This is a genomic window from Bradyrhizobium sp. HKCCYLS1011, from assembly GCF_051167795.1.
Lineage (GTDB): Bacteria > Pseudomonadota > Alphaproteobacteria > Rhizobiales > Xanthobacteraceae > Bradyrhizobium.
Genome location: NZ_JBNPTT010000002.1, coordinates 115,343 through 173,013, shown reverse-complemented (window position 1 = coordinate 173,013; position 57,671 = coordinate 115,343). Strand labels below are relative to the sequence as shown.

At 64.5% G+C, this 57,671-nt stretch carries 50 protein-coding genes (2 of these 50 running past the window's edge); 29 read left to right on the top strand and 21 right to left on the bottom strand.

Going from position 1 to position 57,671, the window contains the following annotated elements; genetic code table 11:
- The 8 genes from ACQR1W_RS05375 to ugpB form a co-directional block, all read right to left on the bottom strand.
- A protein-coding gene (locus ACQR1W_RS05375; protein ID WP_434849839.1) for an AtzE family amidohydrolase crosses the window boundary here: on the bottom strand, positions 1-381 show its 5' portion. The gene continues 996 nt to the left of window position 1, outside the view; the window shows 381 of its 1,377 coding nt (coding positions 1-381); the start codon lies at positions 379-381; its stop codon lies beyond the left edge, outside the window.
- 10 nt (positions 382-391) lie between these two features.
- A complete protein-coding gene (locus tag ACQR1W_RS05370) occupies positions 392-571 on the bottom strand; it encodes a DUF4089 domain-containing protein (protein WP_008972565.1) in 180 nt (59 codons plus the stop codon).
- A gap of 11 nt (positions 572-582) precedes the next feature.
- The gene (locus tag ACQR1W_RS05365) at positions 583-2,382 is read right to left on the bottom strand and encodes a dipeptide ABC transporter ATP-binding protein (RefSeq protein ID WP_434849838.1); all 1,800 of its coding nucleotides are present in this window, start codon (positions 2,380-2,382) and stop codon (positions 583-585) included.
- A 138-nt stretch (positions 2,383-2,520) separates the two neighbouring features.
- Positions 2,521-3,420 carry an ABC transporter permease gene (locus ACQR1W_RS05360; RefSeq protein WP_434849837.1) on the bottom strand — a complete coding sequence of 300 codons (900 nt, stop codon included), beginning with the start codon at positions 3,418-3,420 and terminating at the stop codon, positions 2,521-2,523.
- Positions 3,417-4,430: an ABC transporter permease gene (locus ACQR1W_RS05355; RefSeq protein ID WP_434849836.1), complete on the bottom strand. Its 1,014-nt coding sequence runs from the start codon at positions 4,428-4,430 to the stop codon at positions 3,417-3,419. The genes ACQR1W_RS05360 and ACQR1W_RS05355 overlap by 4 nt, the downstream gene beginning before the upstream one ends.
- 196 nt (positions 4,431-4,626) lie before the next feature.
- Positions 4,627-6,249, bottom strand: a complete 1,623-nt coding sequence (locus ACQR1W_RS05350) for an ABC transporter substrate-binding protein (RefSeq protein ID WP_434849835.1) — start codon at positions 6,247-6,249, stop codon at positions 4,627-4,629.
- 199 nt (positions 6,250-6,448) lie between these two features.
- Positions 6,449-7,399: an aminoglycoside phosphotransferase family protein gene (locus tag ACQR1W_RS05345; RefSeq protein WP_434849834.1), complete on the bottom strand. Its 951-nt coding sequence runs from the start codon at positions 7,397-7,399 to the stop codon at positions 6,449-6,451.
- A gap of 28 nt (positions 7,400-7,427) precedes the next feature.
- Entirely contained in the window at positions 7,428-8,747 is a 1,320-nt protein-coding gene (gene ugpB, locus ACQR1W_RS05340; protein ID WP_434849833.1) for a sn-glycerol-3-phosphate ABC transporter substrate-binding protein UgpB, read from the bottom strand.
- Positions 8,748-9,238: 491 nt separating this feature from the next.
- On the opposite strand from ugpB, the gene ACQR1W_RS05335 reads away from it, so the two are divergent.
- From ACQR1W_RS05335 to ACQR1W_RS05290, 10 genes are all read left to right on the top strand, one after another.
- Entirely contained in the window at positions 9,239-11,260 is a 2,022-nt protein-coding gene (locus tag ACQR1W_RS05335; RefSeq protein WP_434850431.1) for an ATP-binding protein, read from the top strand.
- Entirely contained in the window at positions 11,230-12,975 is a 1,746-nt protein-coding gene (locus tag ACQR1W_RS05330) for an ATP-binding response regulator (protein ID WP_008971766.1), read from the top strand. The genes ACQR1W_RS05335 and ACQR1W_RS05330 overlap by 31 nt, the downstream gene beginning before the upstream one ends.
- Positions 12,972-13,712 carry a response regulator gene (locus ACQR1W_RS05325; protein WP_434849832.1) on the top strand — a complete coding sequence of 247 codons (741 nt, stop codon included), beginning with the start codon at positions 12,972-12,974 and terminating at the stop codon, positions 13,710-13,712. Before ACQR1W_RS05330 ends, ACQR1W_RS05325 begins: the two co-directional genes overlap by 4 nt.
- Positions 13,713-13,940: 228 nt before the next feature.
- Positions 13,941-14,552 (top strand): sigma-70 family RNA polymerase sigma factor, encoded by a 612-nt coding sequence (locus tag ACQR1W_RS05320; RefSeq protein ID WP_008971764.1) that lies wholly within the window; start codon positions 13,941-13,943, stop codon positions 14,550-14,552.
- Positions 14,553-14,945: 393 nt separating this feature from the next.
- The gene (locus tag ACQR1W_RS05315) at positions 14,946-16,352 is read left to right on the top strand and encodes a cytochrome ubiquinol oxidase subunit I (protein ID WP_434849831.1); all 1,407 of its coding nucleotides are present in this window, start codon (positions 14,946-14,948) and stop codon (positions 16,350-16,352) included.
- Complete coding sequence (gene cydB / locus ACQR1W_RS05310) at positions 16,349-17,359, top strand: cytochrome d ubiquinol oxidase subunit II (protein ID WP_434849830.1); 1,011 nt, start codon at positions 16,349-16,351, stop codon at positions 17,357-17,359. The genes ACQR1W_RS05315 and cydB overlap by 4 nt, the downstream gene beginning before the upstream one ends.
- Positions 17,359-17,487: a DUF2474 domain-containing protein gene (locus ACQR1W_RS05305; protein ID WP_434849829.1), complete on the top strand. Its 129-nt coding sequence runs from the start codon at positions 17,359-17,361 to the stop codon at positions 17,485-17,487. The genes cydB and ACQR1W_RS05305 overlap by 1 nt, the downstream gene beginning before the upstream one ends.
- A gap of 105 nt (positions 17,488-17,592) precedes the next feature.
- Positions 17,593-18,189, top strand: a complete 597-nt coding sequence (locus tag ACQR1W_RS05300; protein WP_434849828.1) for a L,D-transpeptidase — start codon at positions 17,593-17,595, stop codon at positions 18,187-18,189.
- A gap of 60 nt (positions 18,190-18,249) precedes the next feature.
- The gene (locus ACQR1W_RS05295; RefSeq protein WP_434850430.1) at positions 18,250-19,287 is read left to right on the top strand and encodes an amino acid ABC transporter substrate-binding protein; all 1,038 of its coding nucleotides are present in this window, start codon (positions 18,250-18,252) and stop codon (positions 19,285-19,287) included.
- 811 nt (positions 19,288-20,098) lie between these two features.
- Positions 20,099-21,583, top strand: coding sequence for an AMP nucleosidase (locus ACQR1W_RS05290; protein ID WP_434849827.1), 1,485 nt, complete (start codon positions 20,099-20,101; stop codon positions 21,581-21,583).
- Positions 21,584-21,770: 187 nt separating this feature from the next.
- On the opposite strand, the gene ACQR1W_RS05285 is transcribed toward ACQR1W_RS05290, so the two are convergent.
- A complete protein-coding gene (locus ACQR1W_RS05285) occupies positions 21,771-22,910 on the bottom strand; it encodes an acyl-CoA dehydrogenase family protein (RefSeq protein ID WP_434849826.1) in 1,140 nt (379 codons plus the stop codon).
- Between the two features lie 150 nt (positions 22,911-23,060).
- Positions 23,061-24,245, bottom strand: coding sequence for an acyl-CoA dehydrogenase family protein (locus ACQR1W_RS05280; protein ID WP_434849825.1), 1,185 nt, complete (start codon positions 24,243-24,245; stop codon positions 23,061-23,063).
- Positions 24,246-24,376: 131 nt separating this feature from the next.
- Here ACQR1W_RS05280 and ACQR1W_RS05275 point away from each other — a divergent pair, with 131 nt between their 5' ends.
- Complete coding sequence (locus ACQR1W_RS05275) at positions 24,377-24,922, top strand: carboxymuconolactone decarboxylase family protein (protein WP_434849824.1); 546 nt, start codon at positions 24,377-24,379, stop codon at positions 24,920-24,922.
- Positions 24,923-25,199: 277 nt separating this feature from the next.
- Here the strand turns inward: ACQR1W_RS05275 and ACQR1W_RS05270 are convergent, their stop codons facing one another.
- Together ACQR1W_RS05270 and ACQR1W_RS05265 are read right to left on the bottom strand one after the other, a co-directional pair.
- The gene (locus ACQR1W_RS05270; protein ID WP_434849823.1) at positions 25,200-26,441 is read right to left on the bottom strand and encodes an MFS transporter; all 1,242 of its coding nucleotides are present in this window, start codon (positions 26,439-26,441) and stop codon (positions 25,200-25,202) included.
- A gap of 180 nt (positions 26,442-26,621) precedes the next feature.
- Positions 26,622-27,317 (bottom strand): DUF938 domain-containing protein, encoded by a 696-nt coding sequence (locus ACQR1W_RS05265; RefSeq protein ID WP_434849822.1) that lies wholly within the window; start codon positions 27,315-27,317, stop codon positions 26,622-26,624.
- A 156-nt stretch (positions 27,318-27,473) separates the two neighbouring features.
- On the opposite strand from ACQR1W_RS05265, the gene soxX reads away from it, so the two are divergent.
- From soxX to ACQR1W_RS05220, 9 genes are all read left to right on the top strand, one after another.
- Positions 27,474-27,809 carry a sulfur oxidation c-type cytochrome SoxX gene (soxX, locus tag ACQR1W_RS05260; RefSeq protein WP_434850429.1) on the top strand — a complete coding sequence of 112 codons (336 nt, stop codon included), beginning with the start codon at positions 27,474-27,476 and terminating at the stop codon, positions 27,807-27,809.
- A gap of 24 nt (positions 27,810-27,833) precedes the next feature.
- The gene (soxY, locus tag ACQR1W_RS05255; RefSeq protein WP_434849821.1) at positions 27,834-28,334 is read left to right on the top strand and encodes a thiosulfate oxidation carrier protein SoxY; all 501 of its coding nucleotides are present in this window, start codon (positions 27,834-27,836) and stop codon (positions 28,332-28,334) included.
- Between the two features lie 90 nt (positions 28,335-28,424).
- Positions 28,425-28,736, top strand: coding sequence for a thiosulfate oxidation carrier complex protein SoxZ (soxZ, locus tag ACQR1W_RS05250; RefSeq protein WP_008972390.1), 312 nt, complete (start codon positions 28,425-28,427; stop codon positions 28,734-28,736).
- Positions 28,737-28,738: 2 nt separating this feature from the next.
- The gene (soxA, locus tag ACQR1W_RS05245) at positions 28,739-29,593 is read left to right on the top strand and encodes a sulfur oxidation c-type cytochrome SoxA (protein ID WP_434849820.1); all 855 of its coding nucleotides are present in this window, start codon (positions 28,739-28,741) and stop codon (positions 29,591-29,593) included.
- The gene (locus tag ACQR1W_RS05240) at positions 29,590-29,901 is read left to right on the top strand and encodes a hypothetical protein (protein ID WP_434849819.1); all 312 of its coding nucleotides are present in this window, start codon (positions 29,590-29,592) and stop codon (positions 29,899-29,901) included. Before soxA ends, ACQR1W_RS05240 begins: the two co-directional genes overlap by 4 nt.
- Before the next feature lie 27 nt (positions 29,902-29,928).
- Positions 29,929-31,671, top strand: a complete 1,743-nt coding sequence (gene soxB, locus ACQR1W_RS05235) for a thiosulfohydrolase SoxB (RefSeq protein ID WP_434849818.1) — start codon at positions 29,929-29,931, stop codon at positions 31,669-31,671.
- Between the two features lie 282 nt (positions 31,672-31,953).
- Positions 31,954-33,000 carry an MBL fold metallo-hydrolase gene (locus ACQR1W_RS05230; RefSeq protein WP_434849817.1) on the top strand — a complete coding sequence of 349 codons (1,047 nt, stop codon included), beginning with the start codon at positions 31,954-31,956 and terminating at the stop codon, positions 32,998-33,000.
- Positions 33,001-33,618: 618 nt separating this feature from the next.
- The gene (locus ACQR1W_RS05225) at positions 33,619-34,836 is read left to right on the top strand and encodes an MFS transporter (RefSeq protein WP_434849816.1); all 1,218 of its coding nucleotides are present in this window, start codon (positions 33,619-33,621) and stop codon (positions 34,834-34,836) included.
- A 296-nt stretch (positions 34,837-35,132) separates the two neighbouring features.
- Positions 35,133-36,854, top strand: a complete 1,722-nt coding sequence (locus tag ACQR1W_RS05220) for an N-acyl-D-amino-acid deacylase family protein (RefSeq protein WP_434849815.1) — start codon at positions 35,133-35,135, stop codon at positions 36,852-36,854.
- 177 nt (positions 36,855-37,031) lie between these two features.
- Here ACQR1W_RS05220 and ACQR1W_RS05215 read toward each other — a convergent pair whose 3' ends face one another.
- Entirely contained in the window at positions 37,032-38,330 is a 1,299-nt protein-coding gene (locus tag ACQR1W_RS05215; protein WP_434849814.1) for an MFS transporter, read from the bottom strand.
- 200 nt (positions 38,331-38,530) lie between these two features.
- On the opposite strand from ACQR1W_RS05215, the gene ACQR1W_RS05210 reads away from it, so the two are divergent.
- Genes ACQR1W_RS05210 through ACQR1W_RS05195 form a run of 4 tightly spaced genes read left to right on the top strand, consistent with a single transcriptional unit; the run spans position 38,531 to position 43,138 of the window.
- Positions 38,531-39,184, top strand: a complete 654-nt coding sequence (locus ACQR1W_RS05210) for an ABC transporter ATP-binding protein (RefSeq protein WP_434849813.1) — start codon at positions 38,531-38,533, stop codon at positions 39,182-39,184.
- Entirely contained in the window at positions 39,181-41,643 is a 2,463-nt protein-coding gene (locus tag ACQR1W_RS05205) for an FtsX-like permease family protein (RefSeq protein WP_434849812.1), read from the top strand. Before ACQR1W_RS05210 ends, ACQR1W_RS05205 begins: the two co-directional genes overlap by 4 nt.
- Positions 41,633-42,718, top strand: coding sequence for a lipocalin-like domain-containing protein (locus ACQR1W_RS05200; RefSeq protein WP_434849811.1), 1,086 nt, complete (start codon positions 41,633-41,635; stop codon positions 42,716-42,718). The genes ACQR1W_RS05205 and ACQR1W_RS05200 overlap by 11 nt, the downstream gene beginning before the upstream one ends.
- Positions 42,719-42,745: 27 nt before the next feature.
- Positions 42,746-43,138, top strand: coding sequence for an MAPEG family protein (locus ACQR1W_RS05195; protein ID WP_434849810.1), 393 nt, complete (start codon positions 42,746-42,748; stop codon positions 43,136-43,138).
- 361 nt (positions 43,139-43,499) lie between these two features.
- On the opposite strand, the gene ACQR1W_RS05190 is transcribed toward ACQR1W_RS05195, so the two are convergent.
- Positions 43,500-44,687, bottom strand: coding sequence for an ABC transporter substrate-binding protein (locus ACQR1W_RS05190; RefSeq protein ID WP_434849809.1), 1,188 nt, complete (start codon positions 44,685-44,687; stop codon positions 43,500-43,502).
- A gap of 329 nt (positions 44,688-45,016) precedes the next feature.
- On the opposite strand from ACQR1W_RS05190, the gene ACQR1W_RS05185 reads away from it, so the two are divergent.
- From ACQR1W_RS05185 to ACQR1W_RS05165, 5 genes are all read left to right on the top strand, one after another.
- Positions 45,017-46,567: an AMP-binding protein gene (locus ACQR1W_RS05185; RefSeq protein WP_434849808.1), complete on the top strand. Its 1,551-nt coding sequence runs from the start codon at positions 45,017-45,019 to the stop codon at positions 46,565-46,567.
- Between the two features lie 138 nt (positions 46,568-46,705).
- Positions 46,706-47,455, top strand: coding sequence for a CBS domain-containing protein (locus ACQR1W_RS05180; protein ID WP_434849807.1), 750 nt, complete (start codon positions 46,706-46,708; stop codon positions 47,453-47,455).
- Between the two features lie 5 nt (positions 47,456-47,460).
- A complete protein-coding gene (locus tag ACQR1W_RS05175) occupies positions 47,461-47,769 on the top strand; it encodes a c-type cytochrome (RefSeq protein ID WP_434849806.1) in 309 nt (102 codons plus the stop codon).
- Between the two features lie 299 nt (positions 47,770-48,068).
- Positions 48,069-49,451, top strand: coding sequence for a PAS domain S-box protein (locus tag ACQR1W_RS05170; protein ID WP_434849805.1), 1,383 nt, complete (start codon positions 48,069-48,071; stop codon positions 49,449-49,451).
- Positions 49,426-49,806, top strand: coding sequence for a response regulator (locus ACQR1W_RS05165; RefSeq protein WP_434849804.1), 381 nt, complete (start codon positions 49,426-49,428; stop codon positions 49,804-49,806). The genes ACQR1W_RS05170 and ACQR1W_RS05165 overlap by 26 nt, the downstream gene beginning before the upstream one ends.
- Before the next feature lie 50 nt (positions 49,807-49,856).
- On the opposite strand, the gene ACQR1W_RS05160 is transcribed toward ACQR1W_RS05165, so the two are convergent.
- From ACQR1W_RS05160 to ACQR1W_RS05130, 7 genes are all read right to left on the bottom strand, one after another.
- Positions 49,857-51,818 (bottom strand): acetyl-CoA carboxylase biotin carboxylase subunit, encoded by a 1,962-nt coding sequence (locus ACQR1W_RS05160; protein WP_434850428.1) that lies wholly within the window; start codon positions 51,816-51,818, stop codon positions 49,857-49,859.
- Positions 51,819-51,832: 14 nt separating this feature from the next.
- Positions 51,833-53,449 carry an acyl-CoA carboxylase subunit beta gene (locus ACQR1W_RS05155; protein ID WP_434849803.1) on the bottom strand — a complete coding sequence of 539 codons (1,617 nt, stop codon included), beginning with the start codon at positions 53,447-53,449 and terminating at the stop codon, positions 51,833-51,835.
- Positions 53,450-53,573: 124 nt separating this feature from the next.
- Complete coding sequence (locus ACQR1W_RS05150) at positions 53,574-54,440, bottom strand: 3-keto-5-aminohexanoate cleavage protein (protein ID WP_434849802.1); 867 nt, start codon at positions 54,438-54,440, stop codon at positions 53,574-53,576.
- A 79-nt stretch (positions 54,441-54,519) separates the two neighbouring features.
- Positions 54,520-55,323, bottom strand: a complete 804-nt coding sequence (locus ACQR1W_RS05145) for a helix-turn-helix domain-containing protein (RefSeq protein ID WP_434849801.1) — start codon at positions 55,321-55,323, stop codon at positions 54,520-54,522.
- Positions 55,324-55,465: 142 nt separating this feature from the next.
- Entirely contained in the window at positions 55,466-56,122 is a 657-nt protein-coding gene (locus ACQR1W_RS05140) for a glutathione S-transferase family protein (protein ID WP_434849800.1), read from the bottom strand.
- The gene (locus ACQR1W_RS05135; RefSeq protein WP_434849799.1) at positions 56,122-57,291 is read right to left on the bottom strand and encodes an acyl-CoA dehydrogenase family protein; all 1,170 of its coding nucleotides are present in this window, start codon (positions 57,289-57,291) and stop codon (positions 56,122-56,124) included. Before ACQR1W_RS05135 ends, ACQR1W_RS05140 begins: the two co-directional genes overlap by 1 nt.
- Positions 57,292-57,413: 122 nt before the next feature.
- Positions 57,414-57,671, bottom strand: the 3' portion of a protein-coding gene (locus tag ACQR1W_RS05130) for an acyl-CoA dehydrogenase family protein (protein ID WP_434849798.1). Its footprint extends 879 nt past the window's final position; the window shows 258 of its 1,137 coding nt (coding positions 880-1,137); its start codon lies beyond the right edge, outside the window — the gene reads right to left on this strand; its stop codon occupies positions 57,414-57,416.

The window sequence follows — 57,671 nt, the reverse complement described above, 5'->3', positions numbered from 1 at the left end:
GAAGTCATAGGCGTATTCGCCCATGTTGAGCGCGCCGATCAGAACGGCGCCTGCCGCTTCCATCCGCTCGATCAAGGTCGCATCGCGCGCTGCGGGCGGCAGGTCGCGGTTGATCTTGGAACCGGCGCGTGTCGCAAGCCCCTTCACATCGAACAGGTTCTTCACCGCGAATGGCACGCCGGCCAGCGGACCGACGCTCTTGCCCGCAGCGATCGCCGCATCGACGGCACGCGCTTTGTCCCGCGCACGCGCGGCGGTGACGTCGGTGAATGAATTCAGCACGCCATCATGCTGCGTGATCCGCGCCAAGGCCGCGTCGGTCGCCTCCAGCGCAGACAGCTTGCGCGCGCTCACCGCGGCGGCGATGGCGCTTGCAGACATCTCGGCAGATTCAGGCACGGAAGACACTCGCAGGCTCTGTTTCGTCCGGCAGCTTATGATCGTCGACCAGCCGCGCCATCTTCAGCGACACTTCGAGATTGGCGCGGATCGCGGGCCGCCAGTCCTCCTCGATAGGCAATCCGAGCGCGCGCCCGACGGCATCGATGTAATCATCCAAGGGTTCGGCCATCCTCTCACCTCTCAATGCACCGGCAACGGTGGATGCGGAATCGCCGCAAGCAGCTCGCGCGTGTAGGGATCTTGCGGATCGTCCAACACACGCTCGGCCGTGCCCTCCTCGACGATTCGCCCCGACCGCATCACGATGACACGATCGCACAGGAGGCGCACCACATTCAAATCATGGGAGACGAACAGATAGCTCATACCCATCTGCTGTTTCAGATCATGCAGCAGGTTCAACACCACCGCCTGCACCGAAACGTCGAGCGCCGCCGTCGGCTCGTCCAGGATCACGAGCTTCGGATGCAGTGCGATCGCACGGGCGATGCCGACACGCGCCTTCTGGCCACCGGACAATTGATGCGGGAAGCGATCGAGCAGGTTGAGCGGCAGGCCGACCAGGGTCGCGAGCTCCTCACATCGCGCCCGCAGCGCGTCGCGGCCCTTGATGTCGCCGAGCTGCAGGATCGGGTCGACGATGGCGCGCGCCGCGGTGAAGCGCGGGTTGAGGCTGTCGGTCGGATCCTGGAACACCATCTGGATGCGGCTGCGTTGCGGCAGCCGCGCAAACGCCTGCGGCGCGATCCCGCCGATCTCCTCGCCGTCGAAGACGATGCGGCCGGAGCTCTGGTCCAAGAGCCGCATCACCATCATCGATGTCGTCGACTTGCCGCAACCGGATTCGCCGACCAGGCCGACGCTTTCGCCATGGCCGATCATGAAGCTGATGCCGTCGACGGCGCGAAAGGCTTCGGGCTCGACCGGCGGCTTGCGCCCGAACAGTTTTGAAAGCGTCGCACTCGCGCCCTGTCGGGGATATTCCTTGACCAGCCTGTCGACGAGAAGGAGTGGCTTTGCGGTGCCATCTCTCTGCTCGTCACCCCCGGGCTTGCCCCGGGGGTCCATCGCTTCTGACGAGTCTTGCGAAGAAAGATGGATGGCCGGGTCAAGCCCGGCCATGACGGAGCGAGCTTGCTGCGCCGCTGGCGCCCCTTCCTCCTCCGGCAGCAGTTCCCGCAACGACACGCCGAGCCGCGGAGTCGCCCGCATCAGTTTGCGCGTGTAGGGATGCTGCGGATGCGCGAAGATGTCGGCCGCGTTGGCGGTCTCGACCACGTGGCCCTTCTCCATCACCACCACGCGGTCGCAATAGGCAGCCGCAAGACCAAGATCATGCGTGATCAGGATGGTCGACATGCCGCGCTGCTTCGTCAGCTCGACCACGAGATCCATCACTGCCTTTTGCGTGGTGACATCGAGCCCTGTCGTGGGCTCGTCGGCGATCAGCAGCTGCGGATTGCAGGCCAGCGCCAGCGCGATCACAACCCGCTGGCACATGCCGCCGGACAGCTCGAACGGATAGGCATGATAACGCTCGCGCGGGCGCGCGATCTTCACCTGCTCGAGCGCTGCGATCGCCTTCTCCGGGCGTTCGTTCGCGGCGGCCTGGGCGTGCTGCTTCAGCACGTCCTCGATCTGCTGGCCCACTTTCCGGATCGGATTGAGCGCCGCGCGCGGATTCTGGAAGATCATCGAGATCTCGCGGCCGCGCAGATCGCGCATCTCAGCCTCGCTGGCCGCCTTGACGTCGATGCCGGAAAACATCACAGCGCCTTGCGCGATGCGCCCGGCGCGATCGAGGATGTGCATGACGGCATAGGACGTGACCGATTTGCCGGAGCCGGATTCGCCGACGATCGCGACCGTCTCGCCTTTCGCGACGGAGATATCGATATGCTGCACCGCCTTGACGATGCCGCGCCGGGTGGAGAATTCGACGGTGAGATCGCGGACCTCGAGCAGCGGCTGTGCGGTCATGATGTTCTCCAATCACTCAGACCGTCATGCGCGGGCTTGACCCGCGCATCCATCCAAAAATTCAGCATACGCTTTGACTGATGGAGTGCCTGGTCAAGCCCGGCAATGACGAAGCTGTGTTCGTGGACGCCCATCGCCTCACGTCCGCCGCTGCGGATCGACGATGTCGCGCAAGCCGTCGCCGAGCAGGTTGAAGCAGAACACGGCGATCATCAGCGCCAGTCCCGGGAATAGCGCAATCCACCATTCGCCGGACACCATGAACGATGCGCCCTCGGCAACCATGATGCCCCACTCTGCCGTGGGCGGCCGGACACCGAGCCCGATGAAGGACAGGCCGGCGGCATTGAGGATGGCGTAGCCCATGGTCAGCGACATCTGCACGATCATGATCGGCATGATGTTTGGCAGGATATGGCCGAGCAGAATCCGCGCCTCGCTGTTGCCCGACAGCCGCGCCGCCTGGACGAAGCCGGCATTGCGGCGGACATTGGCTTCGGCGCGTGCGACCCGCGCATAGAGCGGGAAATTCACGATCGCGGTGGCGATGATGATATTCTGCACGGTGTTGCCGAGCGCCGCCACGATGCCCATCGCCAGCACGAACAGCGGGAACGCCATGATAGTGTCGGCGATGCGGCCGACGATACGGTCGGTCCAGCCGCCGAAGAAGCCGGCGGCCACGCCCGCAAGCCCGCCCATGGCGAAGACCAGCACCACCGAAGCAATCGCAATGAACGTATCCAGGCGCGTCGCAACCACGACCCGGCTGAAGATGTCGCGACCCAGCTGGTCGGTGCCGAACCAGTGCGCCACCGACGGGGGCTTCAGGGCCGATGCGGTGTCGCTGGCGAGCGGATCGTAGGGCACGATCCACGGCCCCAACAGCGCCGCAAACAGGATCACGATCAGAAGCGCGAAGGCAAAGGCCGTGACCTTGTTCTCACCGAGCACATAGCGCGTGTGCTCGATAACAGCGACGAGGCCCGATCGTCGTGATGGAATGACGGGGTCAGCGGTGGGCGCGACAGTGCTCATCCTTCCAGCCTCACACGGGGATCGATGACGCCATAGAGAATGTCGATGACGAGATTGAGCGCGACATACATGACCGCCATGGTCAGCACGAAGCCTTGCACGGGCGCGAAATCGGAGGCGATCAGCGCCTCGACCGCGTAGGAGCCGATGCCGGGCCAGGCGAACACCTTCTCCACCAGCACATTGGCGCCGAGCAGGAACGAGAACACCATCGACAGCGTCGTGATGACGGGCAGCATCGCATTGCGGAACGCATAGGTGACGGTCACGGTCGATGGTGACAGACCGGAGGCGCGCGCGGTGCGAACGAATTCCGATGCCAGCACCGACAGCATCGAAGCTCGCGTCATGCGCGCGATCGGCGCCAGCGAGAAGATCGCCAGCGTCGCCGCCGGCAGAATCAGCTGACTGAGTGCCGAGCGGAACGCCTCGAAATCCCGCGCGATCAGAGTGTCGACCAAGTAAAAGCCGGTCACAGTCTCCGGTGCGCTGGTGAACACGTCGAGACGCCCGAGCGGCGCCGGGGACCAGCCGAGCCGGAAATAGAACACATAGACCAGCACCAGTCCGGTGAAGAACACGGGTAGCGACACGCCGGCGGTGGTAATGATCCGGCAGGCATGATCAATCAACGATCCCGGCCGGGTCGCCGCGAGCACGCCGAGCGGAAGCGCGATCATGATCGAGATCAAGAGACTGAGCAGCGTCAGCTCGGCGGACGCCGGCAGGCGGTTGCGGATCTCGGTCGCGACCGGCTGGCCGGTGGTGAGCGAGTTGCCGAGATCACCATGGGCAAGGTCGGCGGTGTAGCGGAAGAACTGTTCGACCAGCGGCTTGTCGAGACCGAGCTTCTTGCGGATCTGCTCGACCGCCTCCTTGGTCGCCGCGGGCCCGGCGAAATAGGCGGCGGGATCGCCGGGCAATGCACGGGTCAGCAGGAAGGTGACGATGACAACCCCGATCAGCGAGGGGATCGCGAAGGCGAGGCGCTTGGCGATGAGCGTCAGCATGGCCGCCACCTCGACAGAGATGGCCTCGGTCGCGCAACGCTGTGCGCTCGGCTCCCTCCCCCCTTGTGGGGGAGGGTTGGGGTGGGGGGTAAACCGAGACGGCAGTGCGTGTAGCTACCCCCCTCCCTGCCCCTCCCCCACAAGGGGGGAGGGAATGAGAGAGTTTCGCCTACATCACCAATGCCGGTCACGCCACTCACCCCTTCGCCAGCGAGCGATAGTCGAGCCGCCGGTGGAACCAGTACTGATAGCCGGAGATGTTCTTCTGCATCGCCACGTTGACATAAGGCTGATACAGCGGGACGCGCGGAATGTCGGTGAAGGCGAGATCGACGAAACCTTTCACGTCCGCATCGTAGCTCGCCTTGTCGCCGGTTGCGGCCGCATTGCGCGCGCCGTCGATGAGCTTATCCATCTCCGGCGACTGGTAGCTCATCGTATTGAAGATCGAATTGTTGCCGTGATAGCACCAGTAGAAGAAGTACTCGGGGTAATCGAGCCAGCCTGAGAAGACGTTGGTGTAGAGCGGCAGCACCTTCTTGGTGAGTTCAGTCCGCCAGTTCGCTCCGGGCACCTTGTTGATGGTGCATTTGATGCCGATCTGTCCCAGGCTCTCCTGCACCAGCACGCAGAGCGGCTCGTTGACCTGTGCGAAGTTGAGATCGAAGGAGAGCGTGGTTTCGAAGCCGTTGGCATAGCCGGCTTCCGCCATCAGCGCCTTGGCCTTCTCAAGGTCGCTCGCATATTTGTGCGGCTGCGGCCAAGCCACCTCCGTCGGCTTGTCGGCCGGCGCACCGAACATCGGGTTGGCGAGCCCGAACATCACGGCGTCCATGATCTTCTGATAGGGCAGCGCATAGGCCAATGCCTGGCGCACCTTCAAATTGTCGAACGGCGGCTTGGTGACGTTCATGCCGATATACTGGATGCCGTTGGAGAACGGCAGCGACACGACGTTGAGCTTGCTCTCCGCCTTCATCTCCTGAAAGTCTTTGTTCGGCAGTTCGTAGGAGATATCGGCATCGCCGCGCTCGAGCAGCGCACGGCGGTTGCCGGCCTGCGGCACCATGCGCCAGATCACCCGCCTGATCTTCGGCAGTGGACCGGAGGCCCATTCGTCATTGCGCTCCATGACCACTTCGGTGCCGGCGGTCCATTTCGTGACCTTGTAGGCGCCGGAGCCCGCGGTCTGCTGCTTGGTGAATTCGAGGCCCCAGGGATCCTTCTCGGAGGCGTTCTTCTTTACGAGCTCGGAGTTGACCACGCAGGGCACGATCACGGCGAGATCAGGGATCGTCAGCCGGTCCTTCTTCAGGAAGTCGACGCGCACGGTATAGTCGTCGACCACCACGAACTGCTCTGGCTTGGTCAGCGAGCCCGCGCTCATCTGAAAGGTCGGAAAACCGCCGACGCTGACCGCGCGATCGAGCGACCATTTGACGTCCTTGGCCGTGACCGGCGCGCCGTCGTGGAATTTGGCGTTCTTTCGCAGCTTGAAGGTAACGGACATGTCACCGACGTTCATGTCCTGGGCCAGTTCGGGCTTGAACTTATCGCGATCGTAGTAAGGCACCCCGCCGGGGCCACTCTTCATCTCATGGCTGATCAGGCGGTCATAGCAATTCCACGACACCTCATAGCCCGGCACATTGGTGCCGACACCGTGGATGTCGAGGTTGTTGGGGCCGCCTTCGGACACGATCAGAAGCGTCTCGGACCGCGCATCGGCCTTCGCCTGCGAGATGACGTGGGGCGCCGCGGGCAGCACGGCTCCCGCTGCCAATCCGGAAACCGATTTCAGGAAATCACGACGCTTCATGCAAATGCTCCGGTCAGAAATCAGTTTTGCGGGGAACATTCGCAAGCTTCGTGCCAATGGCGCGCTCATGCGCAAGCACTTGAACTCGCTCTACAATGCGCGAATTGCCGCATCGCGCGCATGTTGCGATTGCATACAGCGCGGCAGTTTTGCACATCGTTTAGGCTGATCTCTCGCCACTGCTCTATGTGACTGGATGTCAACCGGGCCAGATCAGCTCCTGCAGTTCATCAAGGTTGGCAGCCTTTAAGGGCCAATCCTCGATACAGATATGCCGGAGAGGATCGCTGGCCCGATGCAGCAGCATCAAAGCGAGCAGGCGGCGCTTGAGGCTGCCGCTGATGGCATCCTTGGCATAGCCATAACCCGCCAAGAGACTGTGCACCCGTCCCGGATGGCCAGCCGTCATGAACGCGCTCGGCCCGAGCAGATCGTACTCGCCCCATCCGGTCAGCACATCGCCGAAGTCGAACAAGCCAGAGACAGACCAGCCATCACCCCGGCGCGCGACCAGGAAATTTTCCGGGATGTATTCACCGGTGAGGATCACCGGCACAGGCGTCATCGGGATCAGGTTCTGCGCCTCGCTCAACAAGGCATCGAGCCCAGCCAGGAATTTATCCGGCAGGCCGAGCCGCTGATGCCGCGCGCGGCATCCCGCGATCTGCCCCTGCATGAACGTCGCCCAATCCGGCGCGATCTGCGCGAGCTCTCCCGGCGGCACGCGCTGCACCTCGGCAATGGTTTCGCCCAGTTGCCCGAGAAGGCGCTCCTTTGCCACTTCGGTGACGCCAGGCCAGACATCGGAGGCAAGTTCGCCCGACAGCCTGGTCATGATGAGATAGGTCCACTGCTCGCGCTCACCTTCATGCACGAGCTCGGGGATCGCGATGCGGAGCTGACCGGCCAATACCCGCAACGCGCCCCGCTCGGATAGAAACTGGCTGCGGTGCACCGGCGGAAAGATCTTCAGGATCAGGCGATCACCGATGCCGACCACCAGATTCGTTCCCGTCGCAAACGGCGTCGGCTCCCACCCGGCGTAGCCATGGCTGCGGGCGATATCGCGCGCCAGAGGCAGCCAGCGCTGCGGATCGCTGCGAAGGCCGCGAAACTCCGTTGCGTCGGTCAGTCGTGGTGGCGAGATCATGCTGCGATCAACGGATGCGGCGCCAAGCTCAACGGTCCGGGCTCGCGCGCTCGAACTGTCGCAACAGCTTGTTGCCGCGTTCGACCGCGGCATCGAGCGCAGCCTGCGGCGATTTCCGACCGCTGATGGCCTGCTCCAGCTCGTCCTCGATCGCGTCACGAATCAGCACAAAGGAGCCCAACCGCAGGCCACGCGAGTTCTCGGTGGGCGGATGCAGCGTGATCTGCTCGATCGCGATCGCCGCACCGGGATCACGATCATAGAAGCCCTGCGCGCGGGTGAGCTCGAACGCGGCACGGGTGATCGGCACATAACCGGTCGCCTGGTGCCACGCCGCCTGCACCTCCGGCCTCGACAGGAAGGCGAAGAACTTGGCCACTCCCTTGTACTCGGCGCGCGGACGATCCCGAAGCACCCACAGCGTGGCGCCGCCGATGATCGAATTCTGCGGGGCGCCGGCCACATCCGGCCAGTACGGCATCATGCCGTAGCCAACTTCGAATTTCGAATTGGCCTTGATGTCGGCGCGGGTCGCCGACGAGCCGATGAAGATTCCGCATTCGCCCTTCTGAAAGCGCGGCTCGGCGCTCTGTCCGCGCCCGCTATAGTCGAACACTTTCGCGGACTGCCAATCCGCCAGTTGTGCGACATGGCGCGTCAGCACGGGATTGTTGAAGATAAGGACGGCGTCAAGGCCGCCGAAACCGTTGATGCGCGTCGCGATCGGCAGATTATGAAAGGCCGAAAAATTCTCGACGTGAATCCAGGATGGCCAGGATGTCGTGAAACCGCACAGGGCACCGCTGTCGCGCAGCCGCGTCGCCGCCATTCCGACCTCCGGCCAGGTCCTGGGCGCAACCTCCGGATCAAGTCCCGCGCGACGGAACATGTCCTTGTTGTAGTACAGGATCGGCGTCGACGCATTGAACGGGAACGATAGCAGATTGCCGTCGACATCGGCATAATAGCCGGTCACGGCCGGCAAATAGGCGGAGGGCGAGAAGCGCTCCTGCTCATCGCGCATCAACTCGAAGACTGGATAGATGGCGCCCTTGGCCGCGGTCATCGTGGCGGTTGCGATCTCGTTGACCTGCACGATCGCCGGCTGGCTGCGTGAGCGGAATGCGAAGATCGCGGCCGTCACCGTCTCGGTGTAGTTGCCCTTGTAGCTGGGCACGATGCGGTAGTCGGCTTGCGAGGCATTGAATTCTGCGGCGAGCTTCTCGACCTGCTTGCCGAGCTCGCCCGACATCGCATGCCACCACATGATGTCGGTCGCGGCAGAAGCGGGCGTCACGCCCCAGCTCACGGCTGCGATGAAGCTCAGAGAACGCAAAAGGACAGTCACGGCAATGATTCCCAGTTCAGACCGATTAAAATTCTGATAGGCAGAAATGAAAGTTCAAATAGGACAAACCGCAGCCGCAACTATGTGGCGAAACGTATCTGTTAACCAACCATTGACGAGCATCGCCATCTCGGCAGAATGGTCTTATAGCACCCATTGCAGACTGCATTGAACCTTTTCGCGTCGGACTCGACCTCATCATCAAGGGGACCATGTTGCCTGTGTACCGCGCCCATCTTTCGCGGAGCTTGAGTGTGAACGGCGCGCCAAATCCGGATCGGGCCCTTCCACCGCTGCTTCCCGCCTTTCATCTCGGCACGGTTGCGATGCACAATAACGGCCAAATCGTATCGCGTAACGCTAAGCTCGGCCGAGGGACGGCCGCCTTCCGTCCGCGCCAATACGGGCCGAGGTAGCTCAAAGTGGCGACCACCGACCAGCAGGGCGCGAAAGACCGGCAGGTCGGCCTGGCGGCGCTCGGTCGTGCCCGGATGGTGCGCCTGCTTCGCGCGGTACCGATCCGCTGGCGGATCCTGTCCATTGCCGCGCTCAATTCGGCCGTGGTCATCGTGCTGGCGGGCCTGATTTGGAATGGCGCGGCCGTGCTCGGCTCGGCCTGGGAGGACGTCCGCCAGGTCCGCGAATCCGACAAGATCCTGGCGCTCCTCGAGAGCGAGACCAGCCGGCTGCAGAACCTCATCCACCGCTATATCAACCAGCCCAGCCCGGAGCTGTTCGCCGAGATCCTGCTCCTGCGCGAGGCTGTGCTCGGCACCCTGACCACCCGTGCGTCCACCGACCCGATGTTGTCGGGATCGGTCGAAGAGCTGGAGCGGGTCACGGTCCGCTTTCTCGACGGCTTCGGCGAGTTGCGCAGCCTGCAGACCACGATTTCGAAGACCTATGAGGACGAGGTGCTTGGTCCGGCCCGAGAGATGGCCGGCCTCTATTCCGTGATCGAAGGCGCGACCGGCCACCGCGACGCGCAAATCTGGCCACCGCTCGGTCGATCGCGCGAAGCCTTCACGGCGATGCTGGTCGCGGCGAACTCGTATTATCTGTCGCTGGCGCCGGCCTCCGCCGAAGAGGCGCGGCGCAACACCGAGGTCATCGAAAGAACCATTCCTCAGATGTCCGGCCTCGCCGACAACGAGCTTCAGCGCCTGGCGGTGGAACGGCTGTCGGCGCGCACGGCCGCACTCCGTGCCGGCTTCTCGAAGCTCTCCGAGGAGCTGACCAACCGGACCGAGCTGTTGCGCAACACCATCGATGCGAGCCAGGCCGAAACCATCGGGGCCATCGACGACCTGTCGGTGCAGATGCGCCAGCGCGAGCAGAAGGCGCAAGCCACCTTCGACCGGACGCTGGCCGACATCTCGCGCCGGGTGCTCTCGATCGCGGTGTTTTTCCTCGGCATCATCCTGTCGGCGGGCGTGCTGATCGCGCTGTCGATTCGGCTGCCGCTGCAGCAGATCATGGCCGCGATGCGCGCCATCGCCTCCGGCGACTACGACCGCAAAGTTCTGGGCACGGAGGCGCGCGACGAGATCGGCGCCATGGCGCGCGCCGTTGAGATCTTTCGCGAGAACGCGATCGCCAAGCGCAAGACCGAGGACGAGCTGCGCACGTCCAAGGAGAGGGCCGAGAGCGCCCTGCTCGAGCTCAACGCCGCGCAGCGCAACCTGATCGACGCCGAGCGGCTCGCCGCCCTCGGCGGCCTGGTCGCCGGCGTCGCGCATGAAGTGAACAACCCGATCGGCATCAGCCTGACGGTCGCATCGAGCTTTGCCCGCCGTGCCGACCTGTTCGAAACCGAGCTGAAGTCCTCCAGCGGCCTGCGTCGCTCGCAGCTCGAGGATTTTGTGCGCTCCTCGCGCGACGCCTCCCAGCAGCTGGTCGCCAATCTGCAGCGCGCCGGCGAACTGATCCAGTCGTTCAAGCAGGTCGCGGTCGACCGCTCGCATGCGGAGCGGCGGCAGTTCATCCTGAGCGAAGCGACCGACCAGATCATCACCAGCCTGAAACCGGTGCTGAAACGAGCGCCGATCGCGCTCACGGTCGACGTGCCCGAAGGGCTTCCGATCGACGGCTATCCCGGCTCTTATGGACAGATATTGACCAATCTGTTCCTCAACGCCGTCAACCATGCCTTTGCAGACGGCCGCGCTGGCACGATCTCGATCACAGCACGCCCGCGCGGAGCTGACGATATCGAAATCATCTTCTCCGACAACGGGGCCGGCATGACGCCCGAGGTGCAGCGCCAAGCCTTCGATCCGTTCTTCACGACCCGCCGCAACGAGGGCGGCACCGGACTCGGATTGCATATCGTCTATAATCTTGTAACCCAGCAGCTCGGCGGCCGGATGATGCTCGAGTCACGGCTGGGACAAGGCACCACCTTTCGCATTATCATGCCGCGGGTCGCCCGAGGTTCTAAGGAATTGGGCGGCTCCGAAACTACAGGGGACGGAACGACGCAATGGCCGAACAGGACGATGTCCTCCACCTGATCGACGACACCGGCATCGTCGAGAACGACCACTCGGCGCGGAAATGGAAGATCGCGGTCATCGACGACGATCACGCGGTGCACGAGGGCACCCGCTTTGCGCTGTCCGACTACAGCCTCAACGGCCAAGGGCTTGAGATCCTGTCCGCCTATTCCGCGGCAGAAGGCCGCACCCTGATGCGCGACCACCCTGACGTCGCAGCGGTGCTGCTCGACGTCATCATGGAGACCGACGTCGCCGGTCTCGATCTGGTCGAATACATCCGCAACGAAATCAAGAACGAAACGGTGCGCATCATCCTGCGTACCGGGCAGCCCGGCCAGGCCCCGGAGCGGCGGGTCATCGTCCAGTATGATATCAACGACTACAAGGCGAAGACCGAGCTCACGGCCGACAAGCTGTTCACGTCGCTGACCGCGGCGTTGCGCAGCTATCAGCAGCTCGAACGCATGGTGCAGACCCGGCGCGGGCTCGAAATCATCATCGACGCCGCCTCCACACTGTACGATTTCAAGTCGATGCAGCGGCTTGCGGAGGGCGTGCTGACCCAGATCGCCTCGCTGCTAAATGTCGACTGCGCAGGTATTTTGGTGCTGCGCGACGACGGCAGCCAGACCGAAGATTTCGCCGTGCTCGCAGGCTCCGGCTGCTACAGCCGCTTCACGGGCGCGCCGAGCTCGAAATCGCTCGACCCCGATCTGCGCAACATGGTCGAAGCCGCCTTCAAGCAGCGCGTGAACGAATTCGCCGACCAGCGCACCGTGCTTTATGTGCGCACCGGCTCCGGCCGCGAGGTGGTCGTGCTGCTGCAGGCGGAGCGCCCGCTCTCGGAGACCGACCGATCGCTGGTCGAGATCTTCTCCAGCCGGCTGTCGATCGCCTTCGACAATGTGATCCTGTACCAGCAGCTGCAGGAAGCCAACACCCAGCTCGAGGACCGCGTCGCGCAGCGCACCCGCGCGCTGATGCAGGCGAACCGAAGGCTGTCGGCGCAATGGCTTCGCCTGCAGCGCGCCAACGGCTTCAAGAACGAGATTCTCGGCACCGTCGCCCATGACCTGAAGAATCCGCTCGGCGTGATCATGGGCCGCACCGAAATGCTGACCGAGCTGATCGCGACCGGCGCCTCCAAGGACGGCACCACCGCCCAGATCGAGCATATCCGCGATGCCGCCAAGCGGCTGACCTCGATGGTGGATCATCTGATCTCCGACGCCATGGCCGATGCGTTCGACATCACGATCCGGCGCGAGTCGGTCGACATCGCAGCTCTTGCCCATGAGGTGGTCGAGGCAAACCAGCCACTGGCGCACAACAAGCAGCAGATCATCTCGGTCTCGGCGCCGGCACATCTTCCAACCATGTGCGACACCGACCGCATCCGCGAGGCGATCGACAATCTGCTCAGCAATGCCATCAAATACAGCCCGATCGGCGGCCGGATCGGCGTCGAGGTGAAGGGCGACGAGGACAATGCGGTGATCAGCATTAGCGACCAGGGCGCGGGTCTGTCGCCTGAGGATCTGGGCCGCTTGTTCGGCCGCTTCCAGCGGCTATCGGCAAAACCCACGGCCGGCGAGAGTTCAACCGGACTCGGCCTTTCGATTGTCAAGCGGATTGTCGATATGCACGGCGGCGAAGTGACTGCTAAAAGCGATGGTCCCGGCCAGGGATCGACCTTCACCATCATGCTTCCGACGGCCGAACTGTCATGACCCAGAGCCAGCACATCATCATCGTCGACGACGAGGCGCCGGCCCGGGAGATGGTTGGCGATTACCTCAAGATGCACGGCTTTATCGTGACCCTGTGCGAGGGCGGCAAGAGCCTGCGCAATGCGATCGCGGCCGGTCCTGCCGACCTGGTCGTGCTCGATCTCAACATGCCCGAAGAGGACGGGCTGTCGATCATCCGCGACCTCAAGAGCCGCACCAACATCCCGGTCATCATGCTGACCGCGACCGCAAGCCCGATCGACCGGGTCGTCGGCCTCGAACTCGGGGCGGACGATTATGTCGCCAAACCTTGCGAACTGCGCGAATTGATGGCCCGCATCCGCTCCGTGCTGCGGCGGAGCACGCCTGCCAAGGCGGCGGCGCCCGCGCCGGACGTTGCGGCCGCGAAGCCGAAGGAGCAGCTGGTCCGCTTCGGCACCAAATGGCTGGACCTCGATGCCCAGGCGTTGCGCGACGACGAAGGCAATGAGCATCCGTTGACCGCATCCGAGTTCAGCCTGCTGAAAGTGTTTGCGTCCAACCCCAAGCGGGTGCTGTCGCGTGAGCGGCTGCTGGAGCTTGCCAATGCCCGCGACGCCGAGGCGTTCGATCGCGCGGTGGACCTGCGCATCATGCGCATTCGCCGCAAGATCGAGCCTGATCCGGGCAAACCGGCCGTGATCCGCACCATCAGAGGCGGCGGTTACCTGTTCTCCCCGGCCGGCGAAAAGGCCTGACCGCGGGCTTCCGCGGTCCGGCAGGGGACTTGGCGGCATACGAAATGCCACCGCGTGAAAAGCTCCACAATTTCGCCATGAGTATTTCGCCGCGTTGCTGCTGACGAAACAATTACCCGGGTCCACGAAACCATTTTCTTGCCCTGGTGCAGACGTCCCGAAACCGGCCCCCAGTAAGAATCCGGGCCGACGAAACGCCGCAAGGGGGCGGCGGAACGGGAGAGCGTCATGCAAAACGTCGTTGCCATCAATTCCGCAGCCAGCCAGGGCATCATCGCTGCCCAGGCGACCTCGGACGACATGCTCCTGCAGAGCATTGCCGATGGCGGCCGCACTGCGATGCATGTTCTGTATTCGCGGCATCATGTGCGGGTCTATCGCTTCATCCTGCGGATCGTGCGCGACACAACGATTGCGGAAGACCTGGTCAGCCAAGTGTTTCTGGACGTCTGGCGGACCGCGAAACAATTCGAGGGCCGGTCGCAGGTCTCGACCTGGCTGTTGTCCATCGCGCGGTTCAAGGCGCTGACCGCGCTGCGCCAGCGCCGGTTCGAGGATATCGACCAGGAGGAAGTGCGCGAGATCGCCGACGACTCGGATACGCCGGAGACGTCGCTCGAGCGCGCCACCACCAGCGCCATTCTGCGTGCCTGTGTCGCAAAATTGTCGCCCGCGCACCGCGAGATCATCAATCTCGTCTACTATCATGAGAAGTCGGTCGAGGAGGTCGGACAGATCATTGGCATCCCGCAGAGCACGGTGAAGACGCGGATGTTCTATGCGCGCAAGCAGCTCGCCGATCTGTTGCGGGGCGCAGGCGTGAACAGCCTCGCCGCTTGACTGACCGATCGCTGACCAGGTCTTTTTTACGAAAATTTGCCGGGACAGGCGTAATGCCCCGGCAAGCTCCTGGCGGAAGACGCTGAACGAAACAATTGAAACAATCGGCGCAATCACCCGGAAAAGGTCCCCTGCTACAACCCTGACCGTCGACTGAAACCCAGTCCCCCAGCTGGCTTCAGTCCTGAAGCGAAGCGATTTTTCGCCGGACGAGTTCCACCTTCCAAGTTGCCCCATGGCCCGGAGGATGCCCACCTCCGGGCCGTTCTCTTTTTGCGGTGCGCTACCGCCGCCTGGGGCAATTTGGCATTTGATCCTGCCGGTTGAGCGGTGCGATTTTCCCGTCACACGCCGCGTGCTAAAGCAGCCGGGCATGGTTGACGGACGGTGCGCATGTTCGGTTTGGATGCAGTTGATCTGGGGCGGGCGCAATTCGCTTTCACGATGACCTTCCACATCGTGTTTCCGGCGTTCTCGATCGGGCTCGCCTCTTATCTCGCGGTGCTCGAAGCGCTGTGGCTGTGGACCGGGCGCGAGGTCTTCATCAACTTGTTCCATTACTGGCTGAAGATCTTCGCGGTCGCCTTCGGCATGGGCGTGGTGTCGGGCATCGTGATGTCCTACCAGTTCGGCACCAACTGGTCGGTGTTCGCCGACAAGGTCGGCCCGGTCATCGGCCCGTTGATGGCCTATGAGGTGCTGACGGCGTTCTTCCTCGAAGCCGGCTTTCTCGGCGTCATGCTGTTCGGGCTGAAGCGCGTCGGTCCCCGCCTGCATTTCCTCGCCACCCTGATGGTCGCGATCGGGACCCTGATCTCCGCATTCTGGATTCTCTCCGCCAATTCCTGGATGCAGACGCCGGCCGGCTATGCGGTCAATGCCGAGGGCCAATTCGTCTCCGCCTATTGGCTGAAGGTGATCTTCAATCCGTCCTTTCCCTATCGGCTGGTTCATATGGTGCTGGCCGCCTATCTGACCACCTCGCTTGTGGTCGGCGCCGTCGGCGCCTTCCATCTGCTGCACAACCCGCATTTGCCGGGCCCGCGCGTGATGTTCTCGATGGCGATGTGGATGGCGACCCTGGTGGCGCCGATCCAGATCCTGGCCGGTGACCAGCACGGGCTCAACACGCTCGCGCACCAGCCGACGAAGATCATGGCGATGGAGGGTCATTTCGAGAGCCACCAGGATGGCGCGCCGCTGTATCTGTTCGGCTGGCCCGACGAGGCCGCCGGCAAGCTGAAATACGCGGTCGGCATTCCGAAGCTGGGCTCGCTGATCCTCAAGCACTCGCCCGACGCGCCGCTCGCGGGCCTCGACACCGTGCCGCGCGAGAACTGGCCACCGGTCGCGATCCCGTTCTGGACGTTCCGCATCATGGTGGGGCTCGGGTTCTTGATGCTGGCGCTTGGCCTGTTCAGCCTGTGGGAGCGCTGGCGCGGCCGGCTGTACCAGTCGGCGCTGCTGCATCGCTTCGCGATCGCGATGGGGCCGGCCGGCTTCGTCGCCGTGATCGCGGGCTGGATGACCACTGAGATCGGCCGCCAGCCGTTCACCGTATATGGCCTGCTGCGCACGGCCGATTCGGCATCCCCCCTGGCAGCACCCGCGGTCGGCTCATCCCTGCTCGCGTTCATCATCGTCTATTTCATCGTCTATGCCGCAGGCATTCTGTATCTGCTGCGGCTGATGGCGGCGCCGCCGCATCCCGGCGAGAAAGGACCGAGCACCGAGAGTCCGACGCGGACCGCGGGCATCACGCCGGCGCCCAGCGTGCCGACAGGAGTTGGCGCAACATGACGGCATCGATCGATCTGACGACGCTCTGGGCCTTCATCATCGCCTTCGCGGTCTTCGTCTATGTCGTGATGGACGGCTTCGATCTCGGGCTCGGCATCCTGTTTCCGCTGTTTCCGGCGAAGGAGGATCGCGACGTCATCACCAACACGGTCGCACCGGTCTGGGACGGCAACGAGACCTGGCTTGTGCTCGGCGGCGGCGGTCTGATGGCGGCGTTTCCGCTCGCCTATGCGATCCTGCTGCCGGCGATCTACACCCCGCTGATCGCAATGCTGGTCGGATTGATCTTCCGCGGCGTCGCCTTCGAATTCCGCTGGCGCACCCGGAACAGCCGCGCTCTCTGGGACCTCGCCTTTTCCGGCGGCTCCTGGATCGCCGCCCTGGCACAGGGCATCGCGCTCGGCGCCATCCTGCAGGGCGTGCATGTCGAGCACCGGCAATATGCCGGCGGCTGGTGGGACTGGCTGAGCCCGTTCAGCATTCTCACCGGCGTCGCGCTGGTGGTCGGCTATGCGCTGCTCGGCGCCACCTGGCTGATCCTGAAGACTGAAGGCGAGCTGCGCGACCAGGCCTATCGGCTGAGCTGGTATCTGTTGTTCGCCATGCTGATCGCGATCGGCGCGGTCAGCCTCGCCACCCCGTTGCTCACCATCCAATATGCGCAGCGCTGGTTTTCTTGGCCCGCGATCGTGCTGACCGCACCGGTGCCGCTTGCAGTCATCGCGGTAGCCGTGCTGTTGATGAAGAACCTCGCAGAGCGTCGGGACAGCTGGCCGTTCGTGCTGTCGCTCCTGCTCTTTCTGCTCTCCTATGCCGGGCTCGGCATCAGCATGTATCCCTATATCGTGCCGCAGAGTGTCACGATCTGGCAGGCCGCGGCGCCCGAGCGGAGCCAGCTGTTCATGCTGGTCGGCGTTGCCGTGCTGATCCCGCTGATCCTCGCCTATACCGGCTGGGCCTATTGGGTCTTTCGCGGCAAGGTCAGAGCTGACAGCGGCTATCACTGATGCCCTCCTTGAATGACGAGCCGCCGCTTGCGAAGCGACTGCTGTGGTTCGCGGCGCTGTGGATTGCGGGCGTGGGGACCGTCGCGGCTGTCGCATTCATCTTGCGGCTCTGGCTGAAGTCCGCCTGAGCATTGCCCCCGCGGCCGCCTTGACTTTGCATCAAAATCCCGCCTTTGATCGGGAGGGTGGTCAACAGGGGCAAGCTTGGCAGGGGTCGTTAAGGAGAGCTTGGAATGGCGGGGTTTCGTCACCTGATCTGCATCACAACGACCGCGATCGCGCTGGCCTTGTCCTCGGCGCATAGTTGGGCGCAGCAGCCGGAAGATCCGGGCGATCAGCCCGGCCTCGTCGCCGACGACAGCTTCGAGCTCGATCCGGAATGGCACAAGCAGATCGTCTATTATCGCACCACCGAACCGCCGGGCACGATCATCATCTCGACCACCGAGCGCCATCTCTATCTGGTGCAGCCGGGCGGCCGCGCGATCCGCTATGGCATCGGCGTCGGTCGTGACGGCTTCCAATGGCAGGGCCTGCTGAACATCACCAAGAAGGCCGAGTGGCCGGACTGGACTCCGCCTCCGGAGATGATCGCGCGCCAACCTTATCTGCCGCGCTTCATGGCCGGCGGTCCGGGCAATCCGCTCGGCGCGCGCGCCATGTATCTGGGCACCACGGTCTACCGCATCCACGGCACCAACCAGCCCTGGACCATCGGCACCAAGATCTCCTCCGGCTGCTTCCGCCTGGTCAATACCGATGTCGCCGATCTCTACGATCGCGTGCCGGTTGGCACCAAGGTCGTGGTGCGCCAGAAGCCGGAACTGTGACGGCGCAGTCGCGTCAATTTCAATCCATCGCTTTCTCCTGACCTTTGCGAGTGACCCATGATGCGCACTTTTTGGGGCGGCCTGCTGATCGGGCTCGCCGTCGCCGTTCTCGTCGCGGCCGCCGCCGTGACCTATGAGGTCTACGATACCCGCACCTTGAAGCGCACCGTGCGGCGCGGCGAAGTGCTGTGCGGCGTCAATACCGGCCTGCCCGGCTTCTCGATCCCCGACGACAAAGGCAATTGGAGCGGCTTCGACGTCGACTTCTGCCGTGCCGTGGCCGCCGCGATCTTCGATGATCCAAGCAAAGCGAAGTTCGTTCCGCTCGACGCCAATGAGCGCTTCAAGGAGTTGCAGAGCCGCAAGGTCGACATCCTCTCGCGCAACTCGACCTGGAGCATGTCGCGCGAGCAGAACTACGATCTCTATTTCCCCGCGGTCGCCTATTATGATGGCCAGGGCTTCATGGTGCCACGCTCGCGCAAGCTCGAGAGCGCGCTCGACCTCTCCGGCAGCAAGGTCTGCGTCCAGGACGCGACCACGAACGCGCTCAACCTCGCCGACTACTTCCGCGCCAACAACATGAAGTATGAAGAGGTGAAGCTGAACAGGCTCGAAGACGTCGTCAACGCCTATGACAGCGGCAAGTGCGACACCTTCACGGCCGACGTCTCTCAGCTCTATGCGCTGCGGCTGAAGCTGTCGAAGCCGAACGATCACGACATCCTGCCCGATTTGATCTCGAAGGAGCCGCTGGCTCCCGTGGTGCGCCAGCGCGACGACGACTGGATGATGATCGTCAAATGGACGCTGTATGCGATGATCAACGCCGAGGAGCTCGGCGTCAGCTCCAAGAACATCGACGAAGCCCTGAAATCGAAGAAGCCGGACGTGATGCGGCTGGTCGGCAATGAAGGCTCTTTCGGCGAGGACCTCGGCCTCTCCAAGGATTGGGCGGCGCGCATCATCCGTCGTGTCGGCAATTACGGCGAGGTCTATGAGCGCAACATCGGCAGCGAGTCTGCACTGAAGATCCCCCGCGGCATGAACCAGCTGTGGAATGCCGGCGGCATTCAATACGCGCCGCCGATCAGGTGACGATCGGGGATCTGGAAGCCCTCCACCGTCATTCCGGGGCGCCCGCAGGGCGAGCCCGGAATGACGAGCTGAGAGTAGCTTCTCTCTACTCCCACACCTCGAACAGCCAGATATGCGCCCACATCCTCGCGGCGCGATTCGCGTCCGAGCTTTGCAAATTCATTCGCCCTCTTGAGATAGAGGGCGCAGGGAAGGCCGGACCTCGACTGAGGCCCGTGGCCCGCCTGCGGAAAAATGCAGGCGGCAGGTACCACAGGTCCAGCCGGACGACCCGGCCTTCCCTGCGCGATGGTTTTAACGGCTGCTTCGCGATCTCCCTGGGGACCGGGCTTTCTTGCCCCCATCATCAGCGAGATGCGTTGCGCATCATGAGCCGACTTGACCTCAGCATCGGGAGGTCAGGACCACGCGACTTGACCGTCCACACCTGACTTGCTCGCCGGCTCAGCGAATGCAAAGCCCCAAGCCCGATGCGTCCACCGCTCCCCGCCGCTACGCTTCGTGACGATCGGCCGAAACGCCCCTCTTCATCGCGAACGGGATGGCCGAGATCATCGTTGTGATTTGCCCGACGACACAAGCGCGCACACCTGCGGCAAACTGGCACGACGGGCAGTTTGCGCATGCCGCGGTTGCGCAAGCTGCCCGCCGGGCAACTGAGAAGCACGTCGTTTTGTGGCGGTCGAGAGGCACACTGGTCTTCGAAATTGCAGTGCCGACATCGAGCAAGTGCTCCGCGTTCGTGATATGCTGTTTCAATGATCAGGCAGATTGTTTGAGGCGATCTGCATCCCACAACTGTGTTTCGCAAATGACCATGCAGACCCCGCAGCCTATCGCGACCGAAGCCTTCACCGACGCCGATGCGGCGGTCGCGCGCCTGGAAGAGATCTACGAGCGCAACACCCAGTTCCTGCGCGACCGCTTCCAGGCCTATGCCAATGGCGAGGTGTTCCAGAGCCGCGTGCGCGCCACCTATCCTTTCGTGCGCATCACGACCTCGACCCACGCCCGGCTCGATTCGCGCCTGTCCTATGGGTTCGTCGCCCGGCCGGGCGTGCACGAGACCAGCGTCACGCGCCCCGATTTGTTCCGGCTCTATCTCACCGAGCAGATCCGATTATTGATCGAAAACCACGGCCTGCCGGTCGAGATCGGCGTCTCCAACGAACCGATCCCGATTCACTTCGCCTACCGGCGCGACATCAATATCGAGGGGTCGCTGGCGGGCGTCGATAGCGCCCTGCTGACGCGGTCGCTGCGCGACGTGTTCGACACGCCCAATCTGGCGGCGATGGACGACGCGATCGCTGACGGCACCTTCGAGCGCGCGCCCGGCCAGCCCGAGCCGCTGTCGCTGTTCCGGGCGGCGCGCGTCGACTACTCGCTGCGGCGGCTTTATCACTACACCGGAACCGACCCCGAGCACTTCCAGAACTTCGTGATCTTCACCAACTATCAGTTCTATGTCGACGCCTTCGTGCAAGCCTGCCAGCAGCGCCTCGCCGCGGGTGAGGCCGGCCCCGATGCGTTCGTCGCGCCCGGCAACGTGATCATGCGCAACCAGCGTCTGGGCGGCGGCACGACCGGGACGGCGCCCGAGCGCCTGCCGCAGATGCCGGCCTATCACCTGGTCGAGCCAGGCTATCAGGGCATCACCCTGATCAACATCGGCACCGGACCCTCGAACGCGCGCAACGTCACCGATCATGTCGCCGTGCTGCGGCCGCATGCATGGCTGATGCTCGGGCACTGCGCAGGCCTGCGCAACTCGCAGCGGCTCGGCGACTATGTGCTCGCCCATGGCTATGTGCGCGAAGACCACGTGCTCGACCACGAGCTGCCGCCATGGGTGCCGATTCCCGCGCTGGCCGAGATGCAGGTGGCGCTGGAATCCGCGGTCGGCGACATCACGGGACTGTCGGGCTTCGAACTGAAGCGGATCATGCGCACCGGCACCGTCGCCAGCGTCGACAACCGGAACTGGGAGATCAGCGGTCCTGCGGTGATCCACCGGCTGTCGCAGTCACGCGCCATCGCACTCGACATGGAGTCGGCGGCCATCGCCGCCAACGGCTATCGCTTCCGCGTGCCCTACGGCACGCTGCTCTGCGTGTCCGACAAGCCGCTGCATGGCGAGATCAAGCTCGCCGGCATGGCCAATGAGTTCTACCGCCAGCGCGTCGGCCAGCATCTGCAGATCGGACTGAAAGCGCTGGAGCAGCTGAAGCAGGAGGAGTCGGAGCGGCTGCATTCGCGCAAATTGCGCAGCTTCGCGGAAGTGGCGTTTCAGTAGCATTGTCGCCCGCGTGATGGCGTGCTTTTTTTTTTAACTACACGCACTGTCGTACCCCGCGAAGGCGGGGTACCCAGTACTCCGCGGCCTCTCGATCTATCTCCGCCTTCTCGGTGTACTGGATCGTCCGCCTTCGCGGACGATGACCACTGAGGTGGCGATGACAGCGCACCTCAACATGGCGTCCTCAATACCCCCGCATCTGCGCCAGCCGGTCGGCGTGGTAGTTCGCGTCGCCGAACAGCTCCTCGCAGACGCGGGCGCGCTTCATGAAGAAGCCGATGTCGAACTGATCGGTCATGCCCATGCCGCCATGCATCTGCACGCCCTCCTGCACTGCGCGGGTCGCCGTGGCGCCAGCCCGCGCCTTGGCGACAGCAACGAGCGCAGCGGCGTTGGCCGGATCGGTGTCGAGCGCCTGCAGCGCCTTCAGCACCGCAGCGCGGGTGATCTCGATCTCGATATAGAGATGCGCGGCGCGGTGCTGCAGCGCCTGGAATTCGCCGATCGCCTTGCCGAACTGCTTGCGCTCCTTCAGATACGCCACGGTGCGGCCGAACACCTCCTCGCTCAAACCCACCATTTCGGAGGCGACGGTGCCGCGGCCAAGGTCGAGCACGCCGTCAAGCAGCTTATAGCCGCCATCGACCTCGCCCAGCACGTGATCGGCATCGATTTCGACATTGTCGAAGGTGATCCGCGCCGCGTTGTGCGCATCGACCATTACGGTGCGCTCGATCGCAACGCCTTTCGCCTTGGGATCGACCAGAAACAGCGTGAGCCCGTCGTGTTCGCCGGCACTGCCTCCGCTCCGCGCCGCAACGATCAGGAGATCGGCGACGTGGCCGTCGACCACCAGCGCCTTGGCGCCATTGAGCTTGAAGCCGTTGCCGGAGCGTGCGGCCTGCATGGCGGTGTGCAGCGGCCGATGCTTGGCGCCCTCGTCGAGCGCGAGCGCGGCCAGCCGTGAGCCATCCGCGATCTTCGGCAGATGCTCCGCCTTCTGCGCCGGGGTGCCACCACGCGTCAGCGCCGAGGCCGCCAGCACAGACGATGACAGGAACGGCGACGGCATCAAGGTGCGGCCGATTTCTTCCATAACCACGCCGGCCTCGACCGCGCCGAGGCCTGAGCCGCCATGCTCCTCCGGCACCAGCAGGCCGGCAAACCCCATCTCGACGAAAGTCGCCCAGAGCTCGCGCGAGAAGCCGGTTTCGTCGCGACTGTCGCGCAAGGCTCGCAGATGCGCCACCGGCGCGTGATCGCTGATCAGCCCGCGCGCACTGTCGCGCAGCATGGATTGTTCTTCGGTGAGGAGGAGGGGCATGGCTTAGAGTCCAAGTGTAACGATGACAGTCCAATTGAGGCACGTTATTCCGGGATGGCCCGAAGGGTCAGGCCCGGAATCCATAACCACCATCGTGAGTATGGATACCGGGCTCGGCGCTTCGCGCCGCCCCGGAATGACGGAGACGAACTACGCCCCCGGCAGATCGAGGATGCGCTTGGCGACGATGCCGAGCATCACCTCGCTGGTGCCGCCTTCGATCGAATTGGCCTTGGTGCGCAGCCAGGCGCGCGGACGGGCGCCTTCGCGCGAACGCGTGCTCTCCCATTCCAGCGCGTCGATGCCGCCGGCGGACATCAGAAGCTCGTAGCGGCGCTTGTTGAGCTCGGTGCCGTAATATTTCATGGCCGACGAGAACGCCGGATGGCCCTGCCCCGCCTTGGCAAGATCGGTCATCCGCTCGGCGGCCGCCGCGAGCGCGGCCTCGTCAACCTCGAATGTCGCGATCTGCCCGCGCAGGAGCGCATCGTCGAGCCGACCCTGGCCATCGCTGCCGATCGCATCCGCCGCGATCTGGCCAAGCGGCCGGCCGACGCCGCGCTCGCCCATGCCGGAGATCATCGCGCGCTCGTGCTGCAGCAGATATTTGGCGACGTCCCAGCCGCGATTGATCTGGCCGACCACATGGGCCTTGGGCACGCGGACATTGTCGAAGAAGGTTTCGCAGAACGGCGAGCGGCCGGAGATCAAGAGAATGGGCTTGGTCGAGACGCCCTTGGACGTCATGTCGAACAGGATGAAGCTGATGCCGTCGTGCTTCTTCGCCGCCGGATCCGTGCGCACCAGACAGAAGATCCAGTCGGCGTAGTTGGCGTAGGAGGTCCAGATCTTCTGGCCGTTGATGATGAAGTCGTCACCGTCACTTTCGGCGCGGGTCTGCAACGAGGCGAGATCGGAGCCGGCGTTCGGCTCGGAATAGCCCTGGCACCAGCGAATGAGCCCGGCGGTGATCTTCGGCAGATGCTCCCGCTTCTGCGCCTCGGTGCCGTATTTCAACAGCGCCGGCCCGAGCATGGAGATGCCGAACGACGTCAGCGCCGCCCGCGCGCCGAGCTCAGCCATCTCCTGGCGCAGGATCTTGGCCTCCTCGCCGTCGAGCCCGCCGCCGCCGTACTCCTTCGGCCAGTGCGGCACCGTCCAGCCCTTGTCGCGCATGCGCTCGAACCAGATCCGCTGCGGCTCGGAGGAGAATTTCGCGTGGCGGCCGCCCCAGAACGTATCCTCTTCCGAGGTCATCGGCGTACGCATCTCCGGCGGGCAGTTGGCCTCAAGCCAAGCGCGGGCTTCGCGACGGAATGTTTCGAGATCGGCCATCGGCGTTTCCATTGTCAAGATTGTTGCCTGAGACCTAAGCTCAAGGACAGTCGAAATTCAATATCGATGTCACGCCGCATGCGGTGGTATCTGCGTTGGCGTGACGCTTTGAAATCAGGAAGGACACCGACATGCGGCTGAAACTTCTTTCGCCTGGCGAAATGAGCGCGGACCAGCGCCAGACCTATGACGAGTCGATCGCCAGCAAGCGCGGTTCGCCACCGCCACCGATGATGGCCTGGCTCAACAGCCCGGAGATGGCGCGGCACGCGACGCGGCTCGGCGCCTTCCTGCGCTACGACACGGTGTTTCCCGCCGCCCTCTCGGAGATCGCAATTCTGGTCACCGCGCGGCACTGGACCGCGCCTTACGAATGGTACGCGCATAAGCGGCTGGCATTGCAGGGCGGGCTTGATGTCAAGATCATCGACGACATCCGCGACCGCCGCACGCCTTCGTTCAGCGATCCCAAGGCGAAGATGATCTATGACGTCGCGAAGTCCCTGCACGAGGGACATGGCGTGACCGATGCGCTCTACACCGAGGCCATTGCGCTGCTCGGCGAGCGCGGGCTGGTCGAGATCATCGGCCTGTGCGGCTACTACACGATGGTGTCGATGACGTTGAATACGTTCGAGTTCGATCTGCCGGAAGGGCAGGTGTCGGAGTTGAAGTGAGGCGATCCGAAGATCGGCGGCCTCTTCGCTGCGGTGCCAATTGCTGCGCCCTCTCCCCTTGCGGGAGAGGGCTACACAGGCGTCGCCACAAACTCACCGGGGTGAGGGGTTGGTGCACATGGAGCTCTAAGCCCGCGGCAGACCCCTCACCCGGCTGCGCTTTGCGCAGCCACCCTCTCCCACTGCCGACGACGGCTTCGCCGTCGCGTCGAGGGGAGAGGGTGCACCAGACGCGCGGACTCAACTCGCTACGACAACAAAGTTCGCCGGCCCTCGCCTACATCGGCTCCGGCAATTCGGGCACGGGCTCGAGCTGCGCGCGCCGCTTCGATGACCAGACCAGCGCCAGCACGCACAGCCCTAGCAGCACCGGCGGAAACACCACGAGGTTCACCGCCGACCAGCCGAAATTGGCGAGCAATTGCCCTGACGAGAACGAGCCCAGCGCCATCAGGCCGAAGATCAGGAAATCGTTGAAGGCCTGCACCTTGTTGCGCTCGGAGGAGGTGTGCGTCTCCAGCACCAGCGCGGAGGCGCCGACGAAGCCGAAATTCCAGCCGAGCCCCAGCATCACCAGCGTCGTCCAGAAATGCATCGCGGTGAGGCCCGAAAGCCCGATCATGGCGGCGACCGCCTCGCAGGTCAGACCGACCGCGACGATGACCGGCGCACCGAAGCGCGCGATCAACGAGCCCGTGACGAAACTCGGGCCGTACATCGCGACGATGTGCCATTGCAGGCCGAAATTGGAATCGGCCACGGTGAGCCCGCACATCTGCATCGCAAGCGGCGCCGAGGTCATCACCAGGTTCATGACCGGATAGGCGATGCTGCCGCACAAGGCGGCCGCGATGAAGCGCGGCTGTCTGATGATGTCGAGCAGCGGCCGGCCGCCGTGCAGATCGGCAGCTGCAGGCCTGGGCAGATCCACGCCTGCCACGATCGCCATCGCGACCAGCGCGATCACCGCCTGCGCCAGATAGCTGAAGGCGAACATGTAAGGCTGCCAGACGCCCATGGTCCATTGCACGAGCTGCGGGCCCAACAGCCCTGCGAAGATGCCGCCCGCCATCACCCATGACACCGCCTTGGGCCGGAACGTCTCGCTGGCGCCGTCGGCGGCGGCAAACCGATAAGACTGCGCCACCGCGCCATAGAGGCCACCGAGGAAGGTTGCAGCGCAGAACAGCGCGAACGAGCCGCGCAGGATGGCGAGCGAGCCGAGCAGGCCGGTGACGGCGCCGAAGCCGGTGCCGATGATGAACGCGGTACGGCGACCGAAGCGCCGTGCAATCGCGCCAGTCGGCAAGGTGCCGACCGCGAGGCCGACCACATACATCGAGATCGGCACCGTGGCGAAGGCGCGATCGGGCGCGATGGTGGCGCCGACGATAGCGCCGGTCGCGAAGATCACCGCCGAATTGGCACCGGTCAGCGCCTGCGCTGCGGCGAGCCGCGCCACATTGCGCCGCGCCCGCGCGTCGTCGGTGATCTCGCCATCTGCCGTCAACTCGGTCATCTATCGGTCCACGCGAGGCCGCTCGCTCTTTAAGTCCCTCTTATGAGGAGAAGGCACGGTCCCGGCAACCGGCCCGAACGGATGCGGGCCATGCAGCATGGCTCTTTTGGGGGAGCGTGGTGGGCTGAGTTCATCTGGGTTATGTATTTCACCCGAACGCGCCGAGGGACTTGAGCCACGTCAATCCGAGACCGGCCGACCTTCGCCCGGCCCAAACACCAGGATCATGTTGTTGGCGGGCATGTCGACGGTCTCACGCAATTCGAGCCCGACGCGTGCGGCGAGGGCGACGAGATCGGCGATATCGCGCACGCCCCAGTCCGGATTGCTCTCGCGCAACGAGGTGTCGAACACCGCGTTGCTGAGCGCCGTGTGCTTGCCGTCGCGCTTGAACGGGCCGTAGAGCAGGAGCAGCCCGTCCGGCTGCAACGCCTGGGCGCTACCGGCAAACAGCCCCTCGGCCACGGCCCATGGCGCGATGTGGATCACATTGGCACAGAACACGGCGCGCAGCGCCGCCGGACCGTCATCGGCCTGCAGTTTTGTCCACCAGGCGGAATCGGAGAGATCGATCTGCCGCGGCGGCTGGACGTTCGGCAGGCCGGCATGCGCGCGCCAGGCCGCGATGCTCTTGAGGTGCTGCTCGTTGTAGTCGGTGGGCCACCAGATGATACCGGGACTGCGGCGGGCAAAATGGACCACGTGCTGGCCGGTGCCGCTGCCCGCCTCCAGCACGTCGCCGGTCGCCTGGCCGAGAAGGCGCGCCAGCACTGCCCAGATCGGCTGATGGTTGCGGTGAAAGGCCGCAGCATCCAGGCGTCCGTCGGGTTCCACCCGCCGGCCGTCCTTGCCGAACTCGACCACATACTCGGCCATCATGATCTCCTTCAAACTCAGCTCTCATGAGCCGAAATCGAGAAACTCGGCCCGACGCCAGCCCGTTGCTGCATTGTCAGCCGATAGTGTTTATGCTTCTGAAATCCTATAGTACTGCGGTACAGCGAACGCCCGGAACACACCTTGCCCTCACGCTTGTTCACGAAAACCGCCCTGGCGCTGGGGCTCTGTCTGATTGCCGCGCCGGTCGCGCAGGCGCAATCGGCAGTCAGCGAGGGCCAGAAGCTCGCCTTCGATCGCAGCAAAGGCAACTGCCTGACCTGCCATCAGATCAAGAGCGGCGATCTGCCCGGCTCGATCGGGCCGAAGCTCGAGAATCTGAAGCTCCGTTACGACCGTAATGAGCTGGTTGCGATCCTCAACGACGAGACCAAGCGCAACCCCCAGACCGCGATGCCGCCGTTCGGCCGCAACCGCATTCTGACCGAGCAGGAAATCAACGCGATCGTCGATTTCCTGCAGACCCTCTAGATCCGCACCTTGGAGAGATGTGAGATGACCGCCAGTTTGGGCTGCTCCGCCGAACAGTTGGCGACGCGCCGCCTGATCCTCAAAGGCGTCGCCGCCGTGACGCTGATCGGCCTTGGTCACGCCGCATTCGGCGCTGCGCCCGCCTTCGCCGCCAACGACCCCTATCCGGAGGACGCCTTCAAGCTGAAGGGCGCAGCCGAGGCGATCAAGGCGCTGTACGGTCGGGAGCACGAGCCGTCCGACAAGATCAAGCTCGATGCGCCCGAAATCGCCGAGAATGGCGGCGTGGTGCCGATCGCCGTCACCACCACGCTGCCGGACGTCACCTCGATCTCCTTCGTCGTCAGCGAGAATCCGAACGCGCTGGCGGCATCGTACAAGATCCCCGAAGGCACCGTGCCGGCGGTGGCGAACCGGCTGAAGATGGCCAAGACCTCGAATGTGATTGCGCTGGTCGAATCCGGCGGCAAGCTCTACAGCGCGACCAAAGAGGTCAAGGTCACGGTCGGCGGCTGCGGCGGTTAGGACGCGCATGCCACGGAAAAGTGGGAACCGGTTTTCCGACCAGGGCATGCGCCAACAAAGAGCTTAGGGACAAGACTTAGGGACAAGACAATGGCATCGAGCATCCGCGTGCGCGCGATCCAGAACGGCGACGTCACGGACGTGCAGACCCTGATCCAGCATCCGATGGACACCGGCCTGATCAAGGACGCCAAGGGCGAGCTGATCCCCGCCCATTTCATCCAGCAGCTCACCTTCGAGCACAATGGCAAAACCGTGTTCCTCGCCGATTGGGGCACCGCGGTCTCCAAGGACCCTTACGTGAAATTCGCCTTCAAGGGCGGCGCCAAGGGCGACGATCTGAAGGTGAGCTGGGTCGACAACAAGGGCGCAACCGACAGCCTGACCGCGAAGATCCAGTAGACATGCGTATCCACTCCGCCCTTCCCTTCCTCGCCGCTGTGCTCGCGCTCGTTGCGCCGGCCGTCGCCGCGCCGGCCGCCGAGAAGCCGGATCCGGCGGCTGATGCAAAGGCGTTCCAGGATTTCTTCCGCAAGAAATTTCCGCAGGTGAAGTTCGAGGACTTCGTCAACGGGCCGTATTCGATGAACGAGGACATGCGGAAGCAGTGGGAGGAGAAGGAGCAGTTTCCGCCATACGAATTCGCGCTCGAGGCCGGCAAGGAGATGTTCGAGAAGCCGTTCAAGAACGGCAGGAGCTATGCGGATTGCTTTGCCAATGGCGGCATCGGCATCCGCCAGACCTATCCTTATTTCGACGACAAGGAAGGCAAGGTCGTCACGCTCGAGCTCGCGCTCAACCGCTGCCGCGAAGCCAATGACGAGGCGCCCTATTCCTACGTCAAGGATGAGATGGCCGCGCTCACGGCCTACATGGCCTCCACCTCGCGCGGCAAGCCGTTCGACATCAAGATCCCTGACGATCCGCGCGCGCTCGAGGCCTTTGAAAAGGGCAAGGAGTACTTCTACACCCGCCGCGGCCAGCTCAATTTCTCCTGCGCAAGCTGCCACGTCCAGAATCCCGGCGAGCGCATCCGCGCCGAGATCCTGGCGCCGGCGCTCGGCATCCTGAATGCGATGCCGATCTACCGCTCCGAATGGAGCGGCATGGGGACGATCAGCCGCCGCTTCACGACCTGCAACAGCCAGATCCGCGGCGTGCCGCTGGAGCCGCAATCCGAGGAATATCGCGACCTCGAATATTATCTCTCCTACGTCTCGAACGGCCTGCCGATCTCGGGACCAGGAGCAAGACCATGAGTCCGGCCATGAAGGCGATCATCGTCACCGTTATCCTGCTTGCCGCGGGTAGCGCCGCGCGCGCGAGCTCGGAAGCCGATTTCAAGACGGCGTTTGCCGCGGCCGATGCTGCCGAGAAGGAAGCCGGACGCCTGCGCAACCAATGGACGACGACGGAAGCCGCGCTTGCCACCGCCAAGAAGGCGGCCGAGGCCGGCAATTTCGATGAGGCCGTCAAGTCGGCCCAGGACGCGGAAGCGCTGGCAAAGGCCTCGATCTTCCAGGCGACCTCCGAGAAACAGCGCTGGAAGGCGATGGAGATCCGTTAGGTTGGCCAGAGCTACGGATGCAAGGCGATGAGTGTTCGGCGCCGGGATTTTTTGAAACTTGCGGGCGCCGCGCTTGCAACGCCGGCGTTGCTGCGCCCTGCGCATAGCGCCGAGACGGTCAGCCTCTACGATCTCGAACGCTTCGGCAATGTCCGCATCCTGCATCTCACCGACACGCATGCGCAGCTGAGGCCGGTCTATTTCCGCGAGCCCAGCGTCAATATCGGCATCGGTACGATGTGGGGCCAGCCGCCGCATCTGGTCGAACGCGCCTTCCTCGATCGCTACGGCATCCGCCCTGATAGCGCCGAGGCCTACGCCTTCACCTCGTTCGAATTCGAGAAATCGGCGCCGCGCTTCGGCCGGCTCGGCGGCTTCGCGCATCTGAAGACCCTGGTCGACAAATTGCGCGGCGATGTCGGCGAGCATCGCTCGCTGCTCGTCGATGGCGGCGATCTCTGGCAGGGCAGCGGGCTCGCCAACACCATGCAGGGCACCGACATGGTCGAGGCCGCCAATCTGCTCGGCATCGAGGCGATGACCGGGCATTGGGAGTTCACCTATGGCGAGGCGGCCCTGCGCGACAACCTCGCCCGCTTCAAGGGCGAGTTCCTGGCCCAGAACGTGTTCCTGACCGAGGAAGCCGCCTTCAACGACGCCAAGGCGTTCGACCCGGTCTCGCGCCGCGTGTTCAAGCCCGCGACGATCAAGGAGATCGGCGGGTTTCGCATCGCCGTGATCGGCCAGGCGTTTCCTTACGTTCCGATTGCGCATCCGAAACGCTTCACGCCGGACTGGACCTTCGGCATCCACGAGGAGGAGCTGCAGGCGCTGGTCGGTGAGTTGCGCAAAGAGAAAGCGGATGCGGTGGTGCTGCTGTCGCACAACGGCATGGATGTCGACCTCAAGCTTGCCAGCCGCGTGACCGGCATCGATGTCATCCTCGGTGGCCATACCCATGATGCGGTGCCGCAGCCGGTCGTCGTCAAGAATGCCAACGGCACCACGCTGGTCACCAATGCGGGTTCGAACGGCAAGTTTCTGGCCGTGCTCGATCTCGAGATCGCCAAGGGCCATATTGCCGACGTGCGCTATAGACTGCTGCCGGTCTATTCCGAGCTCCTGAAGCCGGATCCGGCGATGCAGGCGCTGATCGACCAATTGCAGCAGCCGCAGGTGGCTGTCTGGAGCGACAAGGTCGCCACCGCCGAGCGTCTGCTCTACCGTCGCGGCAATTTCGAAGGCTCGACGGACGAATTGATCTGCGACGCCTTGCGCAACGAGCTCGATGCCGAAATCGCATTCTCGCCCGGCTTCCGCTGGGGCCCCACCATGCTCGCCGGCCAGTCCGTGACCATGGAGGACCTCCTGGCACAGACCGCCATCACCTATCCCGAAACCTACGTCCAGGAGATGACGGGGAGCGAGATCAAGGATGTGCTGGAGGATGTCTGCGACAACCTCTTCAACGCCGACCCTTATCTACAGCAGGGCGGCGACATGGTGCGGGTCGGCGGGCTGACCTATCGCTGCGCTCCGTCAGAGGCGATCGGCCGCCGCATCTCGGATCTCAAGCGGACCGGCGGCCAAGCGCTCGAAGCCAACCGGCGCTACAAAGTCGCGGGCTGGGCCTCGATGAACGCGCAGACCGGCAAACCGGTGTGGGAGGTGGTCGCAAGCCATCTCCGGTCGGCCGCGCCCTCGATCAGCGCGCACAGCGTCGTACTGAGCGGTGTCGACGGCAATCCGGGACTGGCGGATCCGTCCTGACGGTGTGAGCGCCGATCCGCCTTGAGCACGACCGCTGCAATCATGCCGCTGTGCAGGACCACGGGTCTTCAGCAGAATATTATTCCATCTTCAGATGGAAGAGGAGTATAAACGAGCTGTTCTGCCAGCTCGCCGCAGTCCTTTTCGCCTGTCTGGCTCCACAGGGACGAAGGTCCTCCCAGCGCACGTCCTGGCCCCTCGTGGAGATCAGGCGCGACCGCTCCGTCTCCGGACGATGCCTCGCATCACGAGGCCCTCAGTCCAAATTGCGAGGATACGCCGATGATCTTCCGCCAATTGTTCGACAGCGTCTCCGGCACGTATAGCTACATCCTGGCGAGCCGCACGGGCGGCGAGGCGCTGATCATCGATCCCGTGCTGGAGAAGGTCGATCGCTACTGCCAGCTGTTGCGCGAGCTCGACCTGAAGCTGGTCAAGGCCGTCGACACCCATCTGCACGCCGATCATGTCACCGGCCTCGGTGCTTTGCGCGACCGCACCCATTGCGTCACCATCATGGGCGAGCAGACCAAGGCCGACGTGGTGGCGATGCGAGTCGCGGATGGTGACAGAATCGGAATCGAGGGCCTCAGCCTCGACGTGATGTACACGCCGGGCCACACTGATGATTCCTACAGCTTCCTGACCGGCGACCGCGTCTTCACCGGAGACACGCTGCTGATCCGCGGCACCGGCCGCACCGATTTCCAGAACGGCGACGCGCGGGCGCAATATGACTCGATCTTCAATCGGCTCTTGCGGCTGCCCGACGAAACGCTGGTCTATCCCGCCCACGACTACAAGGGCGACACCGTCTCCACCATCGGCGAGGAGCGCCGCTACAATCCGCGCCTGCAGGTCCGCTCAGTCGACGACTACGTGAGCTTGATGGCTAACTTGAAACTGCCTAATCCGAAGATGATGGACGTGGCGGTGCCCGCCAATATGCGAGTCGGGCTGCATCAGGAAGAGTTGGCCAAGCAGGGGCTATCGCTGTCGGCGCGCCAGGCGATCGAATGCCTGGGCAGGCCGGACGTGCTGCTGGTGGATCTGCGCGAAGCCAGCGAACGCGCCAAGCACGGCACCCTGTCGGGCGCGCTGCACGCGCCCTATCCAGCCATCGAGGACAGTCTCAGACCCGGCGGCATGCTGCGCGAGGTGGCCGCCGCCACGGGCCGGCGCATCGTGTTCTTCTGCGCCTATGGCGAACGCTCCGCGATGGCGGTGAACGCTGCGCAAGAGGCCGGGCTCGCCAATGCCGCCCATATCGAGGGCGGACTGGATGCCTGGAAGAAAGCCGGCGGCCCGGTGGTGGCCGGACTCGCCTGATCCAGCGCTGCGGGAATGCTGCAGGGGATGATGGGTACGCGCGACCTCGTCCGCCGTCGTCTCGGGCAAGCCAGCACAGCGAGCGCGACCCGGGATCCATAAACACCGCCGGTCCTGCGCGAGCGCGCTGGAGCAACAGCCCGTCTCCAGACAAGTAGTTGTGGTCGTCTGGCCTCGCCCGACCCAGCGCGGCACCCAATGAGGGATGCGCGCGTCCGCCTCCGCTGTCGTCCCGGGCAAGCGAGCAAAGCGAGCGCGACCCGGGATCCATAAACACCGCTGATCCTGCGCGGGCGCACTGGAGCCACAGCGCGTCTCCACACAAATGCTTGTGGTTATGGGTCCCCGCGTTCGCGGGGACGACGCTATTTTTGCTGGGGCAGCATGCGTCTCATGTTTCCATCGTGCGGCCAGCGATCAGCAACGATACCGGGTATCCGGACGCCGCAGGCAACAGCCTCTGGGGCGCGCATGTGCCATGCGGCTGCGTTCATGGACAATGAACCGCAATCGCCGATAGTGTGGCGCATTGTCGCGCATGCTGCATTCCATGGCCGGTCTCCGTCTTGCGGTAATAGGACCCGAGTTCCATGCGCCGGGAAGGAAACGGGATAATTCATGGCTGACGTCCTCACCGCATCGCAACAGACCGAGCTCCCGACCAGGGCGGCATCGTCGGTGCGCACGCTGGTGCTGGTTTCGCTCGCGCATTGGGTCAGCCATTTCCACATGCTGGTGTTGCCGATGCTGTTCCCGTTCCTCAAGGAACAGCTCGGGGTCGGCTATGTCGAGCTCGGCTTGCCGTTGACCCTGTTCGCGGTGGTGTCGGCGTTGACCCAGGCCCCCGTCGGCTATCTGGTCGACCACGCCGGCGCCCGCCGGATCCTGTTGCTTGGCCTGACGCTGGGTGGCCTGTCGCTCGTAGCCCTGGGTCTCTATCTGAGCTACGCGAGCCTCATCGTCGCAGCCGTGCTGCTTGGCCTCGCCAACGCCGTCTATCATCCGTCCGACTACGCGCTGCTCTCGGCGCACATGGAAGAGAAGCGGATGGGGCGCGCCTTCGGCGTGCACACCTTCTCGGGCTATCTCGGCAGCGCGGTGGCGCCGGCGATCATGGCGGCACTCGTCGCCACCATCGGCGGCTTCGCCGCTCTGATCGTCGCGGGCCTGGTCGGTCCGATCACCGCGCTGTTGCTGCTGCTGGGCAATGTGCCGGAGGTCCCGCCGCATCCGCATCACGCCGATGGCGGCAAGGCCAAGCAGCCGAACCTGCTGACCCCGCTGCTGATCCTGCTCACCTTCTTCTTCATGCTGCTCAGCCTCTCGAATTCCGGCATCTCGAGCTTCGGCGTGGTGGCGCTGATGAGCGGCTATGGCATCTCCTTCTCGAGCGCCAACGTCGCGCTGACCGCCTTCCTCGGCGCCAGCGCCGTCGGCGTTCTCGCCGGCGGATATCTCGCGGACCGGATCCGCCATCATAACCTGGTGGCAGCCGTCGCCTACGCCATCAACACGGTGCTGGTGCTGGCGATCACGTTCTTCACCTTGCCGACCGTCCTTCTCACCGCCGTGATGCTGCTGGCCGGCTTCCTCAGCGGCGTGATCGCGCCCTCACGCGACATGCTGGTGCGCAACGCCGCGCCTCCGGGCGCCGCGGGGCGCGCGTTCGGCATCGTCTCCACCGGCTTTAATTTCGCAGGCGTCGTGAGCCCGCTGCTGTTCGGCTGGATCATGGACATGAACGCGCCGCGCTGGGTGTTCGGCGCCTCCGTGGTCTTCATGGTGCTGACGATCGTGCTGGCGTTCTTCACCGAGCCGAAGAAGGCGAAGGCGTAGTCTCCTAGGGCGCGCCCGTCGACGCACTCGGTTGGGTGAGGGGTATCTCTCCGCAAACGACGCGCGTGGAGGCATACCCCTCACCCGACCGAGCCTGCTGCTCCATTTGACATGCCCTCTCCCACAGGCGGAGAGGGCGCAGCCGCAGGCATCTCTCTGATCTTCGCGCTACGCTCGGAGTTGATCTCGGCGCGAGCTGCTTCGCCGCGCAACGCTGCTGTCTCTTCCAGTAGGTTGACATCATTCCGCATCAGCCGATGATATCCCGATAACAACAACATCCGGGGAAGAACGCCATGACCGCTCAACCAGATCTCGTGATCCGCGGCGGCACGATTGCGGATGGAACAGGTCGCGCGCTCTACGAAGCAGATGTCGCCATGAGCGGCGGGCGCATCACTGAGGTCGGGAAAGTTCAGGCGAAGGGCCGCGAAGAAATTGACGCCAAGGGCAAGCTGGTCACGCCCGGCTTCGTCGACGTGCACACGCATTATGACGGCCAGGTGACTTGGAGCCACGAGATCTCGCCGTCGTCACAGAATGGCGTGACCACCGCAATCATGGGCAATTGCGGCGTCGGCTTCGCGCCCTGCCGCCCGGCCGATCATCAGCGGCTGATCCAGCTGATGGAGGGCGTCGAGGACATCCCCGAGCCGGTGCTGTCGGCAGGGATACCCTGGGCCTGGGAAAGCTTTCCTGAGTATGTGAACTGGCTGTCCGAGCGTGACTTCGACATGGATATCGGCACGCAGCTGCCGCATGCGGCGCTGCGGGTCTATGTGATGGGCGAACGCGGCGCGCGGCGCGATCCCGCAACGGCGGACGACAACCGCGCGATGGCGGCGCTCGCGAGCGAGGCCGTGCGCGCCGGCGCACTCGGGTTTTCCACCTCGCGCACGCTCAATCATCGCACCTCGACCGGCGACTACACGCCGACGCTCAAGGCCGGCGAGGACGAACTGACGGCAATCGCCGGCGCGATGCAGAGCGCAGGCCGCAGCGTGCTGCAATTCGTGCTCGACATCTCCACCATCCACGAAGATCTGCGGATGATGCTGCGGGTCGCGGAGAGAACGCGCTGTCCGATTTCTTTCTCCGTGACGCAGAATGACCGCGCGCCGGAGCGCTGGCGGCAGACGCTGGCCGAGATCAACGCGGCCGCCGCGGGCGGCCTCTCCGTCACGACCCAGATCGCAGCCCGGCCGGTCGGATTGCTGCTCGGGCTGGAGCTGTCGCGCAACCCGCTGCAGACCCATCCGAGCTACAGGAAAATAGCCCATCTGCCGCTGGCCGAGCGCGTCGCCGAGATGCGCCGGCCCGAGCTGCGCGCGGCGATCCTGAGCGAACAGGCCACGGCGACCGACGACCCGCTGTTCTTCCGGCCGAACTACGACAAGATGTATCTGCTCGGCGATCCGCCGGACTATGAGCAGCCGCCGGAGAACGCACTCGGCGCGCAGGCGCGCGCGAGAGGCTGCCGGCCCGAAGAGCTCGCCTATGATGCGATGCTGTCGGACGACGGCCGCGGCATGCTCTACGTGCCGTTCCTCAACTACGCGGACGGCAATCTCGATGCGACCTACGAGATGCTGCGCGATCCGAGCGCGGTGCCGGGCCTGAGCGACGGCGGCGCGCATTGCGGCATCATCTGCGATGCGAGCTTTCCGACCTATCTGCTGACGCATTGGACCCGCGACCGCAAGCGCGGCGACAGGCTGTCGGTCCCGTTCGTGGTTGCCGCGCAATCCCGCAAGACGGCACTCTCGGTCGGGCTCAACGATCGCGGCCTGATCGCCGCCGGCTACAAGGCCGACGTCAATGTGATCGACTATGACCGGCTGCATCTGCATCCGCCCAAGGTGCATTACGACCTGCCGGTCGGCGGCCGCCGGCTGATGCAGCAGGTCGATGGTTACGAGGCGACGATCGTCTCCGGCGTGGTGACGCGGCGGAATGGCGAGGCCACCGGCGCACGCCCGGGACGGCTGATCAGGGGCACACAGGCAAGCGTGCAGTGAACTGCTAGCGCGCTTGGCTTCCATCGACAACGTCGTCATGCTCCGCGCAGGTGGGGCATCCAGTACGCCGAGACGGTAGTGATTAGCATCTAACGGCGGTGGAATACTGGGTCACCCGCCTTCGCGGGTGACGACGCGGAGTCATGGCACGGCCGACGTCACGCGGAGTGCCAGATCTTACGCAAACTCCGGCGCTGTTGCCTCCCGAGCCGCCTGCAAGCGCGCGCGCTCGGTGTCGGGCCAGAGCAGCGCGAGGCCAAGCAAGCCCGAGATCACCAGGACCACCGCATTGACCTGGAAGCCAAGCAGAAAGCCGTCGAGCGCATTGGCGGCGCCCTGCACCACTCTGCCCATCACATTCGGCGCGATGATGCCGGCCAGAGTGTAGACCGCGCCGTAGATCGAGATCGCAGCTCCGCGCTGTGCGACCGGCGTGAACTCGCCGATCATCAGCGGACAGACCACGTAGATCGCTCCGGACAGACCGGAGCCGACCACGATCAGGGCAATCTGAACAGCGGCCGTGCCGCCATAAGGCACCAGCGCCATCAGCAGTCCGCCGACAACAAGCGGCGCAGCTCCGAGCACGCCGCGGGCGATGCGCGTCGAATAGCCGCGCGCCATCAGCGTCTGTGACAGCAAGCCGGCGGTAATGACGACGGTCGCACCGAAGATCCATGGCAGCACTGAGATGATGCCGGCCTGCTCCTGGCTGAAGCCGAGGCCCTTGATGAGAAAGGACGTGAACCAGGTCAGTCCGAGCGACAGCGCCCAATAGGCGCTGAAGGCCGCGGCGATGCAGCCGATGAAGGTGCGCGACAGCAGGAGCCGTGCGTAGGGCACACGGACCTCGCGCGTCGCAACCGCTTCGATCGCAGCCAACGGACCTTCCTTGCCGAGCACGAACCAGGCGGCAACCCACACCAGCCCGACCACCCCGAGCGCGCCAAAGGCATAATGCCAGCCGTAACGGACAATGATGAAGTTCAAGGCGGGCACCGCGATGATCACGCCGAAGGCCGACCCTTGCGTCAGGATGGCAGTCGGCAGCGCGCGCTTCTCGTCCGGGAACCATTTGTAGATGGCGTGGATTGCGACCGAGGCAGCCGGACCTTCTCCGGCGCCGAGAATGACACGGCAGATCAGCAAGGTCGTGAAGCCGGCCGCGCCGACCATCGGTAGCTGCGCCAGCGCCCAGATCAGCGCGAGCACCAGCAGGACCCATCGCGTTGCGATGCGATTGACCAGGAAGCCGACCGCAATTGCGGAGATCGAGAACAGGAAAAAGAACGAAGACCCGAGCAGGCCGAACTTCTCGGGGGTGAGCTCGAGATCGGTCATGATCGGCACGCCGGCGAGCCCCACCACGATCTTGTCGGCGAAGTTAACCACCATGAACAGAAACAAGAGACATGTAATGGTCCAGGCGCCCTTCGGAGTTTCCCTGGGCGTCTGCATCCGTGTGGCTGCGGCCATATGTTCCTTCCCGTCGTACTTCATTCGCCCTGTTGGCCGGGCATGACGACATGCTAGCCGCGCGACTCAAGCCGGCGCAACCCCGCGGGTTTGCCGGCCCCCCAACACGATACCGGAGATCTGCGCGCTGCTGTGCAAACGAGACCGTGATCTTGCACGTGAGCCTTGCTATATGCCGTGACGCAAAATGGCAGTTGGTCGTGTTAAGCGTTCGAAACCTGTTCAAGACCTATCGGTCGGCCGGTGAGCCGATCAGCGTGCTGCGCGGCGTCGACCTCGACGTCGCCAGCGGCGAGCGCGTGGCGCTCACCGGCGAATCCGGCTCCGGCAAAAGCACGCTGTTGCACCTCATTGCGGGCCTCGATGCGGCGGATAGCGGCGACATTAAGCTCGAAGGCGCCTCGATCGGCGCGCTGGATGATGCCGAGCGAGCGGCGCTGCGGCGCGAGCGTCTTGGGCTGGTGTTTCAGCAATTCAACCTGGTGCCGAGTCTGTCGGTCTCCGACAATCTCAGCTTTCAGGCCCGGCTGGCCGGCCGGCATGATCCGGCCTGGCACGCCGAATTGGTGGAGCGTCTCGGCCTTGCCGCCGTCCTGCAGCGCTATCCCGAACAGCTGTCCGGCGGCCAGCAGCAGCGCGTCGCCATTGGCCGCGCCTTGGCGGTGAAGCCGCTGTTGCTGCTCGCCGACGAGCCGACCGGCAATCTGGACGAAACGACGGCCGACGAGGTGATGACGCTGACCGGCGACCTGGTCAGGCGCACCGGCTGCGGCTTTCTGATGGTGACGCACAGCATGCGGCTGTCGGCGATGCTCGACCGGCACGTCACGCTCCACGCCGGACGCGTGGCATGAGGCGCGTGCTCTGGATCCTCGCTGTCCTGCTCAGCCATTGGCGGCGCCATCCGATGCAGCTTGCCACGCTGCTGATCGGGCTGATCTCGGCCACGGCGCTGTGGAGCGGCGTGCAGGCCCTGAACCAGCAGGCACGCCAGTCCTATGATCGGGCAGCGGCAATCTTTGGCGGCGCGCGCACGCCGATGCTGGTGGCGCGCGACGGCAAGGCGTTTCCGCAGGCGCTGTTCGCCGAATTGCGCCGCGCCGGCTGGCCGGTGTCGCCGGTCGTCGAAGGGCGCGTGCAGATCGACGGCCATTCGGCCCGGCTGCTCGGCATCGAGCCGATCTCGCTGCCGGTCGAGGTCGGCAACGCGCCGACGCTCGGCCGCAACGATCTGGAAGCCTTCCTGATCCCGCCAGGACAGACCCTGGTCGCGCCCGAAACATTGGCCGATCTCGAATTGAAGCAGGGCGACACGCCGCGGCTCAGCAATGATGCCACGCTGCCGCCGCTCAAGCTGCAGCCGCAGTTCGCCCCTGGCGTGCTGGTGGTCGACATCGGCGCCGCGCAACAGCTGCTCGGCAAATCAGATCAAATCTCGCGGCTCCTGGTCGGCAACAGCCATGGACCGCGCAAGCCGCTGCAGCAGATCGTCGGCGACCGGCTGATGCAGGTCGAGCCCGATGCCGAGACGGATCTGGAGCGGTTGACCGACAGCTTCCACCTCAACCTCACGGCCTTCGGATTGCTGTCGTTCGTGGTCGGGCTCTTCATCGTCAACTCCGCCGTCGGTTTGGCCTTCGAGCAGCGGCTGCCGATGCTGCGAACCCTGCGCGCCTGCGGCGTCTCCGCGCGGCAGCTGAACGCGGTGCTGGTTGCCGAGCTCGTCGTGTTCGCGCTGGCAGCCGGTCTCGCCGGCCTGGTCTGCGGCTATGTCATTGCCGCCGCGCTGCTGCCGAACGTCGCCGCATCATTGCGCGGACTCTATGGCGCGCAGGTGCCGGGCGAATTGAGCCTGCAGCCGGAATGGTGGCTCGCGGGGCTCGGGATCAGCATCATCGGCGCGCTCGCAGCCGCCGCGACCAGCCTGATCAAGGCGCTGCGGCTGCCGATCCTCAGCTCAGCCCAAGCCTATGCCTGGCAGGACGCGCAGCGGCGCTGGCTGAAGCTGCAGAGCGCGCTGGCGCTCGCCTTCTTCGCGGTCGCGGCCCTGCTGTTATGGCTCGGTCAGTCGTTGCTCGCCGGCTTCGGTGTGCTCGCGGCCCTGATGCTCGGCGCGGCGCTGCTGTTGCCCTCCATCCTGGAATTCGCATTGCGGTTGGGCGAGCGCGGCGCGCGGCAGGCGCTGGTGCAATGGTTCTGGGCCGACGGCCGGCAGCAAATCTCGGGATTGTCGCTGGCGCTGATGGCGCTGCTGCTTGCGCTCGCAGTCAATGTCGGTGTCTCGACCATGGTCGAGACCTTCAACCGGACATTCCTGGTCTGGCTCGATGGCCGGCTCGCCGCCGACATCTATGTCAGCGCCGCCGATGAGGCCCAGGCGCGCGCGATCCAGAGCTGGCTGCGGTCACGTCCCGAGGTGGAGGCGGTGCTGCCAGGCGGCCGCGCCGAGATGCAACTGGCCGGCGCGCCGGTCGATGTTCTCGGCCTGCCGGATCACGCGACCTATCGCGACCATTGGCCACTGCTGCAATCGGCTTCCGATGCATGGAAGCGGCTGGTGCCCGGCGATGCCGGCTTCATCAGCGAGCAATTGTCGCGCCGGCTCAATCTGTCGGTCGGCGATCACATCGATATCCCCGCGCCCGGCGGCGACTGGGACGTCGAGATCGTCGGCATCTATGCCGACTACGGCAATCCCAAGGGGCAGATCGCGGTGAACGTGGCAGCATTGACCCGCCGCTTCCCGGCGACGCCGCTGACGCGGATGGCGGTGCGCACCGACCCGGCCAATGTGCCGACCTTGATCGCTGCGCTGTCCAATCAGTTCGGCCTCGATGGCCGCAATGTCGTGGACCAGGCCAGCATCAAGCGGGAATCGAAGCAGATCTTCAATCGCACCTTTGCGGTGACGGGCGCGCTGAACGCCTTCACGCTCGGCGTCGCCGGCGTGGCGCTGTTGACCAGCCTGCTGACGCTCGCCAATGCGCGGCTGCCGCAGCTCGCACCGTTGTGGGCGATCGGGTTGACGCGGCGGCGGCTTGCGCTGATCGAGCTGTTGAAGACGTTGTCGGTCGCGGCGATCACTGCGTTCCTCGCGTTGCCGCTCGGGCTGGTGGTGGCCTGGTGCCTGATCGCGATCGTCAATGTGAAAGCGTTCGGCTGGCGGCTGCCATTCGATGTGTTTCCGCTGCACTTGATCCGGCTGCTGATCGTGGCGCTGCTGGCGGCGGTGGCCGCATCCTTGCTGCCGGTGCTGCGGCTGGCGCGCATGCAGCCGGCCGATCTGGTCAGGGTGTTCACCATTGAGCGCTAGGCGCACCATCATCACACGGCGTGCCTTTGCCGGCGGCGCTGCGCTGCTCGGGCTGATGCGATCCGCCCGCGCACAGGGCTTTGCGGGCTTGAGCGAGGACGCCAACGGCTTTGCGCAGGTGCTGCCCGGCAAGGCGTTCGTCTTCCCCGCCGATCACGGGCCGCACCCCGATTTCCGCATCGAATGGTGGTACGTGACCGCGAACCTGACCGACGTCGCCGGCAACGCCTATGGCCTGCAGTGGACGTTGTTTCGCCAGGCGGCGCGACCGGGGCCGCAGGGCGAAGGTTTCGCCAATCAGCAGCTCTGGATGGCGCATGCGGCGGCGACGCGCGCCGACAGCCATCGCATGGCGGAGAAATTCGCGCGCGGCGGCGTCGGCCAGGCCGGCGTGGTGGCCAAGCCGTTCCAGGCCTGGATCGACGATTGGCAGATCGCGGGCTCGGATCGCACCGATGATGCATCGCTTGCGCCGATCGAGATCGCAGCGTCCGCGTCCAACTTCGCCTACGCGCTGTTGCTCGAGGCGGATCGTCCCGTGGTGCTGCAAGGCGATCATGGTTACAGCCGCAAATCCGAGCGCGGCCAGGCGTCATACTATTACAGCCAGCCGTTCTATCGCGCGCGCGGTCATCTCAGCTTCGACGACCACTCGGTCGAGGTTTCAGGATCAGCCTGGCTCGACCGCGAATGGAGCAGCCAGCCGCTCGCGTCCGACCAGAGCGGCTGGGACTGGTTCGCGCTGCATTTCGTCTCCGGCGAGAAGCTGATGCTGTACCGGATGCGTCAGAGCAGCGGCGACTACACGTTGGGAACATGGATCGGCGACGACGGCCAGGCCCGCCCGCTGGGGCCGGACGGGATCATGATGACGCCAACGCGAAACGTGGAGATCGGCAGCCACGAGCTTCCGGTGAGCTGGCACGTGGATATCCCGGCGCTGTCGATCGCACTCGAGACCATCCCGCTCAATTCGAAATCCTGGATGGCCACCAGCGTGCCCTATTGGGAGGGCCCGATCAGCTTCACCGGCAGCCATCAGGGGGTAGGCTATCTCGAACTGACGGGATATTGAGGCCGCGCGTTCAAGGGGAACCACGCTATGCATCACTTCACCGCACTGGTCACCGTGCTGGCCATCCTGCTCTATTTCTACACCAGCGTCCGCGTATCACAGGCGCGCAGCCGCTTCGGCGTCAAGGCGCCGGCGATCATCGGGAATGCCGATTTCGAGCGCGTCTTCCGCGTGCAGATGAACACGCTGGAATGGATGCCGATCTTCCTGCCGGGATTGTGGCTGTTTGCGATCTATGTCAGCGACGCGATCGCTGCCTTGATCGGGCTGGTCTGGATCGCGGGCCGCGTGCTCTACATGTTCGCCTATGCAGAGGCCGCCAACAAGCGCGGGCCCGGCTTCGCGATCCAGGCCAGCGCGAGTTTCGCGCTGCTGCTCGGCGCGCTGGTCGCGATCATCTGGCGGATCCTGCACGGCTGATCATCCGTCCACCGCTGTCGTCCGGGCCTCGCGCCGAGACGCATCATAACCGGCCCGTGTTGGTTGCGCGAACGTTCAACGCCCAGCCTGCCTCAAGGCAGATCACGCGGTATGGGTCCCGGGTCGGCGCCCGTTGACGCTTTGCGTCACCGGGCTTGCCCGGGACGACAGCTCAATTCTCTTCGCCAGCCTTGTTCTCCTCGCCAGCGTCATCTTCCGCTGTCGTCCCCGCGAACGCGGCGACCCATAACCACCGGCGATATTTGTTTTCGCAACCGGTTCGACGTGTAGGCCAGCCTCAAGACAGGTCGCGGTATGGGCCCCGGCTTTCGCCGGGGCCACATCGGTTGGTTTTGCGAGATCACTTCGTGAGCGGGCAGCCGCTCTCCTTGGCTGAGAAGAACGCCTTGTCGCCCGGCACGGTCGAGATCAGCTTGTAGTAGTCCCACGGCTTCTTCGACTCGGACGGCGCCTTGACCTCGAACAGATACATGTCGTGCACCATGCGGCCGTTGGCGAGCACCTTGCCTTGCGCGAACGCATCGTCGACCGGCAGCTCCTTGAGCTTGGCAACGACCGCATCCGAGTCCTTGGTCCCGGCGGCCTTGACCGCCTTCAGATAGGACAGCGTCGCCGAATAGGTGCCGGCATGGATCATGCTCGGCATCCGGCCGGTGCGCTTGAAGAAGCGCTCCGAAAAGGCGCGGGCCTTGTCGTCATGGTCCCAATAGAAGCCTTCGGTGAGGATCAGGCCCTGGGCCGCATCGAGCCCAAGACCATTCACCTCGGCGAGCGTCATCAGGAGGCCTGCCAGCTTCTGGCCGCCCTTGACGATGCCGAACTCGGCCGCCTGCTTGATCGAGTTGGTGGTGTCGAGGCCGGCATTGGCGAGCCCGATGATCTTGGCCTTCGAGCTCTGCGCCTGCAGCAGGAAGGACGAGAAATCGGAGGAATTGAGCGGGATGCGCACCGAGCCCAGCACCTTGCCGCCCTTGGCCTTGACGATGTCGCTGGTGTCCTTCTCCAGCGCGTAGCCGAAGGCATAATCGGCGGTCAGGAAGAACCAGCTGTCGCCGCCCGCCTCGACCAGCGCACCGCCCGTGCCCACCGCGAGCGCGTGGGTGTCGAAGGACCAATGGAAGCCGTAGGGCGTGCAGGCATCGCCGGTGATGCGCGAGGTCGCGGCGCCCACGACAATGTCGATCTTTTTCTTCTCCGCGGACAATTCCTGCACGGCGAGCGCGACCGAGGAGGTCGTCAGCTCCGTGATCATGTCGACACCTTCGGTGTCATACCAGCGCCGCGCGATCGAGGTGGCGAGATCGGGCTTGTTCTGGTGGTCGGCGCTGACCATCTCGACCTTCTGGCCCAAAACTTCGCCGCCGAAATCCTCGATCGCCATCTTCGCGGCCTCGACCGAATATTTGCCGCCATAGTCGGCATAGACGCCGGATTGGTCGTTGAGGATGCCGATCTTGACCTGAGCCGATGCTGGCGCGGCCATCAAAAGGGCTCCGACCGCGACAAAGGCCAACAAGCTCGATTTCATCAGTTTTCTCCCAGCCATTCTTGTTCTGAACGCCGTTCTGTTGTGAACGCGCTTCCGATGTTACGGCATAACCCCGGCGCCGCCCATCCCTTCCCTGTCGGCCAATAGTTGAGCCTTCAGTTGAGCGCTGGGTTCCAGTTGGCTAGACTTGTCGGCAAAGCACGAACGAGCCGTCCCGGGAGGACAGCGCGTGCGAGGAGAAAGGCTTCGCGTCTGGCAATCGGTCCGGACCGGGGCATCGGCGAGAACGCGCGGCTTGCGTTTGCGCCATTGGTCGCATCCTCGTCACCACGCCTCCGGGCTCACGGCCGGCACCCTCGGGAGGAACGATGTATACCGGCAAGCATGCCCGCCTGCGTCCGCTGCAGCCCGCCTTCATCATGGCATCGTCAGGCGAAGCCGTGACCTATCGCGAGCTCGAAGCCCGCAGCAACCGGCTGGCGCATCTGTTTCGCAAGCGCGGGCTGAAGCGGCTCGATCATTATGCGATCTTCATGGAGAACAACAGCCGCTATCTCGAGGCCTGTGGCGCCGGTGAGCGCTCCGGGCTCTATTTCACCTGCGTGAACTCGTTTCTCACGCCGGGTGAGCTCGCCTATATCCTCAACAACAGCCGGTCGCGCCTGCTGGTCACCTCAGTCGCAAAGCTCGACGTCGCGCGCGAGGCATTGAAGGAAGCCCCCAACGTCGAGCTCTGCGTGGTTGCCGATGGCCCGGGCGAGAGCGAGCGCATCGTTGGGTTGGACGAGGCCGTCGCCGGACTGCCGAAGACGCCGCTCCCCGACGAGTGCATCGGCACCGCGATGCTATATTCCTCCGGCACGACGGGCCGGCCCAAGGGCATCCTGCGTCCGCTGCCGGAGCAGCCGCCGGCGCAGCAGCTGCCGCTGTTCGATTTTCTCGAGAAGCTGTGGCGCTATCGCGAGGGCATGATCTATCTGTCGCCGGCACCGCTCTATCACTCGGCGCCGCAGGCAGCCGTCAACCTCACGATCCGCATGGGCGGCACCGCCATCATCATGGAGAGCTTCGATCCCGAGCGCTATCTGCAGCTGATCGAGCAATGGGGCATCACGCACAGCCAGCTGGTGCCGACGATGTTCTCGCGCATGCTGAAGCTGCCGGAGGAGGTGCGCACGAGATACGATATTTCCTCGCTCGAAGTCGCGATCCACGCCGCCGCGCCCTGCCCGGTGCAGGTCAAGGACGAGATGATCAAATGGTGGGGGCCGATCATCCACGAATATTACGGCGCGACCGAAGGCCTAGGCTTCACCGCTTGCGACAGCGAGCAGTGGCTGGCGCATCGCGGCACGGTCGGCAAGGTGCTGTTCGGCGAACTGCATATTCTCGACGCCAACATGCAGGAATGCGCGCCCGGCACGGCGGGCACCGTGTGGTTCAAGTCCGGCTCGGCGTTCGAATATTTCAACGACCGCGAACGCACCCAGGAGGCGCGCTCGCCCGACGGCAGCATGAGCACGGTCGGCGATGTCGGTTATGTCGATGCCGACGGCTACCTTTATCTCACTGACCGCGCCACCTTCATGATCATTTCCGGCGGGGTGAACATCTATCCGCAGGAATGCGAGAACCTGCTGATCACCCATCCCAAGGTCGCCGATGCCGCGGTGTTCGGCGTGCCCAATGCCGATCTCGGCGAGGAGGTGAAGGCGGTGATCCAGCCGATGGAGGGCATCATGCCCGGCCCCGCGCTGGAGGAGGAGTTGATCGCCTTCTGCCGCCAGTCGCTGGCGCGACAGAAGGTGCCGCGCTCGATCGATTTCGAGAAGGAGCTGCCGCGGCTGCCCACCGGCAAGCTTTACAAGCGCCTGCTGCGCGACCGTTACTGGGGCAACAAGACCTCGCGGATCGTATAAGCACGATAAGCGCGTCGACCACGGCCGCATTGCAGCATACGCAGGTTAAACCTGCCTGGCTTGATCCCCGTCAAGCCAGGCGAGGCGGCATTCGCTATCGATGACGTCCCATCAATCAGCCGAGATGAGAGTGGCCAAATGCGTGCCCATCAGATCATGAGCCGATCGGTCATCACGGTCACGCCCGGGACTCCGATCGTGGAAGCAGCCAAGGTCATGCTGCGCAATCACATCGGCGCCCTGCCGGTGGTGGATACAGGGGGAAAGCTGGTCGGCATCGTCACCGACGGCGATTTCATTCGCCGCGCCGAAATCGGCACCGCGCGCAAGCGCGGCCGCTGGCTCGGCCTGCTGGTCGGGCGTGGACGCATCAATGCCGATTTCATCCGCTCCCACGGCCGGGCGGTCTGCGAAATCATGACGCCGGATCCGGTGACCGTGAGCGAGAATGCGACGCTGCCCGAAATCGTCGGATTGATGGAAAGAAAGCACGTGAAGCGCCTGCCTGTGGTCAGCGGCAATCGGCTGGTCGGCATCGTGAGCTATCGCGACTTCGTCCAGGCCATCACGGATCTTGCCACCGAGCTTCCCGGCCCCACGCCGAGCGACGACATCCTGCGCGGCCGGATTCTCGATGCACTGGACCGGGCGGCCTGCTCGATCCGGCGCGTCAATGTCGTGGTGCGCGACAGCATCGCCTCGCTGAATGGTGCGGTCCGCGACGCCAAGGAACGGCAGGCGGCGGTGGTCGCGGCCAAGAGCGTGGCCGGCATCAAGGACGTCCGCGACTACATGTGGGTCTATCCGCCGCCGGAGGAGGATTTCGGCGGCGGCGACCTCGTCTCGCTGCAGGAGGAGCCGTCAACCGACGACGATCAGCCGCTGTGAGCGCGATGTCCAAGCCAGTGGCGGCTCTCGCGGTGATCGCCTCGCTTGCCCTGAACGGAGTAGCGACGGCTCAGCACCTCGATCACGGGTTGCGGCTCGCCGAGCGCTGGTGCGCCGCGTGTCACGCCGTCGCCGACAAACCGACCAAGTTCCGCCGCGCTCCGCCCTTTGTCGCGATCGCGACCAAGGACACTGTGAATCTCGAGACGCTGACCGCGTTTCTGTTGCTACCGCACGCGACCATGTCGAATGTACCGCTCAGTCGACAGGACGCCGCCGACCTTGCCGCCTATATCATCTCGTTGAAGAACTAAGCAGAGCAACCGGAGTCCCGATCGTCGCCGGGGCGGTTGCGCACCAAATCTCCTGTTCCACGGAACCTTGCCGCTCCCAATGCGTTTGGTGTCGGTTCACGGGAGGCGGCCGGCGCCTGCCCGTGATTTCGCGCCAGCAAACGACCGACGGAATCGGAGCACCAGCCGACGCTCGCTGCCGAAAATTAACGATGAACAACAGCAGACGGGACGCAGCGCCTTGCATTTGAGTACAAATGAGTCGTTACTCGTGGTAGCGGGATCCGCTGCGTTCTCTGATCCACCAAGGAGCCTGCGACGTGCACGGTAAGACCGGCGCCCCGTCCGCACTATCCCTCCCCGACCAATCCGCGGCCTATCTGGCTGCCATCGTGAACGCGTCCGCCGATGCCATCCTCGGCACCTCTTTGGATGGCGAGATCAAGAGCTGGAACGCTGCCTGCGAACGCCTGTTCGGCGCCTCTGCAACCGACATGGTCGGACGATCCGTTTTCGACATGGTTCCGCGTGAATTGCTGGCGGAAGAGAAAGCGCTTCGTGAACGCATCGCGGCCGGGGACTCCATCGAGATTTTGGAGACGGTCCGGCTGACCAAGGACGGCCGGCCGATCGAGGTCGCAATCACGCTCTCACCGATTTACGCGCCCGCCGGCGAGATCATCGGGATCTCCAGCATCATTCGCGACATCAGTCGGGCCAAGCAGGCCGAACGAAGCGCGGCGATGCTGGCGGCCATCGTTGCCTCCTCCTCGGACGGGGTCGTCAGCAAAACGCTGGAAGGCGTCGTGACCAGCTGGAACAGGAGCGCCGAGCGCATCTTCGGCTATTCGGAAGCCGAGATGCTGAACGAGTCGATCCGCCGCATCATTCCGCCTGAGCGTCAGATCGAAGAGGACCGCATCCTCGCCACCGTGGTGGCCGGAGAGGTGATCGACAGTTTCGAGACCGTTCGTGTCAGGAAAGACGGCACGCCGATCGATGTCTCCGTCACCGTGTCGCCGGTGCGGGATTCGGCCGGGCGCATCGTCGGCGCATCCAAGATCGTCCGCGACATCACAGAGACGCGGCAGACAAAGCAGCAACTTCACGTGCTGCTGGCCGAGGTCAATCATCGCAGCAAGAACCTGCTGTCGCTGGTGCAGGCGATCGCAAGGCAGATGACGCGCCATGGTCAGCAGCTCGACCTCGAGCGCTTCCTCGAACGTCTGCAGGCGATCGCAAGCAACCAGGACCTTCTGATCCAGAACGATTGGCGCTTTATTCGTTTGAGCGATCTGGTCCGCTCGCAGCTGCGCAGCTTCAGCGATCTCATCGGAAGCCGAATCTCGATCACGGGCCCCTATCTTGAGCTGCCCCCGGAAGCCGCGCAATCGATCGGCATGGCCGTTCATGAGCTTGCGACCAACGCCGCCAAATATGGTGCGCTCTCGGATGATCATGGCCGCATCGACGTGAGCTGGGCGAGCGAGGGCGGCATCTTCCGCATGAGCTGGGTCGAGACGGGAGGCCCCACCGTGTCGCCGCCTGCCCGCTCCGGTTTCGGCAGCAGGGTCATCTCCGACATGGTCAGGCTGAGCCTGGACGGCACGGTGGATGTCCTGTTCCCGCCGGAGGGACTGCGTTGGCAGATCGCCTGTCAATTGGAGCGTGTCAGCCGTGGCAGGCCCGATGCGCGCCAATGACAGAGCCCGTATCCTGATCGTCGAGGACGATCCGCTGATCGGCTTCGATCTTGCCGTCGAATTGGAGCATGCCGGCTTTGCGGTGGTCGGCGTCGCACCGAGCGTGGCCAAGGCGTTGACGCTGTTCGAACAGCACGGCTGCGACCTGGCGATTCTCGATGTCAATCTCGGGCGCGAGACGTCGGCTCCCATCGCCAGCATGCTGGCGGCCGCCCACGTCCCCTTCATCGGCGTGACCGGATATCTGGTCGATCAATGTCCGCCGGAATTTTCCGCCGTACCCCTGCTCTCGAAGCCGTTCCAGACGACGCGGCTGGTGGCCGAATTGAGACGACAGCTGTCCGCGCAGAGCTAAGGCTTTGGCGGCGCGGTTCAGGCATCGTCCGCCGTTTGTTCGACGTCGGCTTATGACAGCGCAGCGATCTCGATCACGATCCGCCCTGTCGTCACCTGCTCACCCTCGGTAACCTCGATCGCGGCAACCGTGCCGGCGATCCCGGATGCATGGACGTGCTCCATCTTCATGGCTTCGAGGGTCAGCACCGGTTGGCCAGCGGCGACGCGCTCGCCGGCCCTGACCAGCACGGCGACCACGCGGCCGTTCAGCGCGGCGCGCACCTTGCCATCGCCGCCGGCATTTGCGGCTGATTGCGGCGCGGCAAGGCTCGCATCGCGGACCGTCATCGTGGTGGCGCGACGCTGCACATAGAGCCTGTCGTCCGCGCGGAGAAAGACGGCACTGTCGGTCACGCCATCGGCGCGGAAGCGGATGAGCTCGCCGTCAAGCTCGTCGATCTCGACGCGATGCGTCTCGCCGTCACGATTGGCCAAATACGCGCCGTCACGTTCGCGCAGGAGCTCACACTCCTGCAACTGGCCGTCGATGTCGAAACGCAGCGGCGTCGGGAACGATGCGGCCAGCGAACGGCCGGCGCGCCACGCCCGCGCGCAAGCATGGCTCACATGAAGCAGCAGTGCGCAAAGGATGATATCCGCAAGTCTCGCGGCCGGCGCGACCAACTCGTTCCGATGCGTGCCGATGAAGGCGGTGGTCGCCGCCCCTCGTGCGAACGCCCGGTGACGCAGGCAGGCCATCAGGAACGCGCGGTTGGTGGTGACACCCAGCGCTACCGCCTGCTCCAGGCCGCAGATCAGCTTCGCGCGCGCCTCTTCTCGTGTTGCCCCATAGCCGATCAGCTTGGCGATCATCGAATCGTAATAGGGCGAAATCTCCGTGCCCGATTGCAGCGCGTGCTCCACGCGGACGCTGTCCGGCATCTGCCATAGCGCCATCCGGCCGGACTGCGGCATGAAATCGCGGCCGGCATCTTCAGCGCAAAGCCTCACCTCGATGGCGTGACCGGACCAGTGCACATCCTCCTGCCGGAGCGGCAGCGGCGCGCCCGCCGCGACGCGGAGCTGGAGCTCGACCAGGTCGAGGCCGGTGATCGCCTCGGTCACGGGATGCTCGACCTGCAGGCGGGTGTTCATCTCCATGAAATAGAACTGGCCGTCGGAATCGAGCAGGAATTCCAGTGTGCCCGCACCCTCATAACCGAGCGCCTTGACGGCCTGAACCGCAACGGCGCCCATCCGTGCCCGCAGCTCCGGCATCACCGCCGGCGAGGGCGCCTCTTCGACCAGCTTCTGATGCCGACGCTGCACCGAGCAGTCGCGCTCGCCGAGATGGATCGCGTTGCCATGGTGGTCACCGAACACCTGGATTTCGATGTGGCGTGGATTGTCGATCGCCTTTTCCAGGATGACGGTGCCATCGCCGAACGCCGCGGCCGCCTCGGAGCGCGCACTGCGCAGCATGTCGGGGAATGTCTTGATGTCGCGCACCAGCCGCATGCCGCGGCCGCCACCACCGGCGACCGCCTTGATCATCACGGGAAAGCCGAGCCGCTTGGCCTCGGCCAGCATGAGGTCGTCGCGCTGATCCTCGCCCTGATAGCCGGGGACGCAAGGCACGCCGGCCGCCTGCATCAGCGCCTTCGCACCGGCCTTGTTGCCCATGGATCTGATCGCGTCCGCCGACGGGCCGATGAACACGAGACCTGCGTCGTTGCAGGCCTGCGCAAACTCCGCATTCTCCGCCAGGAAGCCGTAGCCGGGATGCACGGCATCGGCGCCGGTCGCTTGCGCGGCCGCGATGATGGCCGCGATGTTCAGGTAGGATTGCGCCGGCGGCGCTTCGCCGATGCGCACGGCCTGATCGGCCTGCCGCACATGCAGCGCGTCGCGATCGGCCTCCGAATAGACCGCGACCACGCCAAACCCGAGCCGCCGCGCCGTCCTGATAATGCGCAGCGCGATCTCGCCGCGATTGGCGATCAGGATCTTGTGGAACGGCGTGCGCTGCATCGTCTTGCCTTCGCTCATGGCCGCGCCACCGAGAACTGCATGGCTTGCGGGGTTCGTGCCTCTGCCTCGCGGCAGATCGCAAGCACTTCGGCCAGCACCGCCCGGGTGTCGCGCGGATCGATAACACCATCGTCGAGCACGCGCGCCGAGGTCGCGAATACGTCCATTTGGCTGTCGAACACGCCCACGATCTGCGCCTTCAAGGCTTCGAGCTTCTCCCTCTCGACCGGTTTGCCGCGACGCGCCGCAGCCGCCTCGGTCACGATCGCCATCGTCTCCGCCGCCTGCTCGCCGCCCATCACCGCGGTCTTGGCGTTCGGCCAGGAAAAACAGAACCGCGGATGAAAGCCCCAGCCGCACATGCCGTAATTGCCGGCGCCGAACGAGGCGCCGCAATAGATCGTGATCTGCGGCACGGTCGCCGACGTCACCGCCTGGATCATCTTGGAGCCGTGCTTGATCATACCGGCTTCCTCATAAGCGCGGCCGACGATGTAGCCGGTGGTGTTGTTGAGATAGAGAATCGGCGTGCGGCTCTGGCAGCAGGCCTGGATGAAATGGGTGGCCTTGTTGGCGCCGGCCGGGTCGAGCGGGCCGTTGTTGGTGACGATTCCGATCGCGTGGCCGTCGATGCGAGCGTGGCCGCACACCGTGGCGGGACCGTAATTCGGTCCCATCTCGACGAAATCGGAATCATCGACGATCCGCGCGATCACCTGGCGCATGTCGACCGGGCGCTTGTGATCCATCGGCATGATGCCGAGCAGCTCCTCCTGATCATAGCGCGGCGGCCTTGCTTCCGATGTCTGTTGCGCCGGCCGATCCCATCGCAGCGCCGCCATGATCTCGCGCGCAATCCGCAACGCATCGCGATCGTCTTCGGCCAGGTAGTCACCAAGCCCCGAGATCGAGGTGTGCATCTCGGCGCCGCCGAGCTCCTCTTCGGTCGCGATCTCGCCGGTTGCAGCCTTCAAGAGCGGCGGCCCCGCCAGGAAGGCGCGGGTGCGGCCGCGGACCATCACGATGTAATCGGACAGGCCGGTCTGATAGGCGCCACCGGCGGTGGAAGAGCCATGCGTCACCGTGACGACGGGAAGCCCGGCCGCCGACAGCCGCGCCAGATTGCGGAAGATGTTGCCGCCGCGAATGAAATCCTCGACCCGGTAGCGCAGGAGGTTGGCGCCGGCGCTTTCGACCAGCTGCACGTAAGGCAGCTTGTTTTCGAGCGCGAGTTCCTGCACCCGCAAGGTCTTGTCGAGACCATATGGCTGCAGCGCGCCGGCATCGATGCCGGCATCATTGGCCGAGACCATGCATCGCACGCCCGAGACGAAGCCGATGCCGGCGATGAGCCCGCCGCCCGGCACGCTCTTGGCCGCATCCGGCACGTCGAACATGTAGCCGGCAAGCGTCGAGAGCTCCAGGAACGGCGCGCCGGGATCGAGCACCAGCGCAACGCGCTCGCGCGGCAACAGCTGGCCACGGGCATGGAAGCGCTCCTTCGCGCCGGCGGAGGCTTGGCGCGTGCGCGTTTCGAGCTCGCGGAGCCGCGCGATCAGGGCCAGCATGCCATCGCGATTGGACTGGAACGCGGCGCTGTGAGGGGAGACTGTGTTGTCGATGGTGGCCATATTACCTAGTCGCGAATACGCTCTGAAAGACGACGTCGTCATTGCGAGGAGCAAAGCGACGAAGCAATCCAGCCTTCCTTCTCGACCCTGGATTGCTTCGCTTCGCTCGCAATGACGGTGGCGATCAATTGATCGTCCCAAAAATCTGCCGCGCCTCGGCCGGTGTCGCGATCTCGCGGCCGGCGCGACGCGCCAGCGCGGCGATCGCCTCGATCAGCTGGCCGTTCGATGTCACTTTCGTGCCGTCGGCGAGATAGAACGCGTCCTCGAGCCCGGTGCGAAGATGGCCGCCACGCTCGGCGCAGCGCTGATGCAAGGGCCAGATCTCGGCACGGCCGATCGCCGTGACCTGCCAATGCGCCTCCGGCCGCTTCAGCTTGATGAGGATCGGCAGCAACTCTGGATCTGCGGGCATGCCGGAGGCGACGCCCATCACGAAATTATATTCGAGCGGCCCGGCATACATACCAGTCTGGTAGTACATCCCGACGCAGCGCACGATGCCGACATCGAAGCATTCGAACTCTGGAATCGTGTGCGCGTCCTTCATCGCATCGAGATAGTCCTGAATCTTCTCGACCGAATTGTCGAACATCATCGGCGGCCAGGCCCAGGCGTTGTCCGCCTTCACCTTCAGATAGTTCAGTGAGCCGGCGTTGCAGGCCGCGATCTCGGGCCGGGTCTCACGGATGCAGGCGAGCGCGCCTTCGTAGTGCGGCCCGGAGACGCCGGAGGTGTGATTGATGATGACGCCGGGGCAGGCCTCGCGGATCGCCTGCTGGATCTCGCGCGACACCGCAACGTCCCAGGACGGCAGATGCCCCTTGCCGGCCGCCTGCTGGCGCAGATGAATATGCATGATGCTGGCGCCGGCCTCGAAGGCGCGCCGGGCCTCCGCGGCCATTTCCTCCGGCGTGACCGGAACGTGGTGCTGCCTGGGATCGGTGAGCACGCCGTTCAGCGCGCAGGTGATGACGGCTTTGTCGCTCATGCCATGCCTTGAATGATTGTCGGAGGTCGCGAGCTACGACCGCCGGCATCATGCGAAGGCAACTACATCGCTGCTTGCGTCAACGCGCTGCCGCCAAATCGGCGGTCTCGCCGCTGCGATAGATCGCCAGATCACGGGAACCGGAAAAGATCGCGCGCGGCTTCAGACCGTAGAAGCGGCGGATCGAATGGCTGAAATGAGTCGAGTCGGGATAGCCGATGTCCTGCGCGAGATGCGCGAGGTTGAGGTCCTGATTGGCGAAGTTGAGCAGGTGCCGCGCGCGCTTCCAGGCGCGGAACGCGCGGAAGGAGATGTCGGTCTCCTCCTTGAACAGATGCAGGAAGCGCGAGGTGGAGAGGCCAACGGCCGCGGCACAGCTCTCGGCGGTGGCCGGCTCGCCCGAGAAGCGGTTGATCAGGGCGATCGCCTTGACAACGCGCGGATCGAGCTTGCGCTGCGGCAGGGCTTCGCCAAGGCACAGGCGGTCGAAGATGGCGCTGGTGACATCGCCGCTCAGCGGCCGCTGCACCAGCTCTTCATAGGCGGCGCGGATGCGACAGGCATAGGCCGCAGCATCCCTGGTGATCCGCATGGCCAATCGATCGAGCGTGCCGACCGGCACGCTCTCCGGCTCGATCGTGACCACGATGACGGTGCGGTAGTCGCTTTCGATGGTGTGCTGCTGGTTCGGCGCGACGACGAGCAGCTCGCCGCGCTGCTCCGCGGCCTGCTCGGGCATCAGCCGCAGGCCACCGTTCAGCGCAACATAGACGTGGAAAGCCCCGGAGCAGCGCTGCCGCGGGCGGCCAAGCAGCCCGGCATAGAAGACGCGATCAGGCGTGATCAGCATCAGATGGCCGGAGTCCCGGCGGGTCAAATCCATGGCATTCCTCCTGAGGACGCGGCTCTCTCGGCCGCTTCGATTGGGGAAGACCATAGCGCAAATCCCGCCGCTGTCATCGGCGGGAAATGTCAATTTTCGAGGCGGTTAATTGCCGGAATCACGATGCCCAAAAAGCCCGCATTCACGGCTTGATCCGCGGCTTCACGCCCTGCTCGATCCCGGCCCGCCGCTCGGCCTCGCGGGCGCGCTGGTAGCCGTCGCGCGCCTGCAGCCGCGCCCAGTAAGCCGCGACATGCGGGCCGAACTCCCCGGAAAGACCGATGCTATCGGCCAACCGCAAGGCGTAGCCGATCACGATGTCGGCCGCGGTGAAGCGCCCCGCGCATAAGGTTTCAGCATTGCCGGAAGCGGCCTCGACCGCGCGCAGGCGGCCCAGGAACCATTTGGCATAGTCGGTCACGACCTGCGGCGATCGCCGCTCCTCCGGCTCCAACTGGCTGTACCTGAGCACCAATGTCTGGGGGAAGGTCAGGGTCGCGTCGGAGAAATACATCCAGTTCAGGAATGCGCCGTAGGCCGGCTCGCCGGGATCGACCATCAGCGGCGTCGGGCCGTATTTGATGCCGAGATAGTGGCAGATGCCGGAGGACTCCGTCATCCTGGTCTCGCCGTCGATCATCAGCGGAATCGTGCCTAGCGGGTTGAGTGCCAGATACTCCTTCGCCAGCACCCGCGGCGGGAACGGCAGCATCTTCAACTCGTAAGCGAGGCCGAGCTCCTCCAGCATCCACAGCGGGCGAAACGAGCGGGCGCCGTCGCAATGGTACAGCGTGATCATCAGGCGTCCCCCCTTTTTGCGAGGCCCGGCAATGTGCCCATCATCTTGCACAGGATGGTCAGCATCACCTCGTCCGCGCCGCCGCCGATCGAGGTGAGGCGGGTGTCGCGATAGGCGCGACTGACCGGCGTCTCGTTCATGAAGCCCATGCCGCCCCAATATTGCAAGCAGGCGTCGGTGAGCTCGCGGCCGAGCCGGCCGGCCTTCAATTTCGCCATGGTCGCAAGACGCGTGACATCCTCGCCCGCGATCAGCGCCTCGGCAGCCCGATAGGTCAGCGCGCGCAACAGCTCCACCTCGGTCTGCATCTCCGCAAGCTTGAAATGGACGACCTGGTTGTCGAGGATGCTGCGGCCGAAGGCCTTGCGGTTGCGGGTATACTCAATCGTTTCGCCGATGATGAATTCATGCGCCTTCAGGCAGGCTGCCGCCGCCCACAGACGCTCCTCCTGGAACTGCATCATCTGATAGGTGAAGCCCTCGCCTTCCGCGCCGATGCGGTTGCGCTTCGGCACCCGGACGTCGTCGAAGAAGATCTGCGCGGTGTCGGAGGAGCGCATGCCCATCTTGTCGAGCTTGCGCGCGACCTGCACGCCCTTGGTCTTCATCGGCACGCAGATCAGCGACTTGTTGCGATGGACCGGGCCGTCGCTGGTGTTGGCGAGCAGGCAGATGAAATCCGCCTGTGCGCCGTTGGTGATCCACATCTTGCCGCCATTGATGACGTAGTCGTCGCCGTCCGAGCGCGCGGCGGTCTTGATCGAGGCGACGTCCGAGCCCGCGCCGGGCTCGGAGACGCCGATGCAGGCGACGTAATCGCCTGCGATTGCCGGCGCCAGGAATTCCTTGCGCACCTCGTCGGAGCCGAACCGCGCCAAGGCCGGCGTCGCCATGTCGGTCTGCACCCCGATCGCCATCGGGATCGCGCCGCATCGGATGGCACCGAGCTCCTCGGCCATCATCAGCGCGTAGGAATAATCCAGCCCCTGCCCACCATAGTCGACCGGCTTGTTGAGCCCGAGAAAGCCGAGACTCCCAAGCTTCTTGAACAGCTCATGCGCGGGAAAGATGCCGGCGTCCTCCCATTCATCGACGTGAGGATTGATCTCGGCGGCGATGAATTTCTGCAAGGCGCGGCGGGCTTCGTCGTGGTCGGCGGTGAAGAGCATGTTTCTTCCTTGTCATTCCGGGGCGCTCGCGACGGCGAGCGAACCCGGAATCTCGATGTGGTGGACTCACCTCTGGATTCCGGGTTCGCGTCTACGACGCGCCCCGGAATGACGGGTTACAATCACAATCCCATCTGGCGGCTGGCCAGATCCTTCATGATCTCCTCGGTGCCGCCGCCGATCGCGTTGACCTTGACCTCGCGGTAGATGCGCTCAACCTTGACGCCGCGCATATAGCCGGCGCCACCGAAGATCTGCACCGCCTCCGAGGCGCAATACGCCATGGTCTGCGTCGCCTGGTTCTTCATCATGCAGATCTCGGCCACCGGATTGTCGCCCTGCTCCAGCCGCCACGCCAGCATTTCCAGCATCGCCTGCGA

Bases quoted from the DNA above. Each gene is read 5' to 3' on its own strand.
- ACQR1W_RS05180 (WP_434849807.1), top strand. From the start codon at position 46,706: ATGCGTGCCCATCAGATCATGAGCCGATCGGTCATCACGGTCACGCCC.
- ACQR1W_RS05195 (WP_434849810.1), top strand. From the start codon at position 42,746: ATGCATCACTTCACCGCACTGGTCACCGTGCTGGCCATCCTGCTCTAT.
- soxA (WP_434849820.1), top strand. From the start codon at position 28,739: ATGCGTATCCACTCCGCCCTTCCCTTCCTCGCCGCTGTGCTCGCGCTC.
- ACQR1W_RS05290 (WP_434849827.1), top strand. From the start codon at position 20,099: ATGACCATGCAGACCCCGCAGCCTATCGCGACCGAAGCCTTCACCGAC.
- ACQR1W_RS05285 (WP_434849826.1), bottom strand. From the start codon at position 22,910: ATGCCCCTCCTCCTCACCGAAGAACAATCCATGCTGCGCGACAGTGCG.
- ACQR1W_RS05225 (WP_434849816.1), top strand. From the start codon at position 33,619: ATGGCTGACGTCCTCACCGCATCGCAACAGACCGAGCTCCCGACCAGG.
- ACQR1W_RS05365 (WP_434849838.1), bottom strand. From the start codon at position 2,382: ATGACCGCACAGCCGCTGCTCGAGGTCCGCGATCTCACCGTCGAATTC.
- ACQR1W_RS05295 (WP_434850430.1), top strand. From the start codon at position 18,250: ATGCGCACTTTTTGGGGCGGCCTGCTGATCGGGCTCGCCGTCGCCGTT.
- soxB (WP_434849818.1), top strand. From the start codon at position 29,929: ATGAGTGTTCGGCGCCGGGATTTTTTGAAACTTGCGGGCGCCGCGCTT.
- ACQR1W_RS05270 (WP_434849823.1), bottom strand. From the start codon at position 26,441: ATGACCGAGTTGACGGCAGATGGCGAGATCACCGACGACGCGCGGGCG.
- ACQR1W_RS05315 (WP_434849831.1), top strand. From the start codon at position 14,946: ATGTTCGGTTTGGATGCAGTTGATCTGGGGCGGGCGCAATTCGCTTTC.
- ACQR1W_RS05300 (WP_434849828.1), top strand. From the start codon at position 17,593: ATGGCGGGGTTTCGTCACCTGATCTGCATCACAACGACCGCGATCGCG.
- ACQR1W_RS05350 (WP_434849835.1), bottom strand. From the start codon at position 6,249: ATGAAGCGTCGTGATTTCCTGAAATCGGTTTCCGGATTGGCAGCGGGA.
- ACQR1W_RS05190 (WP_434849809.1), bottom strand. From the start codon at position 44,687: ATGAAATCGAGCTTGTTGGCCTTTGTCGCGGTCGGAGCCCTTTTGATG.
- ACQR1W_RS05145 (WP_434849801.1), bottom strand. From the start codon at position 55,323: ATGGATTTGACCCGCCGGGACTCCGGCCATCTGATGCTGATCACGCCT.
- ACQR1W_RS05160 (WP_434850428.1), bottom strand. From the start codon at position 51,818: ATGCAGCGCACGCCGTTCCACAAGATCCTGATCGCCAATCGCGGCGAG.
- ACQR1W_RS05240 (WP_434849819.1), top strand. From the start codon at position 29,590: ATGAGTCCGGCCATGAAGGCGATCATCGTCACCGTTATCCTGCTTGCC.
- ACQR1W_RS05150 (WP_434849802.1), bottom strand. From the start codon at position 54,440: ATGAGCGACAAAGCCGTCATCACCTGCGCGCTGAACGGCGTGCTCACC.
- soxY (WP_434849821.1), top strand. From the start codon at position 27,834: ATGACCGCCAGTTTGGGCTGCTCCGCCGAACAGTTGGCGACGCGCCGC.
- ACQR1W_RS05355 (WP_434849836.1), bottom strand. From the start codon at position 4,430: ATGCTGACGCTCATCGCCAAGCGCCTCGCCTTCGCGATCCCCTCGCTG.
- ACQR1W_RS05230 (WP_434849817.1), top strand. From the start codon at position 31,954: ATGATCTTCCGCCAATTGTTCGACAGCGTCTCCGGCACGTATAGCTAC.
- ACQR1W_RS05360 (WP_434849837.1), bottom strand. From the start codon at position 3,420: ATGAGCACTGTCGCGCCCACCGCTGACCCCGTCATTCCATCACGACGA.
- ACQR1W_RS05185 (WP_434849808.1), top strand. From the start codon at position 45,017: ATGTATACCGGCAAGCATGCCCGCCTGCGTCCGCTGCAGCCCGCCTTC.
- ACQR1W_RS05205 (WP_434849812.1), top strand. From the start codon at position 39,181: ATGAGGCGCGTGCTCTGGATCCTCGCTGTCCTGCTCAGCCATTGGCGG.
- ACQR1W_RS05330 (WP_008971766.1), top strand. From the start codon at position 11,230: ATGGCCGAACAGGACGATGTCCTCCACCTGATCGACGACACCGGCATC.
- ACQR1W_RS05140 (WP_434849800.1), bottom strand. From the start codon at position 56,122: ATGATCACGCTGTACCATTGCGACGGCGCCCGCTCGTTTCGCCCGCTG.
- ACQR1W_RS05265 (WP_434849822.1), bottom strand. From the start codon at position 27,317: ATGGCCGAGTATGTGGTCGAGTTCGGCAAGGACGGCCGGCGGGTGGAA.
- cydB (WP_434849830.1), top strand. From the start codon at position 16,349: ATGACGGCATCGATCGATCTGACGACGCTCTGGGCCTTCATCATCGCC.
- ACQR1W_RS05155 (WP_434849803.1), bottom strand. From the start codon at position 53,449: ATGGCCACCATCGACAACACAGTCTCCCCTCACAGCGCCGCGTTCCAG.
- ACQR1W_RS05175 (WP_434849806.1), top strand. From the start codon at position 47,461: ATGTCCAAGCCAGTGGCGGCTCTCGCGGTGATCGCCTCGCTTGCCCTG.
- soxZ (WP_008972390.1), top strand. From the start codon at position 28,425: ATGGCATCGAGCATCCGCGTGCGCGCGATCCAGAACGGCGACGTCACG.
- ACQR1W_RS05370 (WP_008972565.1), bottom strand. From the start codon at position 571: ATGGCCGAACCCTTGGATGATTACATCGATGCCGTCGGGCGCGCGCTC.
- ACQR1W_RS05335 (WP_434850431.1), top strand. From the start codon at position 9,239: ATGGTGCGCCTGCTTCGCGCGGTACCGATCCGCTGGCGGATCCTGTCC.
- ACQR1W_RS05215 (WP_434849814.1), bottom strand. From the start codon at position 38,330: ATGGCCGCAGCCACACGGATGCAGACGCCCAGGGAAACTCCGAAGGGC.
- ACQR1W_RS05305 (WP_434849829.1), top strand. From the start codon at position 17,359: ATGCCCTCCTTGAATGACGAGCCGCCGCTTGCGAAGCGACTGCTGTGG.
- ACQR1W_RS05280 (WP_434849825.1), bottom strand. From the start codon at position 24,245: ATGGCCGATCTCGAAACATTCCGTCGCGAAGCCCGCGCTTGGCTTGAG.
- ACQR1W_RS05325 (WP_434849832.1), top strand. From the start codon at position 12,972: ATGACCCAGAGCCAGCACATCATCATCGTCGACGACGAGGCGCCGGCC.
- ACQR1W_RS05320 (WP_008971764.1), top strand. From the start codon at position 13,941: ATGCAAAACGTCGTTGCCATCAATTCCGCAGCCAGCCAGGGCATCATC.
- ACQR1W_RS05275 (WP_434849824.1), top strand. From the start codon at position 24,377: ATGCGGCTGAAACTTCTTTCGCCTGGCGAAATGAGCGCGGACCAGCGC.
- ACQR1W_RS05345 (WP_434849834.1), bottom strand. From the start codon at position 7,399: ATGATCTCGCCACCACGACTGACCGACGCAACGGAGTTTCGCGGCCTT.
- ACQR1W_RS05135 (WP_434849799.1), bottom strand. From the start codon at position 57,291: ATGCTCTTCACCGCCGACCACGACGAAGCCCGCCGCGCCTTGCAGAAA.
- ACQR1W_RS05220 (WP_434849815.1), top strand. From the start codon at position 35,133: ATGACCGCTCAACCAGATCTCGTGATCCGCGGCGGCACGATTGCGGAT.